47 protein-coding genes (1 of these 47 running past the window's edge) are annotated in these 57671 nt (G+C 48.0%); 20 read left to right on the forward strand and 27 right to left on the reverse strand.

Annotated features, from left to right (window positions below; all coding sequences use genetic code 11):
* Positions 1–184 precede the first annotated feature (184 nt).
* The 4 genes from PMG25_RS23530 (at position 185) to PMG25_RS23545 (ending at position 4287) form a co-directional block, all read left to right on the forward strand.
* A complete protein-coding gene (locus tag PMG25_RS23530) occupies positions 185–472 on the forward strand; it encodes an NAD(P) transhydrogenase subunit alpha part 2 (protein WP_283763590.1) in 288 nt (95 codons plus the stop codon).
* An 82-nt stretch (positions 473–554) separates the two neighbouring features.
* Positions 555–1970 (forward strand): NAD(P)(+) transhydrogenase (Re/Si-specific) subunit beta, encoded by a 1416-nt coding sequence (locus tag PMG25_RS23535; protein WP_283769324.1) that lies wholly within the window; start codon positions 555–557, stop codon positions 1968–1970.
* A 198-nt stretch (positions 1971–2168) separates the two neighbouring features.
* Positions 2169–2990: an ATP-dependent sacrificial sulfur transferase LarE gene (gene larE / locus PMG25_RS23540; RefSeq protein WP_283769325.1), complete on the forward strand. Its 822-nt coding sequence runs from the start codon at positions 2169–2171 to the stop codon at positions 2988–2990.
* Positions 2991–3171: 181 nt separating this feature from the next.
* On the forward strand, positions 3172–4287 hold the full coding sequence (locus PMG25_RS23545) for a tetratricopeptide repeat protein (RefSeq protein ID WP_283769326.1): 1116 nt from the start codon (positions 3172–3174) through the stop codon (positions 4285–4287).
* Positions 4288–4543: 256 nt separating this feature from the next.
* Here the strand turns inward: PMG25_RS23545 and ppc are convergent, their stop codons facing one another.
* Together ppc and PMG25_RS23555 are read right to left on the reverse strand one after the other, a co-directional pair.
* Positions 4544–7651 (reverse strand): phosphoenolpyruvate carboxylase, encoded by a 3108-nt coding sequence (ppc, locus tag PMG25_RS23550; RefSeq protein WP_283769327.1) that lies wholly within the window; start codon positions 7649–7651, stop codon positions 4544–4546.
* Between the two features lie 198 nt (positions 7652–7849).
* Positions 7850–8092 (reverse strand): hypothetical protein, encoded by a 243-nt coding sequence (locus PMG25_RS23555; RefSeq protein WP_283769328.1) that lies wholly within the window; start codon positions 8090–8092, stop codon positions 7850–7852.
* Positions 8093–8371: 279 nt separating this feature from the next.
* Here PMG25_RS23555 and PMG25_RS23560 point away from each other — a divergent pair, with 279 nt between their 5' ends.
* Positions 8372–11524 carry a hypothetical protein gene (locus PMG25_RS23560; protein WP_283769329.1) on the forward strand — a complete coding sequence of 1051 codons (3153 nt, stop codon included), beginning with the start codon at positions 8372–8374 and terminating at the stop codon, positions 11522–11524.
* Here the strand turns inward: PMG25_RS23560 and PMG25_RS23565 are convergent.
* A complete protein-coding gene (locus PMG25_RS23565; RefSeq protein WP_283769330.1) occupies positions 11521–12957 on the reverse strand; it encodes a tetratricopeptide repeat protein in 1437 nt (478 codons plus the stop codon). The two genes, PMG25_RS23560 and PMG25_RS23565, sit on opposite strands and share 4 nt — an antisense overlap.
* 216 nt (positions 12958–13173) lie before the next feature.
* On the opposite strand from PMG25_RS23565, the gene PMG25_RS23570 reads away from it, so the two are divergent.
* From PMG25_RS23570 to PMG25_RS23585, 4 genes are all read left to right on the forward strand, one after another.
* The gene (locus PMG25_RS23570; protein ID WP_283769331.1) at positions 13174–14262 is read left to right on the forward strand and encodes a hypothetical protein; all 1089 of its coding nucleotides are present in this window, start codon (positions 13174–13176) and stop codon (positions 14260–14262) included.
* Positions 14263–14612: 350 nt separating this feature from the next.
* Positions 14613–15149, forward strand: a complete 537-nt coding sequence (locus PMG25_RS23575; protein WP_283769332.1) for a DUF3782 domain-containing protein — start codon at positions 14613–14615, stop codon at positions 15147–15149.
* Between the two features lie 480 nt (positions 15150–15629).
* The gene (locus tag PMG25_RS23580; RefSeq protein ID WP_283769333.1) at positions 15630–18383 is read left to right on the forward strand and encodes an SUMF1/EgtB/PvdO family nonheme iron enzyme; all 2754 of its coding nucleotides are present in this window, start codon (positions 15630–15632) and stop codon (positions 18381–18383) included.
* 622 nt (positions 18384–19005) lie between these two features.
* On the forward strand, positions 19006–19230 hold the full coding sequence (locus PMG25_RS23585) for an IS110 family transposase (protein WP_283769334.1): 225 nt from the start codon (positions 19006–19008) through the stop codon (positions 19228–19230).
* A 164-nt stretch (positions 19231–19394) separates the two neighbouring features.
* On the opposite strand, the gene PMG25_RS23590 is transcribed toward PMG25_RS23585, so the two are convergent.
* Together PMG25_RS23590 and PMG25_RS23595 are read right to left on the reverse strand one after the other, a co-directional pair.
* Entirely contained in the window at positions 19395–19856 is a 462-nt protein-coding gene (locus PMG25_RS23590) for a DUF2127 domain-containing protein (RefSeq protein WP_283769335.1), read from the reverse strand.
* Positions 19857–19906: 50 nt separating this feature from the next.
* A complete protein-coding gene (locus PMG25_RS23595) occupies positions 19907–21241 on the reverse strand; it encodes a cytochrome P450 (protein WP_283769336.1) in 1335 nt (444 codons plus the stop codon).
* 745 nt (positions 21242–21986) lie between these two features.
* Between PMG25_RS23595 and PMG25_RS23600 the strand changes: the two genes are divergently transcribed.
* The 3 genes from PMG25_RS23600 to PMG25_RS23610 all read left to right on the forward strand — a co-directional run bounded on the left by PMG25_RS23600 (position 21987) and on the right by PMG25_RS23610 (position 25837).
* Positions 21987–23411 (forward strand): mechanosensitive ion channel family protein, encoded by a 1425-nt coding sequence (locus PMG25_RS23600; RefSeq protein WP_283769337.1) that lies wholly within the window; start codon positions 21987–21989, stop codon positions 23409–23411.
* A gap of 414 nt (positions 23412–23825) precedes the next feature.
* A complete protein-coding gene (locus PMG25_RS23605) occupies positions 23826–25202 on the forward strand; it encodes a gluconeogenesis factor YvcK family protein (protein ID WP_283769338.1) in 1377 nt (458 codons plus the stop codon).
* 77 nt (positions 25203–25279) lie between these two features.
* Positions 25280–25837, forward strand: a complete 558-nt coding sequence (locus tag PMG25_RS23610; protein ID WP_283769339.1) for a Uma2 family endonuclease — start codon at positions 25280–25282, stop codon at positions 25835–25837.
* A gap of 18 nt (positions 25838–25855) precedes the next feature.
* Here PMG25_RS23610 and sppA read toward each other — a convergent pair whose 3' ends face one another.
* Both sppA and fni read right to left on the reverse strand, forming a co-directional pair.
* Positions 25856–27676 (reverse strand): signal peptide peptidase SppA, encoded by a 1821-nt coding sequence (gene sppA, locus PMG25_RS23615; RefSeq protein ID WP_283769340.1) that lies wholly within the window; start codon positions 27674–27676, stop codon positions 25856–25858.
* 50 nt (positions 27677–27726) lie between these two features.
* On the reverse strand, positions 27727–28776 hold the full coding sequence (gene fni, locus PMG25_RS23620; protein WP_283769341.1) for a type 2 isopentenyl-diphosphate Delta-isomerase: 1050 nt from the start codon (positions 28774–28776) through the stop codon (positions 27727–27729).
* A gap of 405 nt (positions 28777–29181) precedes the next feature.
* Here fni and PMG25_RS23625 point away from each other — a divergent pair, with 405 nt between their 5' ends.
* Complete coding sequence (locus PMG25_RS23625) at positions 29182–30180, forward strand: PEP-CTERM sorting domain-containing protein (RefSeq protein ID WP_283769342.1); 999 nt, start codon at positions 29182–29184, stop codon at positions 30178–30180.
* A gap of 183 nt (positions 30181–30363) precedes the next feature.
* On the opposite strand, the gene PMG25_RS23630 is transcribed toward PMG25_RS23625, so the two are convergent.
* From PMG25_RS23630 to PMG25_RS23655, 6 genes are all read right to left on the reverse strand, one after another.
* Positions 30364–31545, reverse strand: a complete 1182-nt coding sequence (locus PMG25_RS23630; protein ID WP_283769343.1) for an RtcB family protein — start codon at positions 31543–31545, stop codon at positions 30364–30366.
* Between the two features lie 131 nt (positions 31546–31676).
* Complete coding sequence (locus tag PMG25_RS23635) at positions 31677–32084, reverse strand: allophanate hydrolase-related protein (RefSeq protein WP_283769344.1); 408 nt, start codon at positions 32082–32084, stop codon at positions 31677–31679.
* 44 nt (positions 32085–32128) lie between these two features.
* Entirely contained in the window at positions 32129–33358 is a 1230-nt protein-coding gene (locus PMG25_RS23640) for a DUF445 domain-containing protein (RefSeq protein ID WP_283769345.1), read from the reverse strand.
* 8 nt (positions 33359–33366) lie between these two features.
* Positions 33367–34059, reverse strand: a complete 693-nt coding sequence (gene ubiE / locus PMG25_RS23645) for a bifunctional demethylmenaquinone methyltransferase/2-methoxy-6-polyprenyl-1,4-benzoquinol methylase UbiE (RefSeq protein WP_283769346.1) — start codon at positions 34057–34059, stop codon at positions 33367–33369.
* Between the two features lie 83 nt (positions 34060–34142).
* Positions 34143–34874: a hypothetical protein gene (locus PMG25_RS23650; protein WP_283769347.1), complete on the reverse strand. Its 732-nt coding sequence runs from the start codon at positions 34872–34874 to the stop codon at positions 34143–34145.
* A gap of 39 nt (positions 34875–34913) precedes the next feature.
* Positions 34914–35588, reverse strand: coding sequence for a hypothetical protein (locus PMG25_RS23655; protein WP_283769348.1), 675 nt, complete (start codon positions 35586–35588; stop codon positions 34914–34916).
* 107 nt (positions 35589–35695) lie between these two features.
* On the opposite strand from PMG25_RS23655, the gene PMG25_RS23660 reads away from it, so the two are divergent.
* Together PMG25_RS23660 and PMG25_RS23665 are read left to right on the forward strand one after the other, a co-directional pair.
* A complete protein-coding gene (locus tag PMG25_RS23660; RefSeq protein WP_283769349.1) occupies positions 35696–37699 on the forward strand; it encodes a WD40 repeat domain-containing protein in 2004 nt (667 codons plus the stop codon).
* Between the two features lie 99 nt (positions 37700–37798).
* Positions 37799–38803 carry an adenosine kinase gene (locus tag PMG25_RS23665; protein ID WP_283769350.1) on the forward strand — a complete coding sequence of 335 codons (1005 nt, stop codon included), beginning with the start codon at positions 37799–37801 and terminating at the stop codon, positions 38801–38803.
* 121 nt (positions 38804–38924) lie between these two features.
* On the opposite strand, the gene PMG25_RS23670 is transcribed toward PMG25_RS23665, so the two are convergent.
* The 7 genes from PMG25_RS23670 to PMG25_RS23700 form a co-directional block, all read right to left on the reverse strand.
* The gene (locus tag PMG25_RS23670; RefSeq protein WP_283769351.1) at positions 38925–39443 is read right to left on the reverse strand and encodes a YceD family protein; all 519 of its coding nucleotides are present in this window, start codon (positions 39441–39443) and stop codon (positions 38925–38927) included.
* Between the two features lie 19 nt (positions 39444–39462).
* Positions 39463–39954 (reverse strand): Jag family protein, encoded by a 492-nt coding sequence (locus PMG25_RS23675; protein ID WP_283769352.1) that lies wholly within the window; start codon positions 39952–39954, stop codon positions 39463–39465.
* A gap of 27 nt (positions 39955–39981) precedes the next feature.
* A complete protein-coding gene (gene yidC / locus PMG25_RS23680; protein WP_283769353.1) occupies positions 39982–41166 on the reverse strand; it encodes a membrane protein insertase YidC in 1185 nt (394 codons plus the stop codon).
* A 164-nt stretch (positions 41167–41330) separates the two neighbouring features.
* Positions 41331–41732 (reverse strand): PH domain-containing protein, encoded by a 402-nt coding sequence (locus tag PMG25_RS23685; protein ID WP_283769354.1) that lies wholly within the window; start codon positions 41730–41732, stop codon positions 41331–41333.
* Positions 41722–42099 carry a ribonuclease P protein component gene (gene rnpA, locus PMG25_RS23690; protein ID WP_283769355.1) on the reverse strand — a complete coding sequence of 126 codons (378 nt, stop codon included), beginning with the start codon at positions 42097–42099 and terminating at the stop codon, positions 41722–41724. Before rnpA ends, PMG25_RS23685 begins: the two co-directional genes overlap by 11 nt.
* Before the next feature lie 118 nt (positions 42100–42217).
* Positions 42218–42355 (reverse strand): 50S ribosomal protein L34, encoded by a 138-nt coding sequence (rpmH, locus tag PMG25_RS23695; protein ID WP_283769356.1) that lies wholly within the window; start codon positions 42353–42355, stop codon positions 42218–42220.
* 149 nt (positions 42356–42504) lie between these two features.
* Positions 42505–43050 (reverse strand): DUF2808 domain-containing protein, encoded by a 546-nt coding sequence (locus tag PMG25_RS23700; RefSeq protein ID WP_283769357.1) that lies wholly within the window; start codon positions 43048–43050, stop codon positions 42505–42507.
* 341 nt (positions 43051–43391) lie between these two features.
* On the opposite strand from PMG25_RS23700, the gene PMG25_RS23705 reads away from it, so the two are divergent.
* A complete protein-coding gene (locus PMG25_RS23705) occupies positions 43392–43715 on the forward strand; it encodes a helix-turn-helix domain-containing protein (protein ID WP_283769358.1) in 324 nt (107 codons plus the stop codon).
* 84 nt (positions 43716–43799) lie between these two features.
* On the opposite strand, the gene PMG25_RS24590 is transcribed toward PMG25_RS23705, so the two are convergent.
* The 5 genes from PMG25_RS24590 to PMG25_RS23725 form a co-directional block, all read right to left on the reverse strand.
* Positions 43800–44135 (reverse strand): putative toxin-antitoxin system toxin component, PIN family, encoded by a 336-nt coding sequence (locus tag PMG25_RS24590; protein ID WP_347178933.1) that lies wholly within the window; start codon positions 44133–44135, stop codon positions 43800–43802.
* Entirely contained in the window at positions 44104–44328 is a 225-nt protein-coding gene (vap15, locus tag PMG25_RS23710; protein WP_347178934.1) for a type II toxin-antitoxin system VapB15 family antitoxin, read from the reverse strand. Before vap15 ends, PMG25_RS24590 begins: the two co-directional genes overlap by 32 nt.
* 223 nt (positions 44329–44551) lie before the next feature.
* Entirely contained in the window at positions 44552–46528 is a 1977-nt protein-coding gene (gene htpG, locus PMG25_RS23715) for a molecular chaperone HtpG (RefSeq protein WP_283769360.1), read from the reverse strand.
* Between the two features lie 184 nt (positions 46529–46712).
* Positions 46713–47042 carry a hypothetical protein gene (locus PMG25_RS23720; protein WP_283769361.1) on the reverse strand — a complete coding sequence of 110 codons (330 nt, stop codon included), beginning with the start codon at positions 47040–47042 and terminating at the stop codon, positions 46713–46715.
* Positions 47043–47171: 129 nt separating this feature from the next.
* Positions 47172–47792, reverse strand: coding sequence for a hypothetical protein (locus PMG25_RS23725; RefSeq protein ID WP_283769362.1), 621 nt, complete (start codon positions 47790–47792; stop codon positions 47172–47174).
* A gap of 151 nt (positions 47793–47943) precedes the next feature.
* On the opposite strand from PMG25_RS23725, the gene dxs reads away from it, so the two are divergent.
* Both dxs and PMG25_RS23735 read left to right on the forward strand, forming a co-directional pair.
* Positions 47944–49854, forward strand: coding sequence for a 1-deoxy-D-xylulose-5-phosphate synthase (gene dxs, locus PMG25_RS23730; protein WP_283769363.1), 1911 nt, complete (start codon positions 47944–47946; stop codon positions 49852–49854).
* Positions 49855–50086: 232 nt separating this feature from the next.
* Complete coding sequence (locus tag PMG25_RS23735) at positions 50087–50992, forward strand: RpnC/YadD family protein (RefSeq protein WP_283769364.1); 906 nt, start codon at positions 50087–50089, stop codon at positions 50990–50992.
* Positions 50993–51231: 239 nt separating this feature from the next.
* Here PMG25_RS23735 and PMG25_RS23740 read toward each other — a convergent pair whose 3' ends face one another.
* Positions 51232–55191, reverse strand: a complete 3960-nt coding sequence (locus PMG25_RS23740; RefSeq protein WP_283769365.1) for a CHAT domain-containing protein — start codon at positions 55189–55191, stop codon at positions 51232–51234.
* A gap of 195 nt (positions 55192–55386) precedes the next feature.
* A complete protein-coding gene (locus tag PMG25_RS23745; RefSeq protein WP_283769366.1) occupies positions 55387–56220 on the reverse strand; it encodes a DUF4384 domain-containing protein in 834 nt (277 codons plus the stop codon).
* 288 nt (positions 56221–56508) lie between these two features.
* On the opposite strand from PMG25_RS23745, the gene PMG25_RS23750 reads away from it, so the two are divergent.
* Positions 56509–56703, forward strand: coding sequence for a hypothetical protein (locus PMG25_RS23750; protein ID WP_283769367.1), 195 nt, complete (start codon positions 56509–56511; stop codon positions 56701–56703).
* A gap of 229 nt (positions 56704–56932) precedes the next feature.
* Positions 56933–57671, forward strand: the 5' portion of a protein-coding gene (locus PMG25_RS23755; protein WP_283769368.1) for an RpnC/YadD family protein. 227 nt of this gene lie beyond the right edge of the window; the window shows 739 of its 966 coding nt (coding positions 1–739); the start codon lies at positions 56933–56935; the stop codon falls past the right edge of the window.

The raw sequence follows: 57671 nt of genomic DNA on the forward strand, positions 1-57671 counted from the left end.
AAATGCCCTCTCCCTATATCCCTCTCCCACGGGAGAGGGACTTTACTCCCCTTCTTAAACTTGTTGGAAATGCCCTCTCCCTATATCCCTCTCCCACGGGAGAGGGACTTTACTCCCCTTCTCCCGTGGGAGAAGGGGCTGGGGGATGAGGGCAACCGTTGACCCATTACTCATTACTCAAATCATGACAGAATCATTAATCGGCGCTCTATTTGTCTTTGTGCTGGCCAGTTTTGCGGGCTTTGAAGTGATTACCAAAGTTCCGCCCACCCTGCACACTCCTTTGATGTCCGGGGCGAATGCTATTTCTGGAATTGCCTTAATTGGGGCCTTAATTGTGGCCGGCGATCGCACCCTCAGCATTAGCGTCATCCTCGGCCTGATTGCCGTTGTCTGCGCCACCATCAACGTGGTAGGCGGCTTTTTGGTCACCGATCGCATGTTGCAAATGTTCAAGAAGAAAGAAGCTTGATCGTGAAGATAGGGAGATAGGGGGATTTTCTATTCCCTGTTCCCTATTCCCTGTTCCCTATTCCCTATTCCCTATTAGCAAAATGACAGCATTAACAGAATATTTACCCACAGGGATTCAACTGGTTTATCTGCTTTCCGCATCCCTGTTTATCATTGGATTGAAACAACTCGGTTCTCCAGCAACCGCTCGCAATGGGAACTTATTAGCCTCCATTGCCATGTTGCTCGCCGTTGTCGTTACCCTGCTCGATCAACAGGTTCTCAACTATGAACTAATCCTAGTGGGGATTATTATTGGTTCCCTGATTGGGGCGATCGCCGCCAAACAAGTCGCCATGACGGCCATGCCGCAGATGGTAGGCTTATTTAATGGATTAGGTGGGGCTGCATCTGCGTTAGTGGCGATCGCCGAATTTTGGCGGCGCTTAAACCAGCAGCAACCCATTCCCATCGATGCCAACCTCTCCATCATTCTCAGTGTCTTCATTGGTGGCGTTACCCTCACCGGTTCTCTCATCGCCTTCGGAAAACTCCAAGGCTTACTCACCGGAGCGCCGATTAAATTTCCCCTCCAACAACCCATTAACATCCTGCTGCTGATCGCCTTCCTCGGCACAACCGGCTATTTACTCTACGACTCCATCAACGCCCCCATCTTCCTCGTAATGACCGGAATAGCCCTACTCCTAGGGATTCTATTCGTCATTCCCATCGGCGGCGGTGACATGCCCGTAGTCATTTCCCTGCTCAACTCCCTATCGGGTTTAGCCGCCAGTGCCGCCGGATTTGTCGTCATGAACAACGTGCTGATTATCTCCGGTGCATTAGTCGGAGCATCCGGCTTAATCCTCACCCAAATCATGTGTAAAGCCATGAACCGCACCCTCACCAACGTTCTCTTCAGTGGCTTTGGAACCTCTGAAGGAACCAGTAGCGCCGGTAGTTCTGGAAGCGCAGGACAACAAACCGTTCACAGCATCGACTCAGAAGAAGGAGCCATGATGCTCGGCTATTCCAAATCCGTCGTCGTTGTTCCCGGCTATGGCATGGCAGTCGCCCAAGCCCAGCATGTCGTCCGGGAATTAGCCGATTTACTCGAAAAACAAGGGGTTGAAGTCAAATATGCCATTCATCCCGTAGCCGGACGGATGCCGGGACATATGAACGTCCTCTTAGCAGAAGCCAATGTTCCCTACAACCAACTCTATGATATGGATGACATCAATCCTCAATTTGACCAAACCGATGTCGCCTTAGTCATTGGAGCCAATGATGTCGTTAATCCTGCCGCTCGCAGTAATCAGGATAGCCCCATTTATGGGATGCCCATTCTAGAAGTAGACCGCGCCAAGCATACCATTGTGATTAAGCGCAGTTTGAATACAGGCTTTGCCGGGGTTGATAATGAGTTGTTCTATAAAGATAAAACCATGATGCTCTTCGGTAGCGCTAAGGACATGGTGAATCAACTCGTTTCGAGTGTGAAAGAGTTGTAGTGAACGCACAGTAGGGGCGAAACATTTTTTGCCCTTACCAATTATTGGAAACGATTAATACGGGGGTTGTAGGGGCGGGTTTCAAACCCGCCCCTATAGATTAGGGGACTAGGGAGGAGACGATAATCGATTATTCTAGAGATCGTGGAGTCGAAACCAGTATACCAGTATATTGACTAAGGGTGAAACGAATAGAATATGGATATCCGGGAAAAACTCAATCGTCTACAAACCTTATTTACTGACATGGATCGGGCGCTGATTGCCTATTCTGGGGGAATTGATAGTACGTTGGTGGCGAAAATTGCTTACGATCGCCTGGGAGATCGCGCCCTAGCTGTCACTGCCGAATCTCCCTCCCTGTTACCGGAAGATTTAGAGGACGCAAAAGTACAGGCGGCGGCGATCGGAATTCCCCATAAAATTGTCCAAACCCACGAAATGGACAATCCCAACTATACGTCTAATCCGGTCAACCGTTGCTATTTTTGTAAAAGCGAACTCCATGATACCCTCAAACCCCTAGCCCAAGCTTGGGGCTATCCCTATGTGATCGATGGGGTAAATGGGGATGATTTACAGGATTATCGCCCCGGAATTAAAGCGGCAAAAGAGCGGGGAGCTAGATCGCCTTTAGCAGAAGTTGGAGTAACCAAAGCAGAAGTGCGGGAACTCTCCAAATACCTAGAACTTCCCTGGTGGGATAAACCCGCTCAACCTTGTCTAAGCTCGCGCTTTCCCTACGGCGAAGAAATTACCCTCTCGAAACTGCAACGGGTAGGGCGAGCCGAGCGCTATTTACGGCAACTGGGCTTAACTCAAGTGCGGGTACGCTCTGAAGGAGAAACTGCCCGCATTGAACTCCCTCCCGAACAGATTCAATCCTTTGTCCTGTCCACAGACTTACCGGAACTGGTGAAACAGCTCCAGAGCTTTGGCTTCCTCTATATCACCCTCGACTTAGAAGGCTACGTTAGTGGCAAACTCAACCGGGTGTTGGGGGAAGTGGCTAGGGCGTAACTGGGCTAAAATGAGTGACAGCCAGTAGTGCGAGCATCTTGCTCGCTGTTGGCTTTAAATTTAAGTTTAAATCGGTAGTGTTATAGCTCGTTTTTGATTTGTAGCGAGCGAGACGCTCGCACTTCCCAAGACCTAAAGATAGGGGTACAGGAAGATTCCCCCATTCCCCCATTCCCCCACCATGCTCGATCAAATTGCTAAAGCCTTTGAACGTAAGGATTATCGCACTGCTCAGAACTTGCTGAAGAGTTTCTTGCAAAAAGAACCCCAAAATCCTTGGGGGCGGTTGTACGCTGGACGGTTATACGAGGAACGGGGAAAGCCAGATTTGGCTGAACCCATTTATCGGCAATTATTACGGAAAGCGGAACATCCGAAAATTGTTTCTCAAGCTCGTTCGGGACTGCAACGCCTGCAAAGCCAAAAAGAGGCTCAAGAGCAGCAGAGACGGCAACAGGCGATCGCCCAAGCGACAAAAGATCCCAACCAAGCGAAACCGGGTTTATTAATTATAGAACCAGTAGTCGGAGAAGCGCGTAAAGCGGCGGCCAAAGAGTTTGCCCGGATCATGAACCTAGATTCCTATAGCGCCCAACGGCAACTCCCTGGGCGGTTTTGGCGTTTGCATCGCACGGGGAATATTGGCGAGTTGGGGGTTTATGGTGAAGAATTGCGATCGGTGGGCATTCCGGCGTTTTGGGTGAATTTAGAGAAAATTGAACAGCTCCGGGTGTTCCGAGTACAGTCCATTTCGGAACTGGGAAAATCCGTGAGTCTTATGTGCCATGATGAATCGAATCAGTTGGGAACTTTGAGTTTTGAATGGTCAGAAGTGGCACAGCGCGTAACAGGTAATTTACCTATTTTTGAATCGGTGGTAATGTTGGATGGTAAAGGAAAACCGGAGAGGGTAGAACGTACCCAAGATTATGTTTATCTGTGCGATTTGCATCTTCCTCAGAGAAACTGTCTGTTACGGTTTTGCGATCGCTCCTTTGAATTTCATCGTAGTGTGGGCATTCTTCCCCCAGATATTCCGCGATCGCAACTGAGTGCCCGTCTTCAGTGGAATAGCTTAATGCAAGTGATGGTTACCTCTCTTCCCCAAACTCCCCTTTGGTCAGATTTCACCCCGTTTGCAGAAACCGTCTTACAGGAAGCTAAAATTGTGGCCGATTCTAGGAATCTGTTCGGAGAAATTCGCCCCCATATTGATATTTTCCGCAGAGCAGAAACCGATTGGGATCGCGCCTTTGCCCTTTACAGTGGCTTAGTGTTCTTTCGCCCAAAGTGTTGAGTAACAATCATTACATAACTCATTTAGGTTTGCTATATAGGGAGAATGAGCAGGCAAGATGCCTGCACTCCCAAAACTGACGTTAATATTAAGGAGTGGGAGCGTCTCGCTCCCTAGCTCCTTAATTTCCCTACCTCCCTAATTAGGGTATTTCCGCTTCGCGGACATGAACAAGCGGGCTTGATATAACACCTTGTCCCAGTAGAGGAGAGAGCGGTTGTTCTCTCTCCTTGCACCCCGGATCAACGCCCAAAGATCAACCGGTATTTCGCATTCCCGCCGCAATACCATTAATGGTGAGCAGAGCGCCTCGAAGTAATTCGCCCTTACTATAGCGAGAAATGACCCCAGAGGAGCTGCCACTATTATGTTGACGCAGGCGGCTTAACAGAGAGACTTGTAACATGCCTAATGGAATAATCGTACCATTGCGTAACTGAACCGATCGCTGAAGAGTGGGGTCTCCATCCAGAAGCCTTTCATGGCTCGTAATTGCCAAAATTACTTTAGAAGTCCGATGGAACTCCTCTTTAATTTGCTCAAACACCTGTTCGAGTCGTCCGAACTCCTCTTGGGGACAGAGTTGTTCCAAGTAGTGCCGGGAAATATGCAGATCCACCTTAGAAAGGGTCATTTCTACTTTCGAGACCACCATCTTGAAGAAGGGCCATTTGTAATAGAAATATTGCAGCAGTTTCAGATGTTCTTCTGGTTCCTGATCGATAAAGTCCTGTAGGGCCGTGCCTACCCCATACCAACTGGGCAGTAAATAGCGAGCCTGTGTCCAGCTAAACACCCAAGGAATGGCTCGCAGTCCGGAAAGGCCTTTCTTTTTGCCTCCTCCGCGACGAGCGGGACGGGAGCTAATTTGCAGTTGGCTAATTTCCTGGATGGGGGTGGCGTAGTGGAAGAAGTCGATAAAATCCGGTTGTTCGTAGATCAGAGCGCGGTAGTGCGATCGCGCCTTAATCGCCAACTCTTCCATAATCTCATTCCAGGGGTCAATATCATCAAAACCACTGCCGAGTACCCCCGCTTGCACCACGGCTGAGGTAATCGTTTCCAGGTTATACAGCGCTAACTCTGGTAGGGAATACTTGGAAGCTAACACTTCTCCCTGCTCCGTAATTTTAATGCGCCCATTAATACTCCGGCTCGGTTGGGCTAAAATCGCTTCATAGGCTGGGCCACCGCCCCGACCGACTGAACCCCCTCGACCATGGAAAATCCGCAGTTCTACCCCAAAGGGTGAAGCAATCTGTTCTAGGGCTTTCTGTGCCTTATGAATTTCCCAGTTACTACTTAAGAAACCCGAATCTTTATTACTATCGGAATAACCGAGCATGATTTCTTGCAACGCGGGTTTTTTCAACTTTAAGGCTTCATATCCCCCCGCGATCGCAGCCCGATAAGGCATTAATTCAAACAGGGATTTCATCACGGTTGGCGCTCGTTTTAGGTCTTCCACCGTTTCAAACAGGGGAACCACTTGTAAATTACTGATGCCTGTGGCCGGATCGTAGAGTCCTGCTTCTTTGGCCAACAACAACACTTCGAGGATATCGCTCACATCATTACTCATGCTAATGATGTAGGTCTGACAGATTCCCTGGCCAAACTCCTGTTGCAGTTGACGAACCATGCGTAGGGTATCGATGGTTTCGCAGGTGCTTTCTGAGAAGGGTAATTCTCCAGGAATCAGGGGGCGCAAGGTTTGCAGTTCTGTGGCTAACCATTGCACCCGCTCTTCTTCGGTCAACTCATCATAGGGTTTGGGTAAAAGCCGCAAGTATTCGGTAATTTCGTTCAAGGCGCTACTATGGCGAGAGCTTTCTTGACGAATATCCAAATGGGCCAGATTAAACCCGTAAATTTCTACTTGGCAAATCAGATCTTCGAGTTCCCGACAATAGAAACCAGTTTCGGTTAAGGAGCGATGAATTAATTGCAGTTCGGCTAAGAATTTATCGCTTGATAGATAGCTGTGGGTGGTGACATTACTTTCGGGAAACTTGGGTTTACCATCTTGACCGATCATGGGCCGATGGGTGACTTGGATTTCCGATTGCAGGTTGCGATCGCGGGTTTCTTCCAAGCGTTTGAGAATATACGAGAGCTTGAGACGATAGGGTTCCTGTCGATAGCGAATCGCCAACTGCTCATAAACGATGGGAAGTTGCTGCTGGTCTTGTTCCAAAGATTCTAACAATTCTGGCAGCACATCGCTCCAGTGCAAGGACAAGCTCAGTACATTGATGAGGTGTTTGATGGAATGAATATACTTTTCCAACACCAAATTTCTCTGGTAGCAAGCGGTTTGCCAGGTGACTGAAGGAGTAACCGAAGGATTGCCATCGCGATCCGATCCCACCCAAGATCCAAAGGTACAAAAGTTATATCGGGGGGGAGTTAAGGTGGGGAAAGTAGCATTTAGGGCTTGTTTGAGTCGCTGATAGAGTTTGGGAATGGCATCAAAGAGAACTTCTTCAAAATAGTGAAGGGTATAATCCACTTCATCTAATACCCTAGGCTTAAATTGATGCAATTCATCGGTACGCCACCAGAGGCGAATTTCTTGGCGCAGTTGTTCTGTTTTTTCATTAATTTTGTTGGCTACGGCTGAGGGAATCGGGGTTGAGTTGCCCTGGGTGGCCACCAGTCCTTCTTCCCACTGATCCAGTTGTTGCAGCAATTTAGCAATCCGCCGTTGCTTATCGCGAATGGTATGGCGGACAATTTCCGTGGGATGGGCGGTAAAGACTAAGCGAATATCGAGTTGATTAATTAACGCTTGAATCTGTCCGGGGGGTACATTGAGTTCTTTTAATTTCGGAAATAGGGCGTGAAATGCCCCTAGATCGCGACGGATTTTACTGAGATTTCCACTCCAGGGTTTTGGTTTAATGTGTTCTGGGGCCGATCGCTGCGGTTGTTCTCCGTCGGAGTCCGATGAGGACTCAGGAGCGCCACCAGGAGAATCCCAATATTGCTGTTGTTGTCCCCTTTGCTCATAGTGCTGTTCAACGATATTAATGAGCTGGAAATAGAGAGCAAAGGCTCTTGTGGCTCGAATGGAGGCTCTCAGATCTAAATTTTCAATTAGGGCTTGGGTTTGAGGGTTGACCACATTGGGGGCTTGACCTTCTGGAGAACAGAGGTTACGCATCTCCTTAATTAAGGCGATCAACTCACTGCCACATTCTTGTTCGAGAACTGACTCCCACAACTGTTCGACTAATTTGAGACGGTGACGCAAAAGCAACTCGGAGGTTAGACTCGCCACGACTTCATCGGAGGAGGAGGGCGAACCATTAACCGATAAGGAACTAAAGCTAGGGTTTGAGGGGTGAAGTGTTGAACTCATCGAATTCTTATCCAGCTAGTGGTACTCAACCATTCTAGGGGGTGAAGGTTGCTTTAATGGGAGGGGGATTGATCTAATCAAATGGATCAATATCTGCGGGTGCTTGGTCTTGTTTTGATTGTCAAGGGGATAGGGGGAACAAACTGTCCATAATGAACTGTTTTTTGACTCTGAGTGGTTTAGGCTTTTTCGTTTTAGTTAGGTTGGAGGAGTGGAGTTGGGGGAACTCTGGGGAGGTTCGGTGAGTAAGGGCAGGCGATCGCCGCGAAAAATTTCTTCTGAATCTTGACCGACGGTTTGCCAAAATTGGCTCATATGCTTGAGGGCCAAAACGCCAAGAACCACCGGCACAGTTGATAAACTTAAAACCACAGATAACCCAGCTTGAGGGAAGGCAGGAGAAGCCTCTTGATGAGAGTCAAGGGGAGCAGAAGGTTGCATATTCTTTTTGTTAAGCGATATAAAGTAATGGGATCTCCAACGATTTAATGGCCAAGTCTAATCGCGACCGGAAAATTCCACAATGGGCCAGATCGAGCTGATGGGAGTTCATCTCTATACCCCTAGGAATTCTTATCCCTTGGGACTAGCTCAGTCAATCCTGAAAACGTTGCCTTATAATAGCATGATCCTCTATTCCCTCCCATTGTGTAATACCATGCATGGAGACGGGTCTTACTCTTCCCACTCCCCCTTGATGTCATCTTCCCTATGCCGCCCATGAATTCTACTCACACAATCGGGACTTGGACAACTGTATCCCAATGGGCCCAAGATCGGATAGGCCCAGAAGGGGGAAAGGTGAAAGTCCGAGTACGGGGTAATATTCTCCATATCCTTTGTGAGAGTGCCCCCCATGCTCCTTCACCAGAGTGGGTAATATCTCGCTTACAGGAAGGGTTATCCGAAACCGCCCTAGAGACTCTATTGCCAGCCGATCAGCCTCCCATTTACCAAGTCTGGATTTATGGCCGAGTGAGCGGGCCCAATTATCCAGAATGGACAAAACAACTGGATCTGAGTACGTTGACTAAGGGTTCGACGAACGATCGCCCCCCAGAAAATCGGCCACCCTCCCCAGAAGCCCCGTTGACAGCCAGTCCCGAACAAGCGATCGCCACACCAGGGGCTGGCTCTGCGGTAGCAGCTCCGGTTAAGAACAGTTCTCCGAGGGAGATGGTGGTCTCCAATCGTAACTTGGCGGCGGAAGGAAATCCCCATGCGATCGCCCGGTATCTGAGTGAAAGCCTCAGTCCCCTGGGAATTGGAGTCAAGGTGAAGGTGAAAACCCTCAAACGCCACAACCATCTGGACACCGCATTTAAGCGACTCCATGTGGGAATTTACAGCAACTATAGCCCCGATTCTAGTCTCCTCGGGCCGAAAATTGCCGGACAACTGCGGGAATTAGAGCTATCGGGCTTTCGAGATGCGGCGATCGCCTGTCAAGTTCATGGCGAACCCTCCCCAGATTGGGTGTTGCTGGTGGATCTGACTCCCCGCTCGGTGATGCTCCATCAATGGGCACGATGGGGAGATGTACCTGCCATTAATCGGCTGATTGACCAAGTTTTAGCCCCAGACAACCAACTGCATATTTCCGCAATTCTCAAAGAATCCACCCTACACTTGTTTTGTCGCGGGGCAACGGTTCCCGATCAGAGCCAGATCGCCCACAAACTTCAAACCCTCCTGGATGCGATCGCCCCCCAAGGTATCCACGCAGTCACCATTTACGGTCACCTGAACAATAAATCAACCCCCGCCTGGGTCGATTGGCTGGATCTGCCAGCCAAAACCGATACCGATCTCCATCCATCCACCCTAGAACTAGCCCAAAGCGGCCATCAAGTGGCCCTCAAATTTCTGCTTAACCGTTTGCTCAACCCGGAAATCGATCAACAACTGAGTACCGGAGGCATTCGCATTCAACTGCTGCACAAACAAGACCTGGTGCATGTGATGAGTGATGCTCCAGTTTGTCCCAATCAACGGCAAGTCGGGCCCTTAGTCGCTAAATTCCTGCGGCAACTGAAAATTCCCAATCTTTCCGGAGTGCGGGTGTATGGACGCAGAGCGGGTCAAAAAATGCCCCGTTGGAACTACGGGGTTGACTTTAAGTCGAGAAAACGATTGGTTCCCGAAGCCCCCCCAGAATTTGCCGCCAGTAGCGCCTATGTGGGGGATTTAATCGCCCTCGATCGCACTCCCCATCGATGGGGAGACTCTCCCCTCTCCCCCAGTTCCGATGGGCGGGCCAATTCTGTCCAGGAAAAAGAGAGCGCCACCAATCGCCAATCCCCTTCACCTCAGAATAAGGCTCCAGAGTCTGAACTACTTACGGAGTCCATGACCGGGAGTCAGCTTCGTCCTAAAGTCTCCTTAGTGCAACGCTTCCAACAAGGGTTGGTTCGCAGTGGTCTCCTAGCTCCCCATACTGAACCTGAACCCATGTCTGGGGCCCTCTCTTCCTACATCCCCGTGCAGGAGGCTGGAACGAGTTTGGGCCGGGCCACCACCCATCGCTGGCGCGATCGCCTCAGTCCTCAATTGATGATTGCTCTGGTTTGGTCGGCTTTGGGTCTATTGCTCACTGTCGAAATCGATTGGTTTTTGGGGTACAAATTAACCCAACTGGCGGGCCCTAATCCCTCCAAGGCTGCCGTCGCTCCCGGATATTTGGGATTCGGGGGAGATCCTGCCAACGCCAGTGATGAGAGTTTGTTGGAGAATCAGGAGGAGACATCCGAGGAATGTGCTGAGAGTTCCTGTTTAAGTCCTCCCTCTCCCTATCCGACGTTTAATAATCAACTGATTGATGAGCATTTGGGCCGCTATCATGCCTTGATGTTGGAGGAAGGTGCGCCGGATGTGCTGATTATTGGCAGCTCTCGTGCTTTGCGAGGGATCGATCCACAACAATTGCGCCAGGATTTGGCCGATCGAGGCTATGAAGATGTGAGTATTTATAATTTTGGCATTAATGGGGCTACGGCTAAGGTGGTGGATTGGGTGATTCGGGAATTGTTGACTCCGGAGCAGTTGCCAAAGGTGATTATTTGGGCGGATGGCACGAGGGCGTTTAATAGCGGCCGGGAGGATCTGACCTATGCGGCGATCGCCAGTTCTGAGGGGTATCAGCAGTTACAAGCCCAAACCTTGACTCGACCGGAGTATGGTACGCCTTGGTCTGGGAAGCCCTCAGCGTCAACCTCTGAGGAGAGCAATGAGGGGTTAGAGCGCTTTTCGATTACCCAGAGCTACGAACAGGCGAATGATTGGCTAGAAGCCGGTTTGGGGTCGCTTTCTGCGGTTTATCCTCAACGCGATCGCCTCCATGGTCAGATTCAGAAAAGTTTATCCAAGCTTTTGCCTGAACAAACTTCACCCACCTCCCTGGTTGAAGACCCAGAAATGCTACAACCGGCGATCCTCAATCCGGATGGGTTTCTCCCGTTTAAAATTCAGTTCGATCCAGATACTTATTATGAGCATCATCCCCAAGTTTCTGGAGCCTACGATCGCGATTATGAGTCCTTTAATTTAGAGGGCGAGCAGGATGAAGCTCTGAAAAATACCCTGGCTTATACCCAAGATATGGGTGTAAATTTGATGTTCGTAAATATGCCCTTAACGGATGTCTATTTAGATCCCGCTCGCATGACGTTTGAATCTGAGTTTCAGGACTATCTACGCACCCAAGCAGACTTGGGGTTACAAGTTCAAGATTGGATGATGCTCTGGTCGGGGGGAGAATATGACTATTTTTCCGATCCTAGTCATCTTAATCGTTATGGTGCTGAGGCGATCGCCACAGAACTAGCCCAAACTCCTGAGATTGACTGGAAAGAACAATTAAAAATGAACAATTAGGGTTTAGGGAAGAGATGATGGTAATCCTGGTGAATGGCGATCGCCACTTGATGCTGTTCTCCGTAGATGTTTCCCGCCTTACAGAGTGCTGTTTTGTACAATTGCTGGGCTGTGGACGAATCGCCCAAAAACACATGCACCGCCGCCAAATCTGCCATTAATAGGGGGTATAGGGGATGCTCCTGATAGCGAAACCGACTCGCTAAATCTAGAGCCTCTTGCCACAATTGTCGAGCCGCTTCATAATGGCGTTGTTTAGCATTAATTTTGGCTAGTCCTCGCAGACATTCGGCGATCGCGATCGCATTGTGTTCCTTGCGCTCTCCTGCCAACTCCAGCGCACGACTAAAGTAATCTTTAGCACCGCTTATATCCTGGGATCTTAAACACAATTCCCCTTGTAACTGCAAGCCACGAGCCAAGGAAAACGGGTACTTTTGCCAGACATCCAGCGCGGTTTGTAAATGGTTTGTCGCTAAAGCATACTGGCCTTGGTAAATATAAAGCAATGCCAGACAGTGGTGAGTTGCCCCTAGATCCGGGTGGCGATTATCGCTCCAAATTGCCCCTCGACCTTGGAGAGCCTGTAAATAATAATATTCCGCCCTTGAGTAATCCTCGCGCCGCGTATACCACACCCCCAAATAATGACAGCCATTCGCCCCCGTCACTCCTCCGGACTGCACACAAGCTTCAAACCGAGGAAAAGCCAAATCCAACTCATTCCTCGCCAAATAAAACTTACCCAAATTCAGCATCAACATCGGCCCAATCATCTCATCCAAAACCCCATCCTGATCCAGAGCCGAAGCCATAATTTGCACATACGGAGCAATACTTTCGCCATGGGAAGGCGTAAACTCACTCAAATCGCTCGGAAACAGCTTAATCGCCTCATACAAATACTCTAAAAGCTTCTGCTGCGTCTCTCGCACCAAGGGATGAACCCCTTCCTTTCCCCTCACCCTAGACTGCTCTTGAGCGCGTCTATCCCACTCCCCATTCGCCCCAAACAACCACCTCAGATTATCCCTAACTTCCGTCGGTGCATAGTGCAACCTGAGACGAAACTCCCGAATTGGCGAACTGCGTGGAGACCTCTTTTCCTCATCCGTAAACCCCAACCGCTCCCTCCCCATATCTGTCAGCGTATCCCGCAACCCTTCCCTCCGCACCTTCACCGAACCCAACTGCCGAAACAGCGCCACACTCCCCTTCTTCGCCGGAAAATCGGGTTGTTCGCTATAGAACTCAATCAAATCTAACAAAGCAGCAGGAGTTCCTTGCACAAAAATCCCGTAATTCTCAGTCCTTAAACGCACCTTTTCCTCAGATGAAGAAAACGCCCCCTGATTCACCTCACACAACAGGGCAGCCACCAGCATCTCCGCACAAGCCTTACGTTTTGGGTTCCGATATTGGGGACGCGGCATGATGTCAATTAACAATTAACAATTAACAATTTTCATGTCGGCGATAGCCGAAACAATAGATTTTTCCCAAGCTCCATATCTTACAGTGTAAGGCTTTGAAGAGAATTTGACCCAAATGAGTCAGCCCACCTTTCCCAAGCCATTAAGATTGGCGTATAGATATTTCCCCATTCCCTATTCCCCATTCCCTATTCCCTATTCCCTAAATTCCCCACCATGAACACTTACCCAGACGACTCTAGTCAATCTTCACAACTCGATACCCACCACGACACCACCCCGGATTCTAGTCCTGACTATCATCCCACCCTACCCGATACCAGTACACCCGAACCCTATCCCCACCAGTGGCAACCCCACAGTTGGGACTATACCACTACTAGCTTACACAGCGATCCCACATCCAGGAGCGACTCAGATCTTTACAGTACCTATGACGAGCAAAGCAATCATTGGAATCACCAGCATTATGACTCTAATCAAGACCAATCCTGGGTTGTGGGGCATCCTGCTGAAGAAATGAACTATTGGCATCAGCAGCAAAATGATTATAGCTGTGGAATTGCTGCCCAGCAATCGGCGATCGAACATCTCACCCACCACCACTACTCAGAAGCTCAACTGAGCCACTACGCCGAACAGCGAGGTTGGTACGACTCCGCCCATGGAACCCCTAGTGAGGACTTTGGCAAACTTTTGGCCGATCAAGCTCACGTTCCGGTCGAGAGCCATGTGGGGGCAAATTTAACGGAAATTAGCACCAAATTAAGCCAGGGTGAAGAGGTTTTTGTCGGGGTTAATTCCACCGTCGAATGGTTACCCGAAATCATTGACCCCCATTTACTCGCAGGACAACCTGCCGACCATATTGTACAAGTCATTGCTGTAGAACCTAAGCCGGAAATTGCACCACCGACCCATGTCATTCTCAATGATCCAACCTCACCAGAAGGACGCGGTGTAAAAATTCCAGTCGAGCAATTTCAAGTCGCCATGGATGCCAGTCACGATTATATGGCATCCACAGAAATGCACAATCAACCCTCTTGGTTTACCAGCCATTTAGGAAACACTGAATCCATGACCTTTGGGTGCAAGATTACTACTTTCTCTAGCTCCAACAACGTTTATCTAAATAACGGTATAGTTGGCACGTATAACGGCAACAGTTTCTATTGGAAAAATGGCAATGTTGCTGGAAATTGGAATTGTAATAATCATCATGCATACACCGCGAACGGACAAGATTTAGGCTATGCCAAAACCTGGTCAGATGCAGCATTATTAATCTACAAACAAAGTTAGCAAAAATCACCTTGTAGGGGCGGGTTATACTCAAATCTAGAAAACCAATCCAAAACCTCCCTATTCATGTCCGCGAAGCGGAAACCCACCCCCCACCCCCAACCAAAAACGTAGGTTGGGTTGAACGCAGTGAAACCCAACATCACCTGACCCGCGTTGGGTTGCGCTCCGCTTAACCCAACCTACAAACTACAAACCACTAATGCAGTACAGCAAGAAAAGATCCCCCCAACCCCCCTTAAAAAGGGGGGCAGCAAAAGTCCCCCTTAAAAAGGGGGATTTAGGGGGATCGAGATGGACTGTATAGCAAAGAAAAATGTGTTACTTATTGACTAGGATAAACCATAATCATGAGCGAACAAATTACCATTGAAGACATCTACAAACTTTTCCAAGTATCCCAAGCGGAAGCAGACCGACGACTGAAAAAACTGGAGAAAACTGTCGCCCAAACCAGTAAAGAAGTCGCCGGGTTAACCACGCGCTGGGGGCGATTTGTAGAAGAATTAGTCGAGCCTGCCGTCGTGCAACTATTTCAACAGCGAGGCATTCAAATCGACCAAACCTTCTCTCGCGCTCGACAGCGAAGACAGGGACTAGCCATGGAAATTGATATCCTAGGAGTCAATGGTTCTGATGTAGTTGTAGTGGAGTGTAAATCTCGGTTATCGAGAGATGATGTGGATGAATTCTTAGATAAACTGCTACGATTTAAGCAGTCATTTCCCACTTACCAAACCTATCGCGCCTATGGAGCAGTCGCAGCCATTGAAATTGACCGAGGGGTAGACCGATATGCTTATCAAAATGGTTTGTTTGTCATTCATCCATCGGGCAATACGGTGGCAATTGCCAATGATACAGGATTTGAACCGCGCACATGGTGAGGCAATGAACAATGAACAGTTGCCCTCATCCCCCAGCCCCCTTCTGCTTCGCTCAGGGCAAGCCTTCTCCCACGGGAGAAGGGGAGCAAAAGTCCCTCTCCCGTGGGAGAGGGATTTTCCTTCGGACATGAAAGGGAGAGGGCAAACCCCTCGTAAACCCACCAAAAATGGTGAATCAATTAAAAATTAAAAATGCAAAATCAAAAATGAAATCCTGTAGGGGCGGGTTATACCCAAATCTAGAAAACTCACCCAAAACTTCCCTGAACCCGCCCCCACCCCCTCGCAAACCCACCAAAAATGGTGCGTTACATTCCATTAACGCACCCTACCAAATATCCTATAGGGGCGGGTTATACCCAAATCTAGAAAACTCAACCAAAACTTCCCAAAACCCGCCCCCACTCTCTCGAAAACCCACCAAAAATGGTGCGTTACATTTCATTAACACACCCTACCAAATTATCGGAGGAAATCATCATGAAATCACTGCCTGGAAAACAAGGATGGTGGCAAAGAGCTGGAAATTGGGCTAAATCTGTTTTCTTTCCCACTAAAGCCATTATCGATAGCCGACAAGAAAATACTGAAATCATAGCCGCTAATCAACGGGAGATTGCCCACAAGCAGCAACAAATACAATTAGAAGGCTTGAAATTGCAATATGTTCTGCAAGAGCAACGACGCGAACATGAAGCGGAGCAAGCGGCATTATCGCGAGAATTTCAAGCCGCACAAGCCGAACTCTCCAGGGAACATCAAGAAGCTCTAACTCGATATATTCAAGACTCCGAAAACCGTCGGTTAGCCTCCCGTATTGAACATGAACGCTGGCTAGAGTCGCAACGGCAAGAACTGCAACGGGAACTGCAAAAAAGTCAGCAGGAATTCAGCCTGTTTATGGCGTTCTTGACGGCTAAAATTAATCGAGATACAGATGAAGAACGGCGCATTCTCGATAACCAACCTTGGCGGACTCCGCCCAAACCCCTGATGCAATATTACGAGCAATATCGAGACCGGTTGCCAATTCCGCCTTTGGTGGTAGTTTCGCCTCCGGATGTGGAATTTGACCGCTATCCGAATGCGGGTTCTGGACTGCCCCGAATGGCGAATCATATTGAAGATGAATTGAGCAATTTTTTGGGTCGCCATTATCCGGAACGGGACTCGGAACGCCCGGCGAAACCGATTGCCGGACTTTGGGACACCAACCGGATGAAAGATGGGGCGGCGGTGCTGTCGTTGCATTATCTGTTTGCGGCTGTGCCGACGATTATTTTAGAGTCGAAAGTTGCGGGGGATTTGCTCAATTTTTCTCTGTTTTCCTGGGATGCGGGACAATTGGACTGGCAGAAAGAATCGATTTTATTCCAGTTTTCCCATAAGGAGTTTATGTATGACGTGCAGCGAGAGTTGGCGCGGGAGTGGGAACAGAAGAAACAGAAACTGATAGAAGGGGGTTTGGAGGTTAAACGAGCGATTGGTGGTTCTAAGGAAAATGAGTCTAATGAGTTTAACCTCATGCAACTGCTGGAAGAAGAAAAATATGCGGCGCTGGATGTGGAGGTGGCGCTAGAGTATCGCCCCACACCTTCGGGTATTGCTCGGCTGAAAAAATATCTCAGTCAACTCCATTGTCTTGCCGCAGGGATGGCGCTGGATGATTATCATTTACTGCGTCATGGCACTGCGCCGAAAATGCCGGAGTTGCTGGCTGAGTTTATTGAGGGGATGCCTGACTATGAGGTGCAACCGCTTCTGGAGATTGTGCTGACTCACTATCAAGCGTTGATAGAAGCGTCGGCTGAGGTGGGGTGGGATGTGCCGAGTTTGCTGTTGGATGTGGCTTTGGCGTTCTCGAATTTACCCGATTCTAGCCCGACGCAGCAGTTGATGGAAGTTTCTATTGCCCGTTGGCTTTCTCAACGTCAGCTCCCGGTGAATGGTGAGCCTCTGGAGACTCTGGGAAGTGCGTTGAATATTGCCGATGAGGGGTATGTGGCAAAGTTGAATCGCTGTTTGTCGGTGGTGGGAGACTCGCAGCAACTGGATATTGCCCAATCTTGCTATCGTCGCGGGGTGAAGCGTCTGGAAGCGCAGGATTATGAGGGGGCGCGGTATGATTTCGAGCAAACGATTACTCTGGCTCCTCGCGCTATTGCCTATTATCAGCGCGGTTTAGCCTATCGGGGGTTGGGAGAACTCCAGCAGGCACTTACGGATTTGGATAAGGCGGTGAAATTGCAACCGAATCAGGCGAAGTTTCATGAGGCGCGGGGGGATGTTCATCGGCAGTTGCAGGATATTGAAACAGCGCTGGCGAATTATGCCGAGGCGAAAGACTTGGGTGCGGAAACGGCGGCGCAGAAGTATGAGGAGTTGCAGCGCTGGTGGACGGATGAGCGCCGGAAGGCGAAGGAGGCAGAGGAAGCGCGGCAACGGGCAAAAGCGGAGCAAAGGAGACGGGAGGAGGAGCGACGGAAGGCGCTGAGTATTCCAATTCCGGTTACTTCGACTTCGCTCAGTAACCGTTCGACTTCGCTCAGTAACCTTACTTTGGAGTTGGTGTATGTGGAGGGGGGTACATTCCAGATGGGAGGTACGAAATACGATGATGAAAAGCCGGTTCACGCGGTAACTGTGCCAGAGTTTCGCATGGGTAAGTATCCCATCACTCAGGCTCAGTATGAGGCGGTGATGGGGAATAATCCTTCTTCTTTCAAGGGCGAAAATTGTCCTGTGGAACAGGTGAGTTGGCATGATGCTCAGGCGTTTTGTACAAAGCTCTCAGAACTGATTGAGCAACCGGTGCGGCTGCCGAGCGAAGCAGAATGGGAGTATGCGGCGCGTGGGGGCAACCGGAGCAAGGGTTATGAGTATGCGGGCAGCAATAACCTGGATGAGGTGGCTTGGCATTATGGTAATTCTGGCAGCGAAACCCATCCTGTGGGGGGTAAAAAGGAGAATGAGTTGGGGATTTATGATATGAGTGGCAATGTGTGGGAGTGGTGCGAAGATGATTATGATAATGATTATCAAAAAGTACCGAAAGATGGAAGTGCTTGGACTAAGGGCGGCGGTACTACAAAAGTAATACGCGGTGGTTCTTGGCTCTACAGCTTTTCGAGGGATTGTCGTTGCGCGTCTCGGTACTTCAACAATCCCGACGATCGTAACTACGACATCGGGCTGCGGGTTGTCCTCCCCCTCGTTTCGGGCAGGACTTTATAGCCCTCTGCCCTTTGTATCAATGAACAATTAACAATTAACAATTAACAACGAATAGCAATTAATGGAACCAGAAACCCAGTTTCTTAGACATCCGGCGAAGACCAGAAACCCGGTTTCTTGAAGAAACCGGGTTTCTAGACAAGGGTGGGGGCGGGTTTTTGGGAATAGGATTAGGGATGGGTGATAAAATTGAATTGGTTTATTCACTGCTCTTGTGGGAACCAGAAACCCGGTTTCTAAACATGGGTGGGGTGGGGGCGGGTTTACAGGATTGATTGATGGGTGTTCTAGTTTTGGGTATAACCCGCCCCTTGTATCTTAAGAGAGTCGGCGATCGGGCCAAGCCGGCGATCGTTAAACAGCAAGCTCCATCAATGGTGATCAGGAGGGAAATAAAGAACAGACAACAGAACAACCCCAGGGAGTCAGAGGAGAGGAAAAGTAAAGAAATGCTCAAATGATCATGCCCTAAGTAGAGTTTCAGTACAAAGTAAGAGTGATGTGGCATCGGTTGAGTTGAAGCTGTCCCGCCCCTGAGATGACGACCCGTTAATCTGTTATGTAGATAAGCCAACTCAACTGAACACAGGTAATCTAAAAACTCGACAGTAAACCAAGAAAGTTGAGCAATGATAGTGAGGGTTTTGAGAAGTTACTCGCTTGGCTTCAAGGTAAAGAAGTATCTAAGCTCCATGCTTGCATGGAAGCCACCAGTACCTATGGAGAGGCACTGGCAGAATTCTTGGTAGGACAACAGTTCACCGTCAGTATCGTCAATCCAGCCCGGATTAAGGGATTTGCCAAAAGCGAACTCTTACGAACGAAATTTGGCGTTTGCTGGCTTTGAAGTCCCAAAAGGCTTTTGACCCCAATTACACGATCGCCGCTCCGAGCGCCGTCCCGATCGCCTCCCCTTGACATCCAAGACAGTATCTACAGAGATCTGTAGCGTAAATAAATAGATTTGATATTACTCATTACTTAACAGCGCTGTTAATCATGACAGAAAATTCAAGAAAAATCGGCTGGTTTCTGTTCCTGTTGGAGATGATTGAATAAATAGAAAAATACCAGTAAATTTAATCCCAAAACAATTCCATGATTGGCTGAAGGATGGTGGATAAAATTCCAAGTTTCCACGGGTAAGGGTAATCCGGCTAATAGAGTGACTAGGAAATTTCCCCAGGATTTTCCGTACCATAACCCTAGGGTAGCCGCTCCTAATCCTAGGGCATAAATACTGGCAATTTTGGCAATCAATTGCAGTCCTGAAACTTGATGATGAAGGAGAGCATTGAGTATCCATTCAATGGTGCTGTATTCTCCATTAACTAAATAGTCTTCTGACCACTGTACGATCGCCTCATAATTTCGCCAACTCCAAGCCGAGGCGATCGCTAACACGGCCATCACCACAGCCAAAAAACCTTTATACACAACCACCAACTTTAAGCCTAAAGAACGTTCTTCCATCTGCGATCGCCTCAATTTTGCATACTACCCCATAGAGATTGGGAGGGGAGCTAACCTACATTAGCAGTAAATTTTACCTTTAAACCGTCTCGTGGGTGGGGAGTGGGTATGGTCAACAAGGTTAAATCTTGTTCGGGTAACAATTCCCACAGATAACCTCGGAGTAATAGGGCGGCGAAAATCCTCATTTCCAAGCGGGCAAACTCTTTACCGAGACATTCGCGCATACCACCACCAAAGGGAACGTAACTGAACCGTTGTTGTTTGTCTACTGCACCCTCACCCAGAAAGCGATCGGGGTTGAACGCTTCGTGGTATGGATAAACCCTTTCATCTTGATGGGTTTTACTGATGTTGTATTGGGTTGCCCAACCCTTGGGAAGGGTATAGCCGGCATATTCGCACTCTTGTATAATTTCACGGAACCCGCCACCGACTGGAGGGGTGATTCGCAAAACCTCTTTGAGAACGGCATCCAAATAGGTCATTTGTTTTAACTGTTCCAGGGATAGGGGTTCGGAGCTAGGAAACTGTTGCTGTTCTTGGCGAGCGCGGGTAGCAATATCTGGATGTTGGGCCATTAATAAACAAAAAGAGGCGATCGCCGAAGTCAAGGTCTCGTGGCCAGCAAACAACAGTAACAAAATCTGATCCTTGAGTTCCTCCAAAGGCAGAGCATTGCCGTCCTCATCTCGCGCTTGCAACAAGATCCCCAAAGCATCCTCCCCTGGGTCTTGGGCTTGTTGTCGCCGCACAATGATTTTTTCCATCTCTGCTAACAACTGCTGGCGACAGCGCAACGCTTTACGGAATGGAGTTCCGGGTAAAGGTAGGGCAATGGTAAACAAACCCGCCACCCAATTTTCAAAAAGTTCAATTAAGGGCGTATCCGAACCCCCTTCGCTCCCCACTAATAACCGACTAGCAATCTCAAAGGTATAATTTCTCAATTCTGGATACCAAGTTAGGGTTCCCATCCCCTGCCACTTCTGCAAATACCTAGCGGTTATCTCCTCCATCGCTGGTAGATAACCCACCAAAGCGCGGGGTTGAAAGGCTTGGGCCATTAATTTACGCCGTTGCTGGTGGAAAGTTCCCGTTTGAGTTGCCAGGGATGCCGGGCCTAGGAGGATGCGAGTGCTTTTCGGCCAGGTAGCGGCAAAATATTTGTTTTCGTTGGCAAACAGGAATTGATTGGCTTCTGGCCCAGTCATGATTACGGTGGGACGGCCAAAAATGTTGGTTTTGAAAACTGGGCCGTATTTTTTCTCTCGCTTTTCGGCAAATTGGCCATCCCGGAGAAAGGCGATCGTTTCGCCAATAATAGGCAAGCCGAGGCTCCCTGGAGGCAAAGGTAAAGAAGGTTTAACGTTGCTTGTCGTCATAGGTCTTGAGTAATAGGAGTAAAGCGATCAACCGCCGTTAACTCCTATTGTGGATCACTATCATTCAAATTCTACAAGCAGACCCTGCCCACTGTTAAGTAATAATTGGAACTATTTATTATATTTTGAAATCTGGCCAGCAGAGCGCTTTTCGTGTCCGTGAAGCGGAAAGGAACCAGAGATTGAAAGCAGCATACCTCATGAAGAAAGTAAAGCGCTGTATTAGAAGCATTGGTTGAAATCCTGTTAGAGGATATCAATCTTGAATTGACAGTAGAGGCATAAGTTTGATAGACTTAGCACCTAAACTTTGTTAGAAAGGAGAATGTTGGCACCCTGAATAGAAAAAGCCCAAACAGACCGATAGCCCTTAATTGCGATAACACTTCACTTAGGTAAATTTCTGTTCCCTGCTATACAAAACACTGGGTTAGCCATCGTCAATATAGAAACCACCAGATTTTCAACCATTAAAATACACTATGATAACTGGGTTAGAATCACTGAAATTAATGTTGCAAGTCCATCCATCTCTAGAATCCTTGCTTTCCATCTCCATTTTTAATCTTGAAGAATGGGGGGGGTCTTTAGCAACTGGCTTGTCGATTTAGCTTTCGCTTTCGTGGCTTATATAGCCATTTTTGTTGTACTGAACTGGTTCTTTCGGAGGTTTGATAATCAGGTTGCCATTTTAACTCTGAGCGTCGCCAAAATTCAGATCATTGTTGTTTTTGCAATAGTGAGCTTGAAAAATGCCTTAGCCAATTTTGAAGGCTGGGAATTGCTTGGACTCATTCAGAAGATATTAACCGGGCTGCTAATATTAGCCATCAGTTATCTCATCGCTCAACTATTTACAGAAGTTCTAGCCTACTACCTAAAAAAGTATGCTGAAAAAAGTGAAGCCACCTGGGATGATGTCTTAGTTCCTCTGTTAGAAAATACTCTACCGGTAATTATTTATCTATTGGGTATTTTCTTTTTCTTGCAAGCTGTGGGAATTGACCTAACTGGTCTTGCTGTTCTATTCGGTGCTGTGAGCTTCGGTATCAGTTATAGTCTTAAGGATATCTTACAGAACTTTTTTAGTAGTTTAGTCTTACTGGTAGATACTCCTTTCCAATACGGAGATGTGATTCAACTCGGTACAGGTGAGCTGGCTGTCATTAAAAATATTGGCATTCGATTAACTAAGTTGTATTTAATCGATACTAACTGCGAAAAATTCATTCCCAATGGTAAGTTACAAAATGACGAAATAACAAACTTGAGTCGTCCAACTCATAACTATTACTACACAATTAGTGTGCCATTTCGAGGGGATATCGATCCCATTCAATCGATTAAGATTATTGAGGAAGTGATTATTAGTCATCCGGATACCTTGGGTGATATTAGTAAGAAGCTAGAAGCCATCGATGTCTTCTATCGACCTAAAGATAAATTAATTGAGTTAAAGGATGGACAAATCTCTAAACTCGAAGGGGGGCGGTTGCGTCTACAGACTGAGTTAAAACTCAACCAAACCATAGATAAAATAAACCAATTAATCAGTGATTTGTGTGAAAAAATTCAGGTGTTGGAAAAGAATGGATTAGATGTGACTGAAGCCAGAAAGATTCAAGGATATTACCTGGACATCGTGAGATTAACTGGGTTAGAAATGGTCACCGATCGCCAAGGTCGTCGAAAATCCCTATCGCTACATGAACCCGAAAAGGTAGATGAAAACACAATGATTCCTCTGCTGAGAGCCTGGTATAAAATCTGGTCAAGAGATCCGGATCTAACCTTTGAAGATGCAGAAATCTTGGAAGAAGAATGGGAACGGCGGATAACTTTCTTGCAACTGAGAATGAACAATCTCCTGAAAAAAATTAGTAATGCGGGTAAGGGTGGAGTCAACGAAACCAAGCTAGATGACTACCTGGACAATTTTGCTGCTTGGCTGAAAGAAAATTTCAAAAATACCAATACTTTGTGGCAAGAGCCAAAAATTTGGGTTAGCAACCTGAATTTAGGAGGGGGCGGTAGCACTGGCAATGAGCTGATGGTGAAGTTTTTTGTTGATAACATTAAGCTTGAGCAATGCCAGCGCGGTTATCGTGTGAGGAGCGAAGTTCAAGGGGAGATTATGAGGAGACTCAGACAATCTTATCTGTACAGGTAAATGGTATCAAAACCGCGATGGGAACGGGTCGTCGTGTCGCTAGTCTGCTCCGAACGTTAAGCTAAAGTGAGGAAATAGTAGGAAAGCTCAATGTTCTTTTCCTTATTCTTCAAGATCGAGATAATGAGGCTGTTAGGAGGATTGAAGCTCTAATTAAACCTTATACAGGTAAGTTAAGCCACGATCGCATTGAATGAATTGATGGCTGCTGAATCCTGTAGAGGCGTGTCGATTTTTGTATAAAGAGATAACCAGTACAGGCCTGTTCCCATTCCCTTCTGTCTTCTCACGGTTCGTGATACAGACTCAGGTTAGACTAAGAGCCGGAGTGTCTGGTTGTGAATCGGATATAGAAGGGTTAACCTTTCTATTGACTGCCCTCTGATGCTCTCTTGAACCTGAATCTTCAAGCCTATGTCCTTTAGTCTGCTCAAGCGACTGCGAAAAAATTATCATACCCAAGCTGTTGGCCGACGCGGGGGCAAATCTTCGCGTTTGAGTCAGTGGTTTAAGTGGCTCTCCCCTGGATTGTTTGTGAAGCGTTGGATGGTGATTAGCGCTGGGGGAATGATTCTGGCGGCGTTTGGATTAGCCATTTGGACGAAGATGACTCCGGTTTTCTATTTACTGAGATTAACGGAGGCGGTATTAAGCGGTTTGGCTCAGTTGGTTCCGAATACGATTAGCGGGCCGTTGGTGGTCATTGGCGGTATTCTACTGATTTTGTGGGGCCAAAGTCAAACGGTTAATTCGATTAGTCAGGTGCTGATGCCGCCTGGGGATGAGGAGTTGGTGGATCGGTTGATGAACCATCGTCGGCTGCATCGGGGGCCGAAAATTGTGGCGCTGGGAGGGGGAACGGGGTTATCGACGCTGTTGCGGGGGTTGAAGCTCTATAGTGCGAATATTACGGCGATTGTGACGGTGGCGGATGATGGGGGGTCTTCGGGACGGTTGCGGCGGGAGTTGGGGGTGCAGCCGCCTGGGGATATTCGCAATTGTTTGGCGGCTTTGGGGGATGAGGAGAAGTTGTTGACGGAGTTGTTTCAATATCGGTTTAAGACGGGGGATGGGTTAGCGGGCCATAGTTTTGGTAATTTGTTTCTGACGGCGATGAGTGAGGTGACGGGGGATTTGGAGCAGGCGATCGCCGCGAGTTCCCATGTTTTGGCGGTGCGGGGTCAGGTGTTACCGGCGACCCTAGAGGATGTGTATTTATGGGCGCAAATGGATGATGGCCGCCGGATTGAGGGGGAATCGCGGATTCCGGAGGCGCGGGGAAAAATTATGCAGATTGGCTGTGTTCCGGAGTCTCCGACCGCTTTACCGGCGGCGATCGCCGCGATTGAGGAAGCCGATTATATTATTATCGGGCCGGGAAGTCTCTACACGAGCGTGATTCCCAATTTGTTAGTGCCGGAAATTGTGGAGGCGATCGCCAAAAAACGAGTTCCCCGGATTTATGTCTGCAATATTATGACGGAACCGGGAGAGACGGATGGCTATACGGTTTCCGATCATATTCGGGCGATCGAACAAGTGGTGAAGAGGCGGATTTTTGATGCAGTTTTAGTACATAAACGCCCCCCTTCGGAAGCGGCGCTGATGCGATACGCTAAACAAGGTTCCCATCCCGTATTTTTAGACCGAGAAAATGTAGCCCAGTTAGGCTATCGAATGGTGATGAGTAATGTCATGGATGAAGACGCGATCGCCCATAAAGTACGTCATAATTCCCATCAATTAGCCAAGGTCTTGTTACGTTGGTATAGTCGCATCCGGGGCTTGTGATTTCACCAGACGGCTTTAAGCGTAACTTGGTAGAATCAGAACAGGTGATCAAACCCGTCTTTAATTCTTCATTGACTATGACTCAAACTCTGACTCCCTCACTCACCTTAGAGGACTTTTTAGAGCGTCCAGAAACCAAACCTGCTCTAGAATATATTAACGGAACTGTTGTTGAAAAAAACATGCCCCAAGGGGAACATAGTCGCTTACAATACAAACTCTGTTCGGCAATTAGCACAGTTGCAGAAACCGCTAAAGTGGCTTGTGCCTTCCCCGAACTGCGCTGTACCTTTGGAGGACGTTCAATCGTTCCTGATATTTCCGTATTTCGCTGGGAAAGAATCCCCCGAACTGATACCGGAAAAATTGCCAATCGCTTTGAACTTTACCCGGATTGGGTCATTGAAATTTTATCCCCTAACCAAAGTAGCTCTCAGGCGTTAGATAAATTGTTGCAATGTTCCCAGGCAGGTACAAGTTTAGGATGGTTGATTAATCCTACAGAAGAAAGTATTTGGGTAATTAGAGAACATCAAAGGATTGATGTATTTACAGCCCATACTACTCTTCCAGTTTTAGAAGGGATCGAGCTACAGTTGACTGTGGATGAAATTCTCGGTTGGTTAATGATCTAAACTCCCTGGATTCCTAGACTATTCAATTTCTAAATAAAAGGGCATTCTAGTATACATTCCTAAAGGATCGTTGAGGGTCGTTAACTCATGGATTTCTGCTTTGAATTTCTCCACTTCTTCCATCAACCAATCCGAAGCTTGTGGAGTATGGCGAATACCAATGAGTTCCTCAATTAATCTCTGTTCTAAACTGCGGGTTTGGGGATATTCTTTGAGTTGCCAATCTTCTCCTAATTCGGCCATTTCTGCGGCTTTGGCGATCGCCGCTTCCAACCCTCCTAACTCATCAACTAAGTTAATCTCTTGGGCATCTTTTCCAGACCAAATCCGACCTTGGGCAATTTGATTGACTTGTGCCACAGTCAAATTACGGGAGTCCGCTACTTTTTGCAGAAAGTCCTGATAAATTTGATTCACATTGCGTTGATATAAACTGAGTTCAGCCGGGGTGCGAGGACGGAAAAGGCTTCCCAAATCTCCATAGGCTCCGGTTTTTACTACATCCCAAGTGATTCCATTTTCATTGGCGATTTGTTGTACATTGGGTAAAATACCAAACACGCCAATCGACCCGGTAATCGTATTCGATTCCGCTAAAATGCGATCGCTGGCTGTGGCGATCCAATAGCCTCCAGAAGCGGCATAATTCCCCATGGAGACAATCACCGGTTTATTGGCAGCTTGAATTAACTCTAATTCCCGGCGAATCACCTCGGAAGCGGTGGCACTCCCTCCGGGACTGTTAATCCGCAAAACGATCGCCTTCACCTGATCGTCTAAGCGTAAATCGCGCAAAATCGACGCATAGCGATCGCCGCCAATTTCATTTTCTCCCACCCGTCCTTGGCCGTCCACAATCGAGCCTTCCGCATACACCAAAGCCACTTTTTGCTCCGAAGTCCGATCCACAGCCAAATCAATATCCTGGGGAATACTGGCATAGGTGGGAAAACTAATTTTGCGAAAGCTGTCCGCGTCTTCCTCACTTTCAGTTAACCCTTTAAGATCCTCAATCACCTGATCGTCAAACAGAATTTCATCCACTAACCCCTTCTGTTGGGCATCATTAGCGAATAAAACGCCATTACTATTAGAGAGGACTTGAATTTGGGCAGGATTGATAGAGCGATCGCCGCTAATCTGGTCTCGAAAATCGCCCCAAATCCCATCCAGCAACACCTGAAGTTGTTGGCGATTTTCCGCCGATAATTGGGTAGAAGTAAACGGTTCTACTGCCGACTTATACTTTCCAGCGCGAACCACCTGAACCCCAACCCCATACTTTTGCAGCGCTCCCCCTAAAAACATCACCTCCGAACTCAAGCCATTTAACTCCAGATTGCCCATGGGATGAATAATCACGCGATCGGCCACCGAAGCCAAATAATACTCCTTTTTGCTCCAACTCAAATCGTAAGCAATAATCGGTTTGCCCGCTTCCCGAAACCGTTGCAGCGCCGCCCGAATTTCCCGCAAATTGCCCCAACCGATACCCACAGTGGTCTCGGTTCCTTGCAAATACAGCCCCACAATGCGCTCATCGGCGATCGCCCCCTCCAGCGCATCCAGAAACTCCCGCAGGGTAATCGTCCGTTTCGTTGTCCCCGAAATCGCCTCATTAATCGCCGTTGTCGTCGTTGAACTCGGTTCCGTATCATTAATTCGCAGCCCCAAATCCAACACCAACATCGACCGATCCTTAACCTGGGGAGTCGTATCTTTAGCCGCCAAGCTGGCCAGTAACACAATAAATCCACCCATCCCCAGCATCACCAACAAGACCACACTCACCAATGTGCCGAGAATACTAGCAAACGTATATTTGAGGAATTGACGCATAATTCGAGACTCAACTGAGGGAGAGACCAGCTTACTGTACTAACCGATCATCATGACATTTTTTGTAAACTCTGGGTGTATTTCAGGGTACTGAGATCCGGATGGCCGGTACAGAACAGCACGGTTTTCAGCTCTGCAATCAACACATCCGCCAACTCCCGTAACGCCTCTTCCCCTTGCTGGGCCGCTTGTAGAAAGGGCCAAGCCAACCCCACCAAATCAGCTCCCAAGGCGATCGCCTTTGCCCCATCTAACCCCGTCCTCAAACCTCCTGACGCAATCAATGGGAGCGATCTATTCATCTGCCGAATCTGCACCAAACACTCAGCCGTCGGCATCCCCCAATCCCCAAACGTTTGCCCCAAACGGCGCTGGAGGCGATTTTCCGCCCGTTCGCTCTCCACCTTCGCCCAAGACGTTCCCCCCGCACCCGCCACATCAATCGCCTGTACCCCCACATCCAGCAACCGTTGAGCCGAACGAGCCGAAATCCCATTCCCCACCTCCTTCGCAATCACCGGCACAGACAACTTCTCACACACCTGACCAATTTTCGGCAGCAAACCCTTAAAATTCTTATCCCCACGGGTTTGAATACATTCTTGCAACGGATTCAGATGCAAAATCAGAGCATCCGCTTCCAACAACTCCACCACCCGTTGACACTGCTCCACCCCATAGCCATAGTTAAACTGCACCGCCCCCAAATTCGCCAATAAAACAATATCCGGAGCCACTTTCCGCACCTGAAACGTATCCGCCACATCCGGCTGTTCCACCGCCACCCGTTGCGACCCCACCCCCATCGCCAAACCATACTCCTGAGCCAGAGCAGCCAACCGGAAATTCACCATTTTCGCTTGCTCCGTTCCCCCCGTCATCGAAGAGATCAGAAACGGAGACCCCAAAGATTTGCCCAGAAACGAGGTCTTCACCTGGAGATCCTCATAATCTAAATCTGGCACACAATCATGAATAAACCGATACTGCTCTAATCCAGAAGTCGTGCGTCGGAATTGCACATCATCTTCCAAACAGATCCGCAGATGATCGGCTTTGCGATTTTCGATATCAGTAGGAGCAGAAGCAGAAGTGACCATAAATCTTGAACTGGGGGGTATTATACAGAGTCAGTTTATCCTTTTTGTTGGCCCATGGAAACGATCGGTTGAGACCCCACTCCGAGCTAATCTTGTAGCGTTTTTTAAAATACCCCTCTTAACTTGACTAAAAATCATCCAATATGGCCAGGTTTCCTCTGTGTCAAGAAAACGTTACTCAAATCAGACATTTTATAAAGTTTTATTACAATATCCGCGAATTTGCATAAAATCGCCCCAAAAAAACTGACTAACCTATAGGAGGGTGGCTCTGTTTCCGGGAAAATCCCGACGGGAAATTACCCAGAAACCGAACCCTAATGCTCTCCTATGTCCATCCAGAGAGGGATTCTACTTGACTTAACCCCCTGCTCTGGAACTGAAAACGATTAGGAGAATAAATCCATGTTAACGAACCAATCTGGGATTAGTGCAGTTTCTCGCACCGTTAAGCGCGTTGCTCTTGGGGTAACCTCTGTGGTTCTCTGTTGGAGCGGTTTGAACCTGTACGCGAAAGCCAATGCCGCTCAGTTTTCCGTCTTGTGGTGGGACACAACAGCCTCGCAGACTGGTATTAATATCGAACATCGTCAAGAAATATCTAGTTTTCTAGATGATTTTGATGGTGGCGATCTCTTTGATACCACGTATATTTTTCACCCAACATCTGGAGGACTTGAAGCCCATTTAGCCTCTAAGAGCTATGATGTTGTGGTTTTAGATAGTTTCTATAATCCTCCTTACAGTCCTGATTTTCCATTTGATTTAGCAGATCGGGAAGCCCTAAAACAGCATTACACCCAGAAATCGAATTTGATGCTCGATGGAAGTCTAGCCATTCGTAGTTTGGGATCTTACCCACAAGCTGATTTTCCTGGCCCCAATAACGCCTTGGGTAACTTTACCGTGAATCAGGTTTACGCACTGGCTACACGAGGAGGAGGGATTTTGATGGGTACTGATCATTATACTGTTCAAGAGGATGTTAACTATATGCTTGATGGTCTCTTCCCAGACCAACCAGCTAAGTTTAGTGGGTCTACAATTCCTTCTACTGATGGGATATTCTACGGTGCAGACTTGCTCAATAGTGCGGTAGTCGTTTCACCTAATGATATCTTCGCTCATTGGGACGCTATTCCCACTCAAGGAGTTGCTCCCACAGGGGATTTTATCGACTTCTTGGGCAACCCGGTCACTCTTTACAGTCAAGTGGATGTTGCCAATAAACCCGGTGGTGGGCAAAAGTATTCCTATATTTCTACCAGTTGGAAACCGGATGAGTGTACAACTGCTGTTACCGGGACAAGTTCTGCCTGTAATCCGGAAAAAGTGCCCGAACCTTCCGCAGTTTTGGCACTGTTCGCCGTTGGTGGTGTCGGTTCCCTGTTGAAGCGGCGTTAATATTCATACCGTAGGGGCGGGTTATACCCAAATCTTGTAGACTGACAACTATTTTTGTATTCATATCCGCTTGCGGAAACCCGCACGAACCCACCATGTCTCTACAGTACACACATTGAATTAGGTTCATGTAATATGAGACATGGTTGTAGGTGCGAACAATTTTTCGCACCTACAAAACCATTACCCTTTCACACAAACGACTTGCTTAAGTGTTGCCACCACTTCCACCAAATCCGATTGATTGTTCATCACTTCTTCAATGGGTTTGTAGGCTCCTGGAATTTCATCTAAAACTCCCTTATCTTTGCGGCACTCAACTCCATCGGTTTGGGCAATCAAATCATCCAGAGTATAGGACTTTTTGGCCTTGGTTCTCGACATTAATCGTCCTGCACCATGGGAACAGGAGCAATAGCTATCTACATGGCCTTTCCCTTTGACAATATAGGATTTAGCGCCCATGGAACCGGGAATAATGCCATAATCATTTTCTTGCGCTCGCACTGCACCTTTGCGGGTGACATAAACCGATTCACCGAAATGGGTTTCTTTTTCGGCATAATTATGATGGCAATTGACCTCTAGTAAAGGCTTCATCGGTTTGCCTCCGGTGAGGTGTTTTTCGATGATTCGCTTTACTCTGGCCATCATTACATCCCGATTAAACCGAGCATAGTGTTGGGCCCATTGTAGATCATGCCAATAGGCTCTAAATTCGGGAGTCCCAGCGACAAAATAGGACAAATCGGGGTCAGGTAAGGATTCTTGGGCTAATTTAGCCAAGTCTTTTGCCGTGTGAATATGATTTTGGGCTAATCGATTGCCAATATGTCGAGAACCGGAATGGAGCATGAGCCAAACTTGGTCTTCGGTATCGAGGCAAACTTCAATAAAATGGTTGCCACCGCCCAAAGATCCCATTTGTTTCATGGCTTTACCATCCAGGTTTTGCACCCCTTTGTGCAAATCCTTAAAGTCTTGCCATCCTTGCCAGTTGGTGACTGTTTTTTCGATGTCTTTATTATCATTGAAGCCGACGGGAATTGCTGCTTCAATGTCTTGGCGAATTTTTTTGAGTTTCCCATCGAGTTGATCGGCGATAAATGGGGTTTTGACTGCTGCCATACCGCAGCCAATATCGACACCTACGGCGGCGGGAATAATGGCTTCTTTGGTGGCAATGACGGAGCCAACTAAGGCTCCTTTGCCTAAGTGAACATCTGGCATTAAGGCCACATGCTTGAAGACAAAGGGCAAGGAGGCCACGTTTTTTGCCATGCGGGTTTCGTCGTGGGCTAGGGGGTGGTTTGCCCAAGAGAGTACGGGTTTGGCTTGGGCAAATTGCAGATGTTCATAAGGCATGGGAATGTTCCTCTGCTGTCCAGAATTCGGGCAGATAGCTGCCTTATGCTACAATATACTACAAAGTAGGAGTATCTGTCAATTGCTAGGGCTTCTATAGAGTGAAAAACCCAAGGGATGTGTTGGTGGGATTAAGGGTTGGGGGCGTTGGGATCTAACAGACGCTGTTTATAAGCGGCCCATCCCCCATATTCAGAAATGTCTGGCCAGCGATTGGTTTCAATTAATTCTTGAGGATAAAGCATGGCGGAAACTTGCGAGCCATCTTCTAGTTTAATTTTCCCTTCGTATAATCCTGGGGGTTCATTGGCCATGAGGTTATTGTATTGCTCAAGGGTGAGTTCATAGACTTCTCCGGGAATGGAAATTCCTCCTTCACTTACTTCGTAAATACCGGGATGAAGATCGTTAACGGAATGGAGGCGATAGAGGGGTAAGGTTTGGGTGGCACAAATTAAGGTTGCCCCTTGCAGGTTTTGATGATGGGGTTGTCCACTGAGGGCTGAACCACAGATAAAAAATTGTTTAGTTTCTTCCATTGGTCAAGGGATCAATTTTCTGTATTTTGATGTTTTTTAATTTTTTATTTTAACAATAAGAAAGTCACTTGTAAACAGCCCACAATTACGCCGAGTACGCCGCCTAAGTTGACAATTGCTTGTAGTTCACTGCGGACAATTCCATTGATGGCCATTTCTAAGTTGGCGGGGGAGGTGGCATTGACGCGATCGATGATTACCTGGTCAATATCTAAGATGGGAATGACTTGAGAAATAATGAGTTCTAGGTCTTTTTCTAAGTAGCGGTCTAAAATCAGGGCAAGTTCTTGGCTGACAATTTCTAGGGAGGATTGCATAATGGTGGAATTTTGCAGACGATTTAAAATTAGGGTGGCGATGTTTTCCCAGTTAATGGAGTTGCCTAGACCTTCAATTAAGTCTGCACCTCGTTCTTGTAAATAGATTCTCACACTCTGGCGAATGTTTTTTCGCAGTTGGCGAACGGTGAGGACGGGTAAATTTTGTAGGGAAAGACTTTGTAACCATTGCTGGGTTTTGCGCTGGATGGCTAAAGCATCCATGAGTTCTTTTATTTTTTTGTTGGCTTCTTCTTGTTCGTCTAAACAATAGTTGCGGAGACGATGCAAGGAGTTTTTGAGTCCGAGGAGGTTGGCAACGACCCAGTATGTGCCACTGGTTTTTTCCCGAAAGCCTTCGTCAATGATTTGAATGTTGTAGTCGGTGAGAAAATCGATTAGGGTTTGGCGAATGGTATTGGGGGGACAGACGACGTGAAAGAGCCATTCGGAGAGCGATCGCGCCTGAACTTCGGTTAAACTAAAATCTAAGAGGACTTGATCGAAGATATGGTTAATCTGGTCTTCGAGGAAGTCTTCTCGCCGAGCTAACACCCGAATTAAGCGGGGTAGGGACTGACCGAGTAGGTCTTTGAGGATACCGGCTAAAATTTTAGCGGTTTTTTGTTCTTTGTCTGCCTGGAGCTGTTTTAGGGCTAATTGGAGTAACCATAAAATAGCGGCTTGGGTGCGCTCGGTTTGTAATAAGCGACGGGCTAGGTTTTGCAGTTCGGTGGGGGTGAGCAACGATCCCATAATGGTATCGGCAACCCTCTGGGCTAACCGTCCTTGGTTACTGGGAATTAAGCCGGGAGTAAAGGGGAGTTTCTTTTTACCAATATAAATGGCTCGATAGGGGCGAAAGAGCATTTTAATGGCTAAATCATTGGTGAAATAGCCAATAACGCCACCGGCAATGGGGGGAGTAATGTATATCCAAAGATCTAAAAAACGCAAGGCTAGGACTAGGAATCAACAGATTTGGTCGTCACCAATACTCCCATCATACCGCCTGCGATTGGATAATGAACGGCGTGGGCAAATCCGGCTTGGTAGGCAAGGTTAACTTGTTGGGGGCCGAGGGGAAAGCGTTGGAGACTGGGCATAATGTAGGCGTATTCTTCGGTGAGTCCTTGGCTTTGAGCGTAGGGAACGACGACTCGATTGAGATACCCCTGTTGAAACTGTTGGAGGAGGGGTTGGCTGGGGCGATGGAAGTCGAGGATGGCGGCGGTTGCACCGGGTTTGAGGATGCGATGGAGTTCTTGCAATGCTTGGGGGATGCTGGAGACGTTGCGGAGTCCGTACCCCATGGTGGCGGCTTGGAAGGTGCTGTCGGGGAAGGGGAGATGGAGAACATTGGCGTTGATCCAGTGGATGGGAGTCCAGCTATAGTGGGTTTGGGCGATCGCCAGCAAATTCTGAGAAAAGTCTACTCCATAAACCTGACCGGTGGGCCCTACTTGTCGAGCTAATAACCGGGTGAGATCCCCACTGCCACAGCACAGATCGATCGCCATTCCGCCGGGTTTGGCTCCGCTCCATTGCACTGTCATGTGCTTCCAAATACGATGTTGGCCAAAGCTGAACCAGTCGTTTAGGCGATCGTAAACCGGAGCAATGCGATTGAAAATATCTTGAACCGAGGTTTGAGTCATTATTAGGTAATGGGTAATGGTCGGGGAGTGTCAAATCGATCCCCCTAGCTCATCATAGCGGTTTCATCGGACTTAATAGGATTCTAACTGCCGCTCACCTGTTGCAATTTCCTCAGTTCCCGATGCACACTAATCCCAATTTCCAGGGTTTCATTAATTAAGCGCCCATAATTGCTATCTTGACCCTGAACATCAAAATCAATTAAATCTGATAAATTACGATCCAATTGATTGAACAAATCATCCGGTAACTTGATTTGATGATACTCGCGCACTAATCGTTCAGCTTTCAGGGCATGGATAAAGCTATCTTTAGTAATTTTCAGGGCTTGCACCATTTGATAACGATTCTCAGAGTCTTGCTCGATGTAACCATCCGTAATCAACCGATCCATGCGATAGAATACGGTTACAATCTGGTCATATAGATCGAGTTCATTTAAAAGATTGAGCAAGTAAATCAAAGGTTTAGAATTGAAATAAACATAAAGATTAATCATCAGGAACAGACCAGCCGACAACCCCAAGCTAGAAACAACGGGTATCCAGTAATTAGGATGATTACTATTCCAGTAATTCCGAATCACCAGCAGAGTTGTGCCGGAAGCAATCACTAAAGTGAAGAAAAATAAGCCTAACTCCAGTCCCGAAAAGCGCAGCAGAGCCGCATTTCTTTTTTCTTCATTCGATTCTTTATGATTAATTTTTGCCCAAACGCGATAATATTCTCCCAGGAAACTATCGTGAATAGAAATGCCACTGATTTTTTGCAGGGTTTCATCGGATATTCGCAGGTCTTCTGAATCTGGATTCATAACAATTCTGGAGCAACATAAGGATGAGACAAGTTGAGATTAGTTAAACAAGGCAATAAAAGACTTAAAGACCGCACTATAAAAGTTACTTTCTAAAGGACGAAATAGCTGAAATGGTTCTCCTGGAGTTCCCATGAAAGGTCGCAGAGTCCAACTGAGTTGACTGCCAATGATGCCATATAAAAAAAGCCATCCCAAAAGAATTTTGTGGCGAATTTCATAACCAATGTCATCGATTTTCATCAGTTGTTTCATTCCTTCGTAAAAAAACTGAATTCCAAACAATCCAGTAATCCCCATGATTACAACATTTAAGAGAAGATAAAAGTGATAGTCGGGGATGCTTAACAGGAAGAAAACAGTGATGGGGGCAAAGCCACAAAGCAAAATACTAATTAGTCCCATGGCACTCATGAGTAAACAGAGATATTGTTCGGCATTACATTTAGAGCCAAATAAGACGTTAAACAGATATAATGTAGGGAAACAGATGATTAAGGTGAGCAAATAAAGAGCAGGGAGTTTGATGGCTGAAACCAAAGATTGATACCAATGCCCATAGGCTCCCATGATTAATCCATAAAAGGCGAAAAATATGGAGCTAGAAATGAATAATCCCGTAATTTTAGATTTAATTTTGATCCCTTGGTAAATTTCCTCCATGAATGAATTTCGCTCCCGTAGCATCTGCATGACGATGGCAAAATAATTCATGACTCTCAACTCCTGAAGTGATACATTATAATAGAATGACTTAAAAATAAATTCTTAAGTTCCCATTTTCTATTTTAAGCTGAATTTTGGGGATTAACCTCAAGTTTATGAAATATTCAACCTTATTTAAGAGAGTATGGATATCGGCCATTTCTGTGCTGGTGCAAGGTTCAGGACTGATATGGGCAATGGAGGGAGCGATCGCGTCAGGGATGCGTAGCATTATCGCGTCAGGGATGCGTAGCATTATCGCCCAACCGGTTCAGCGTCTGCGTAATATCCCCGCCGGAATTCCACCAACTCAGCAGTTATCGGAACATACCGGAGCAGTAAAGGCCGTCGCCGTCAGTACCAATGGTCGGTTGATTGTCAGTGCAGGGGAAGAGAATCAGATTTATCTGTGGGATTTGTGGGAAAATCGCCCTAGAGGAACACTCACGGGCCATACGGAAGCAGTGTTAGCGTTGGCCATGAGTCCACGGGGGAAATTAATGGCCAGTGGCAGTTTAGACCGCACCATTAAAGTTTGGAATACGGCAACGGGAGAAGAAATGACCACGTTTACGGGTCATCGCAATGGTATTTTAGCCTTGGCCATTAGTCCCGATGGCCGCATTTTAGCCAGTGGGGGATTGGATCGCACGATTCATTTGTGGAATTTGGAAACGGGAAAGGCGATCGGGGTTTTAGAGGGTCATGAAGATTGGGTACAAGCACTAACGTTTACTCCCGATGGGAATACCCTAATTAGTGGCAGTGCGGATGCCACAATTCGGTTTTGGAATTTGCATACGGGTGAAGAACAACAGATATTTGAGTCGCCAACCGGTGGGGTTTTAGCCTTGGCCTTGAGTGAAGATGGACAGTTTTTAGCCAGTAGTGGGTTTGAGGAGGCGATCGCCGTTTGGAATGTACGAACCCGACAACCGGAAACCCTGTTAACCGGCCATCGCATGGGGGTTTTGTCTCTTAAATTCAGCCCCACCGGAAATATTTTAGCCAGTGGAAGCGACGATGGAACAGTGAAGTTATGGAATTTGGCCACGCGATCGCCAATTCAGACGTTTTCAGGTCATGAAACGGGAGTGAGCGCGATCGCCTTTACCCCAGATCGTCGCTCCCTCATTAGTGGGGGAGATGATAGCCTAGTCAATCTCTGGAATCTCGATACTCGCCTATTTCCCGACACTTTTACCCCCCATGGCGACATGATTTCCGCCCTAGGATTTACGGGTACAGGGGATCTGTTAATTAGTGGCAGTTTAGACGAAAGCCTGAAGATTTGGCCTGTTGCGGCACGGGAGAATTCATCCCCTCTACAGACTTTTTCCAGTCATGAAACCTCCGTTTGGTCTTTAGCGATCAGTCCCATTCAACCGGTAATTGCGAGTGGCAGTTTTGACGGCAAAATTAAGCTGTGGAATTGGATTACCGGCCGCTTAATTGAGACCTTGACGGCCCATCGGGGTGGGGTGTATGGCTTAGAGATTAGTGCTGATAATCAACTATTGGTCAGTGGAGGAGACGATCGCACCGTCAAGCTATGGGATCTACAAACCGGGGTGTTGCTGAAAACCCTCGGCGGCCCCGAAGCCACCATTTATACAGTTACCTTGAGTGGCGATCGCCGTTGGTTAGCCTGCGGCAGCGCCGAGGGTCAGATCTACCTGTGGGATTTAAATCGCTTAGAGTTAGTCTCTAGTTTCCCCGCTCATCAGGGTGCAGTCTACGGGTTGGCACTGACAAGAGATGGTAAACTCTTAGCCTCCGGAGGAGAAGATGGCCAGGTGCGCGTGTGGGATTTGCGACCCGTTGAAGAAGGAAAGGAAGAGATTCCCACCAGTCGCCGTTTACAGGAAAAAGGGGCCCAAGTGCGATCGCTCGCTATGACTCAGGATGCCCGTTATATAGTCACCGGGTCAAGTGCCGGAGAGGTCAAAGTTTGGAACCTAGTTACCGGGGAGTTAGTACATACCTTAAGGGGTCATACGGGTGGTGTTTCAGCCATAGCTATTCACCCCAATAATCGCACCCTAGCCACCGGTAGCAGCGACAAAACCATCCGCTTATGGGACTTGATTGCGGGACAATCCCAGCAGGTGTGGCCCTAATGGATTACATTAAAAGGGGAATTGAGAGGAATCTTAAGGGATCTCATAGCAGCAAAAAGTGCTGTAACCTACTGCAAATAAGGAGAATTAGTAATCAACATGAGTAATCAGTTGGATGTCTTTGGTGTCGGTAATGCTTTAGTGGATGTGTTGGCCTTTGTTGAAGACCAGTTTATTACTGAACAGGCCCTCGATCGCGGAGTCATGACCCTGGTAGATACCAAAGCTCAGGGGAAAATTTTAGCAGGACTCCAGCGAGATGCCCTACAATTAAGGTCTGGAGGCTCTGCGGCTAATACCATGATCGCGATCGCCCAAAGTGGCGGTACAGGCTTTTACACCGGTAAAGTCAGCCAAGATGAGAACGGCGAGTTTTATGCCCAAGATATGAAAGCGGCAGGAATTGAATTTGAAGTTGAACCTGCCTCCCTAACAAACGGCCCCACAGGGACTTGTGTGGTCTTAACCACCCCTGATGCAGAGCGCACCATGTGTACCAATTTGGGAGTTTCGAGTACCCTCGCCCCCAGTGATATTGATGTCGAGAAGCTCAAGCGCTGTCAATATAGCTATGTAGAAGGTTATCTCTGGACAGCAGACGATCCCCGCCAAGCTTGTATTGAGACCATGGAGCAATCTAAGCGCCATGGGGTGAAAGTCTCTTTTACCCTTTCCGATCCATTTTTATTGCATAGTTTCCGCGATGATTTCCGTAAAGTGGTCACCGATTATTGCGATGTGCTGTTTTGCAATGCGGATGAAATTCGTCAGTTTTTAGACTTAGAAGACCTCGACGCTTGTGCCCAAAAGATCGCAGACATGGTTAATCTGGCGTTTATTACGGATAGTGATAAGGGCTGTTTGGTAGTAGAAAATAAACAAGTTGTGACCGTAGAAGGATTTCCTGTCAAACCCCTAGATACTGTAGGCGCAGGGGATGCCTTTGCTGGTGGTGCGTTATATGGTCTCACTCATGGCTATAGTGCAGCACAAGCTGCTCGTTGGGGTAATTGTCTCGGATCGGCGATCGTCCAGATCCAAGGCCCCCGGTTAGAAAAAGCACCCGTTGACCAGATGGCAACCATTCTTTCCCCTTCGCGGTAATGGGTAATATCAAGTCCGGATAATCCATTAAACTATAGCAGTAAGGTGGGCAGGGTCTGCTTGTAGAATTTGAATGATATTGCGGCCTTTTCCTGCCCACCCTACGCTCTACGAGCCAACATTACGATCGCCCCAATTGATCCTTCAGATTAGCCAAAGCAGACCAACGGCTATCTACAGCAGTCTCCTCACTCTCAGCCATTTCCTGATTCACCTCAATCCCTGGACAATCTTTATCGCAGAGTTGCCGATGGGGAAGTCGTAAGCAAAGCTGTTCATAGAGCCAGCTTTCTGGGTCAAAATGGCCATTGGGGGAGAGGGTTTCCACCAAATCCTCTAACGGCACTTCCCGCTCTAAGGGTAAATTGTCATTGAGGGTATCCGCATTGGGGTCGAGCCAAATCAACTCCTTCGCCTTCGCCCGCAGTCGATGATTATACTGTTGCAGACAGCGATCGCACTTTAGAGTTACAATCGTCTCGGCGATCGCCTTCACCTCCAAATAGCTCCCTTGGTGAATCATCTTCATCCAGCCCTGAACCGGCATCAAAGAATCCAACCCATCCAGATACTGATCAACCTCAATCTTCAGCCTTCCCTCTGGGCACTTCAACAACCCAGGAATATGGATCATCTGCATCCTTCCACCTCCTTGCCAACTACTCCCCAATCTGGGGTCGCTGTCGCACAATCAACCGTCTATGAGGCTCCTTACCCACACTCTCCGTTTCCAGATCCTCATAAGATTGCAGAAACTGATGTACCTCCCTCCTCTCCGCCGATGACAGCGCCTTCATCTCATACTCAATCGCCGTTTGACGCACCGTATAGGCCGCCACCTCAGCCATCTTCTGCACTTCCTGCTGTCGCTGATGACGATAGCCATTCAACTCCAAAGTAAACGACCCCTGTTCCTCTCGGTCTTGTCCCAGATTCAGAATCGCATTAATCAGATACTGAATCGCATCCAAACTTTCCCCACCCGTACCCACCAACTGTTCAATCTGAGACGCACTCAAGGGTGAAGGGTCAATGATCAACCAAGACGTTTCCTGTCCTGACCATCCTTCAATCACCTCCACCCTCACCGCAGTAGCTAGTCCCATCTTTTTCAACAGGTCTTCTAGCCACTGCTGGCCCCGCTTTTGCATGGTTTCCTTCATCGCTGCTACCGATGCCTATTTCTTTTTCGATTCCGGTTTACTTTTCTTTTTCGACCGCTTTTCAAAAGGCAGATCCGAGCGATTCTCAGATATCGTACCCGCAGGACTAACGCTCAGTCCTTTTTCCTCAACCAACTTCTGGATATTTTCCGGCAACGGTTCCTTAGACAAAATAAACGTTTGTGCCGTTTGGAAAATATTAGCAATCACCATATACATCAAAACCCCAGCCGGTAAGGGAAAGAATAAAAACATCCCCGTAAAGATCACCGGTGTAATCTTATTGATAGTTTGTTGTTGAGAATTGGCATCATTCGTGCTTGCTCCCTGGCCAGACAGCACCTGGTTAAGATACAAACTGACCCCGAAGAACAAGATCATCCCCAGGATATCGAAGTTAATATTGCCATTATCATCAAAAGCCCCGACTCGTCCCAGAGCTTGAATGAACAAAAATCCTTTCTGTGCGGCTAATCCGGGAACCGTACCTTGAAGGGTGACTTCCCCTGGTTGGCGGGCCACCAATGTACCATCAGGATTTACCTCTACCAGCTCTTCACCTTTGGTTACTGTCCAACTCGGTTGCAGCTTTTGCACCTGATCCGGATACTGAGCCACCAACTCGTTAACCGTTTGTCCTTCTACAGTTTGCAGATTAATTTGCGTTTTTTCGCCCACGCCAATCTTATTCCCTCCGGGCAAAATTGCTGCTACTTTAGCGTGAACTCCATCTTCTATATAGATATTCTGGGGTTTAGTGGCATAAATTTGCGGTTGAATTCGCTCAATCTGTTCTTGGGGAAAGATTTGCACATCCACCGTATAGTTGACATCTGCAAACGGCGATCCTCGCAACGTCGCAAACAGGGCAAATAGCACCGGCATTTGGATTAGCACGGGCAAACATCCGGCTAAGGGATTACCCACTTCTTTGAAGAGCTTCGCCATCTCTTCCTGTTGTTTTTCAGGATTGTCTTTATACCGATTGCGAATTTCTTCTTGTCGCTTCTGCATGTAGGGTTGTACCACACGAGAGCGGCGCATACTGCGAATTGATCCGGCACTCAGGGGATACAGAGCAAATCGAATCACCAAGGTTAGGGCGACGATCGCCAAACCATAGCTCGGTACGATCCCGTAGAAAAAGTCCAGGATCGGTAGCATAACATTGCTGGAAAGAAAACCAATACCAAAATCCATTCGTCGTGAGTTAACCTTTGCGCTGAGGAACTGCCTCTTCAGTGTATCTGATTGTCGGAGGCTTGATCTGATTAATCTGAGATCAATATTTAATCAATGTTGACCAAGGACAGTCAAAAGTCCCCATTTCCAGGGTTTTTACTGTCCTCGGACAAAGATCGGGATTAGGCTTTAACCTGACCCGCAGAGCCACTTTTAGTTTGGGCGTTTTTGGAGATTTTGCTATTGATATAGTCATACAGTTCTCGAAACTGGGGAAGCGATCGCATTTCTAGGCGGCTGCCGTCCTTCAGGGTAATCACCATATCCCCCCAAGCACCAAACCCCCTAGGAACCACCACCACCTGGGCCATTTCTGAGTAAATCACATCAGTGCGGTTGCGCCCCATCCATCCTCCAGTGGTCGATATCCGACGATTGGTAATCCGATATCGAGACCAAATGGCTCGAATCATCGAACCAATCGTTAGAGGAAGGGCAATGATTGTAAAACCAATCAAAATATTGAAGATTAAATCTCCAACATGGGGGCCACCCTCATAAATTACATCTTCTTTAATTCCCATTCAGTACCTCTGCCTGTGCCAATAACTGCTCTAATTCTCGCAGAAATTCGCCAGAATTGCAGGATTGAATGCTTGGGCGCACAATGAAAACCAATCGCCACCCCCTCTGAATTTCAGGCAGGAGCTGGCGCAGTTTGGCCCGAATTTGCCGTTTGATCCGATTGCGATAAACTGCTCGTTTATCAACTTTTTTGGCAATCACAATGCCGATTTGGGTGGGATGGCTAGGACGGCGGGCATTTTGCGAAGGAGAAAGCTTTGGCCCTAAAGCTCTTAGGGTCAAATGGGCACTTTCCTGTCGGATACCTTGACGATAGACCCCGACAAAATCTCGTCGATTTTTAAGTCGGTTAGCTTTGGGGAGCATGATTAGGGAATAGGGAATAGGGAATAGGGATTAGGGAATAGGGAATAGGTAAAAGTTAATCCCCCATCTCCCCTATCTTCCCCATTCTCCCACTTTTACCAAGCGAGGCTCTCAAAGCTTAAACGCTTAACCGATGACGACCTTTTTTTCTACGGGAGCGAATCACTCGGCGGCCGGTATGGCTCCGCATCCGGGCCCGAAATCCTGATGTTCTCTTTTGTTTGCGGTTGGTTCCTTCTAAGGTGCGTTTACTCATAGAATTTGTTTCACCTAAATAATTAGCGACTCGAATAAAAATGCCACAATCGCTTATTCTACCATATCTTGTGGGATGTATCCTCAAAGGCGGAAAGGGTAGAACAGGGAAACTCTATTCCCTATTCCCTATTCCCCATTCCCTATCAATTATGGGCTGATGCTCAGTTCCCATGTGCCAATATAGCGGGGAAGAGGCACTTCTCCAGGGGTGAAAATTAAGCACTTAAACCGATAAATGCCAAATCCGGGGTTTTTGACATTGGAAAAGACCAATTCTAATCCTGCCGTTCCTGCGGGGATAGGATTTTCTGGATAAATCTCCACCACCTTATTTTCCTTATCCCAAATCACCTCTTCTAGGGGTTGGGTTTCTCCTTTGATCCGTACTTCCACGTCATCGGGACTGATTTTCCCCGTAAAGTTGGCGGGACTCTCGGAATAGGAGATGGTAAAGGACTGAACGGCTTCGGTGAGCTTCTTGGTGGGAACCCGGAACCGATAACGATCCCATTCATTGGCAATACCATCATAGTCGAGGCGGAAGGGCAGGGTATTTTCCCGTCCTGGGCCACCAAAGATGGTGAGTCCGGGTAAGCCATTGGCGAGGGTTAGGGTGGGTACAGCGGCCACGAGGCCGGTGGCGATCGCCGCAGCTAATAGAGGATACTTGATTGACTTTAATGTTTTGTGCATAGGAAAACCGCTAAATCCACTCATCCTTGATTTAAGATACCGTTACTTAACTTTACCAAAAGAAACCCCAAGATTGACAAACGTCACCTTCTTAGGGCCCTAATCCGGACGTAAGGCAGGCTGAAAAGGTGCCAACATACCTAGGAGCGATCGCCACCCGCACAGAGAAACTGGGACTGTAAATACTCCGGCATTGATCTGATCTACCACAAGTAGCATAATTGAGGCATGGAAGTCAAAACAAGGAATTGCAACGCCTAAGCAAGATATTGAGTTAATTGAGGCCAGGCTTAAACGCGCTAAAGAACATTATTCAGAGAATTATACGAAGCAAGAAAACCATGAATCAACCTATCCCAGTCCAAACTGGAAGTAGTAACATATTTGCCGATTTAGAGTTAGAGAACGCTGAAGAATTACTGGTCAAGGCAGAATTAGCTCGAAGAATTAGTAGTATTATTTCTGCTCAAAATATGACTCAAACTGAGGCAGCAAAACTGCTAGGAATTGACCAGCCTAAAGTGTCAGCATTAGTCAATGGAAAGCTGTCTGGGTTTTCCACTACCCGGTTATTTCGGTTTCTGAATGCATTGGGTAGAGATGTGGAAATTGTAGTCAAACCCAAGTCTTGTACAGAAGCTCAAACACGGGTGGTTACATTGTAAGGGAAAATTAAGGGCGATCGCCAGGCTAGGTATCATGGATTTATTTCCTCTAAAAAATCCTGGTAAGTTAAAATTTTTGTCCCATCAAACTCCCCTAAAGTTAATAAATCTACATCCCCTGTAATCATCTTTGGTATCCCGACAAATAGAGACCTCTGATACAATGTCTATAGATACACCAATTATCCCTAAAAACTCTAGCAGTTCTTGGACTTTCTCGGCTGAAAAATATTTTTGTAGCTTTGGTCTTTGTATCACTCGATTAATTTCTTCTTTGATTTGGTCGCATAAGACCACTTGAATCCTCTGATTGACGAGTAATTCTTTCAGACTCGCTAATTCCTTACCAATCAAGAAACTAATCCAAAGATTAGTATCGATAATGACTTTAGTTGGCTGATTGTTGAGTATAAATTTCACTTCTCACGGCTTCAACCTCTTGAGTAATTGTATCTAGCGATAGTTCATCAGTTTTGAAAGACTCTAAAAGGGTGGTTAATTTACTATCTAACAATTCTCTAGCCAGTGCTTGACTTAATTGCAGTTTTTCGGGTTCGGGTAGTTGTTTGACCAAGGTTAAAACTTGCTCAAAGTTGAGCGAGAGATGATTAATCTGGGTGTATTGGTGGGGGCGGGTTTAGGGAAGTTATGGGTGGGTATTCTAGATTTGGGTAAAACCCGCCCCTACTGGCTTGGCAAGCTTAAAACTGTAGGTTGGGTTGAACGAAGTGAAACCCAACTTTCGTCAGACGGGTGTTGGGTTTCGTTCCTCAACCCAACCTACACTCTTACCCCCAATTTTAAGCTTGCCGGTCTACTACAAATTGGCTTGATGATTACGCTTTCGCCGTTAAGCGGGTTAAGACTTGCGTCGAACGATCGACAAAAGACTTCATACCACCGGCATCAAAGCCTTTTTGTGCCATCAGCGCCAAATCGTAAACTTGATTGCAAATCAGATTGGCTAATTCCGCAGAAGGAGAAGATCCTTCACCGGAAATAATTGTGCCTTGACTCAAGCGCAATAAGTCTTGAATTAAGGGGTGAGCGGTATTGACTAACAGAATATGCTCTTCGGGAAACTTGGCTGTTTCTTGTTGGAACATGGCGTTCATTTCCTGCAAGCGACGCATGAATTCTGGCAATAACACCATTGCGGGTGGGTTTTGCTCGTTATTATTGCCTTTCAAAGATTCTGTGCGAATCTGAAGTTTGGGTTTATTCAGCGCTTTCTCGAACAGTTCTTTAATCTGTTCGCTGGCAGTGGTATTGGTTTTCGGATCGACAATTTCTTTGTCGTTTTCCTTATCCAACAATTGCTCATCAATTTCGGCATCGACGCGGGCAAACTTGACATCGGAATGCTCGCGCTCTAGGAAGCTGATAAAGTGAGGATCGATGAAGGAGTCCATATAGAGAACTTCTAATCCTTGATTTTGGTGAAGTTGGATATAGGTTCCTTGATTCACTTCATCGGTGCAGTAGAAGACCCGATTTTCGTGGCGCTCTTTGTTGCGCTCCAGGTATTCTTTTAAGGTGCTATAGGTATGCCCTTGCGCGTCTTTGTTGCTCGGTTGCACCTCTTGCCAAGCGTCGTCTCCTTCCGTTTGCACTTGCACTTCTGGGGAACTGTCGGCACTTTCGCCGTCCCAAGTGGTACGGTAGATGACGATATCTTCGACTTGCCCTTTGAATTTGTCGTCGTTGAGGCAGCCAAATTTAACGAATGTGCCTAAGTCTTTCCAGCTCTTGATGTAGTCTTCGCGGGAGTCGCGGTATTGTTCTTTGAGGCGATCGCCGACTTTTTTAGCCACAAAGTCTGCTATCCTGCGAACGGTGCGATCCATTTGCAAAGCAGAACGGGACACATTCAGGGGAATATCAGGACTGTCAATCACCCCGCGCATGGGAAGCAGGAACTTCGGAATAATCTCCTCGCAATGCTCGGAGACGAACACCTGATTACAGAACAGCTTAATCTGTCCTTTGGTGACATCTACATCCGGTTTCAGTTTTGGGAAATACAAAATCCCATTAAGCAGGAAAGGATAATCGGTTTTCAGATGAATCCAGAGCAGGGGTTCCTCTTGGAAGGGATAGAGGTAGCGATAGAACTCTAGATAGTCCTCATCCGTCAGATCTCGTGGAGATTGTCGCCATAGAGCATCCCGTTTATTAATTTGCTCCCCATCGAGCATAATGGAAACCGGCATAAAATCACAGTAGGTTTTCACCAACTGCTTAATCCGAGTGGGTTCTAAGTATTCTTCCTCTTCATCCATCAGAGTCAGAATAATGGTGGTTCCACGGGTAGTACGCTCCGAATCTTCGAGCTTGAAGGCTGGGGAACCATCACAAGTCCAATGAACCGCTTGCGCTCCGTCTCGATAAGATAGGGTATCAATTTCAACTTGTTTGGCGACCATGAAGGAGGAGTAAAATCCTAGACCAAAATGGCCGATAATCCCTTCTTCTGTGGTTCCCTTATACTTTTCTAGGAATTCTTCCGCACTAGAAAAGGCGACTTGGTTGATATATTTTTTGACTTCATCAGCCGTCATGCCGATGCCATTATCGCTAATGGAGAGGGTTTTCTTCTCTTTATCGAGGCTAATGACAATTTCGGGTTCTCCGACTTCACCGGAAAATTCATCGGTGTGGGAGACCATTTTTAATTTGGCGATCGCATCTACCGCATTAGAAACCAATTCCCGAAAGAAAATCTCATGGTCAGAATAGAGGGATTTTTTGATAATCGGGAAAATATTCTCGGTATGAATATTGATTGTGCCTTGTTCAAGTACAGTCGTCATCGTTGATAATAAAGGATAGCGAGAAGTTACATAGATAGATATTCTAATTTTGGAAGATTGAGGCTACTTTGCCTAGACGACTGCACCGTACCCTTGATTCGGATCTCCCTACTTTCTAGCCGTTGTGATAGCGCTCTTCTGCCACTCACGGAAAATGACAGAAGAAGGAGGAGGCGATCGCCGTTTAAGATTGGGGACGGATTTCACTACAAACTTGATAGAACGTGGTCACCGGAGGCTCAACAAACAACGGTAGCATCTTGTGTAAAATCTTTTCATTGGCCTCATTCTTATTGGCTTCCATATCCTCAATATGATCCCAGAAGATGACGGCAATCCCCCGGTCTGTTCCGGGTTCTTGCAGCAAGTAGGCTCCCTCAAATCCTTCGCTATAGGTGGCGATCGCCTCTTCGTACAGCTCTCTTGCCTCAGCAAACTTACCCGGCTTAAATTCACCCACTGCCACATAAGCATACTTATAGTTGGGTTTGAGATAATCTAAAAATTCACTCATGGTTGCGTTCACACCTTCACGCGATCACTTAGTTGCCGTTATATAGTTTGCCATAGCTTGGTTAGGATTCATCAGGATGGGGAGGATGGGGGAGATACTCCATTTCTCGATCCCCCCTCCTACCTCAGCCTATCGACTGGGAATACCTAACTGATCTAAATCCGGTTCAATACCAGGAATTAGGGGTAGGGGTGGAGGCGCTCCGGGAGTGGGGGCTAAAGGTTGGCCAACCCTGGATAAATCGGGATAGAATCCTCTGGGTTTTTCGCGAGCTTCAATACAATCGGCGATCGCCGTTTGTGGAGTTAAGTCCATATCGCGAGTGATCCCGACCACACATTGGGAAAAACGTCGGGGTAAAAGCGATCGCCGACAAGTCTCTAGGGCAGTAGTCGCGATCAGATCGGATTCATCTAGGCGATTAATATCAGTGACACAACTGGCTAAATCTAAAGGACGACGCACTTGGCGACAAGTGGATAAAGCGGCTGACGGGCCAATATCATCATTATCATTGGCAATTCTGATGACACAGGCAGAAATATCCCTGGGATATAAAGCTGCACCACAAGCTCTAGAGCGCTCTGGAGCAGAGATACCCATCTGAGCTAACTCATAATTACAGGTTTCAAAGCCATTCCGGGCGATCGCCGGTTGGGAGGGCGCAAATACAGCACTGAAGGCGGCGAGCAAAACCCCACCCATCAAGGGACTCAAGGCAGACATTAGGCAAAATTTAGGATTAGGCATCCTTACGACTCCTCACAAAACACAACAGGGCCAGCAGTTGTTTCTAATTATTACTTTGCAGTGAGATTAGAAGCTACAACTGCACTCTAATAATTTACAGTGGATAAGGTATGGAAAACTAAGTTTATAGAAAACCGAGGACACCTTACCTATGCATTTAAGTGAACTCACTCACCCCAACCAATTGCATGGCCTGTCCATTGCCCAATTGGAACAAGTCGCACGTCAGATCCGAGAAAAGCATCTGCAAACGATCGCCGCTAGTGGAGGTCATTTAGGCCCCGGTTTAGGCGTGGTTGAACTCACCTTAGCCCTCTATCAAACCCTGGATCTTGACCACGATAAAGTCGTTTGGGATGTGGGTCACCAAGCCTATCCCCATAAAATGATTACGGGACGCTACAACCAATTTCATACCTTACGGCAAAAAGATGGCGTTGCAGGCTATTTAAAGCGATCGGAGAGCAAATTTGACCATTTTGGTGCTGGACACGCTTCTACGAGCATTTCTGCGGCGCTGGGCATGGCTTTGGCACGGGATAGGATGGGCGAAAATTACAACGTGGCTGCCATCATTGGCGATGGATCGCTCACCGGAGGAATGGCCCTAGAAGCCATTAACCATGCCGGCCATTTACCCCATACGCGCCTCTTGGTGGTCTTAAATGATAATGAAATGTCCATTTCTCCCAATGTGGGAGCCATTTCCCGGTATCTGAATAAAATGCGTCTCAGTCCGCAGATGCAGTTTTTGACCGATAACTTGGAAGAGCAGTTTAAGCATATTCCCTTCTTAGGAGAAACCTTCACCCCAGAGATGGAACGAGTCAAGGAAGGCATGAAGCGCTTGGCTGTGTCTAAAGTCGGGGCTGTGATTGAGGAATTGGGCTTCACCTACATGGGGCCGGTGGATGGCCACGACTTGCAGGAGCTAATCACCACGTTTGAGCAAGCCCACAAAATTGAGGGGCCGGTATTGGTGCATGTGTCCACGACAAAAGGAAAAGGTTATGCGATCGCCGAAAACGATCAAGTCGGCTATCATGCCCAAAGTCCCTTTAACTTAGCCACGGGTAAGGCCATCCCCTCCAATAAGCCCAAACCGCCCTCCTACTCCAAAGTCTTTGCCCATACCCTCACCCAACTGGCGGAAAATGACCCCAAAATCATCGGCATTACCGCAGCCATGGCCACAGGAACCGGTCTCGACAAACTCCACGCCAAATTACCCGACCAGTATATTGATGTCGGTATTGCCGAACAACATGCCGTTACCCTGGCTGCCGGGTTAGCTTGCGAAGGAATGCGGCCAGTTGCTGCTATTTATTCCACCTTCCTGCAACGGGCTTACGACCAAGTGATCCATGATGTCTGTATCCAAAAGCTCCCCGTCTTCTTCTGTTTAGACCGGGCGGGAATTGTCGGTGCAGACGGCCCCACCCACCAAGGCATGTATGATATTTCTTACTTGCGCTGCTTGCCCAATTTGGTGCTGATGGCTCCCAAAGATGAAGGCGAACTGCAACGGATGATCGTCACCGGCATTAATTATACCGACGGCCCGATCGCCATGCGCTATCCTCGCGGCAATGGTTACGGTGTGCCTCTGATGGAAGAAGGCTGGGAACCCTTGGAAATTGGCAAAGGGGAAATCTTACGCAATGGCGATGATTTACTCTTAGTTGCCTATGGTTCCATGGTGCATCCTGCCCTACAGGTAGCCGAGTTGTTGAGCGAACATGGAGTCGAAACCACCGTGGTTAACGCTCGCTTTGCCAAACCCTTAGACACCGAATTGATTCTACCCTTAGCCGAAAAAATCGGTCGCGTTGCCACCCTCGAAGAAGGCAGTTTAATCGGCGGTTTCGGTTCCGGTATTGCGGAAGCGCTCATGGATGCCAATATCGTGGTTCCCGTGCAGCGTTTAGGTGTTCCCGATATCCTCGTGGATCATGCTACGCCCGATCAATCGAAAACCGATTTAGGATTAATGCCAGCACAAATGGCAGATTCAATCCGCGATCGTTTTTTCCAAAAACAACCCACCCCCGTCAACGCTTAATTTTAGGGAATAGGGAATGGGGAATGGGGAATAAGCCATCTCCCCATCCCATCTACAACACTTCTGGTTTGTATAGACGTAAACTCTGGAGGGAGACAGAGAAGGGGGGCGGGTTTACAAAATGGGCTGGTGAGTCTTCTAGTTATGGGGTTAACCCGCCCCTACAAATCCATTGTTTCGGCTGTCGCCGACATGAAAATTGTTCATTGTTCATTGTTCATTGTTAATTGCCATGACTCGGCAACCTCACGATCAATTTGCCAAACAGTACCTAAAAGAACTGCTCGAACCCCTGGGAACCGTAGAAATTAGTCGCGAAATTCCAGGGGAAACCCTGCAAATTGACCTCTTTTTCCAACCCTCCCCGGAACCTCCCAGTAACCCTCCACCCTTGGGTTTACTCGCTCAACTTGCCTCTACCCCTTGCCTATGGGAACCGTTTCGCAACTGTCCCAGTAAACGAGAAATTAGTAGTTGTGTCCTCAAACTGCTGTACATCCATGGAGAATTCTATCGTCAGGCAACACGAGACAAACAACCCATAGATACCCAAACCTTACCGAATCTGTGGATTTTAACCCCCACCGTATCCAAAAAAGTGTTAACCCTGTGTGGCGCTCACTCAGATGCAAAGAACTGGTGTAGGGGAGTTTACCGATTTGCCGAGCTTTTCCACACCGGAATTATCGCCATTAACCAACTCCCCGAAACCCCAGAAACCCTCTGGTTAAGACTGTTGGGAAAAGGAGGAACCCAGAAAAGAGCCATCCAACACGTGCTAGAGCTGCCAGATGATGATCCCCAACGGCGTAATATTCTAGAACTCATTGGCGTATGGCGAATTAATGTACAAGCTAAAATAGATCTCAATCCAGAAGACCAGGAGTTAGTTATGGAATTAACCCCCGCTTACTTAAAATGGCGAGAAGATACAGTACAAGAAGGTGTTCAACAAGGTATTCAGCAGACTAAACGAGTGACTATTGAAATGCTACTAAGGACTCGCTTTGGTTCTTTGGATGAGGAGTTAGTGGGAATGATAGAGAGCATGATGGAACTGGCTCTAGAAGAGTTGATTCCTATTTGTATGCAAGCGTCTCGTGAGGAGTTGTTAGCCCGGTTTAGTCCGGAGAATTAATGCCCTTGTTTCCCAGAAGCCGGTTTTCTAGCGTGTCTATCGTGGTAATATCAATTAACAACTTTCATATTGGCGACAGCCGAAACAATTAATATCAAGTCCGGTGAAACAGTTGTCATTGCGATCGCAGGGAAGCAATCGCCGAGACTTACGAGATGGTTGAGATTGCTTCATTCCGCTTGCGCGACCTTCGCAATGACATATTATAACTGAGTCACCGAACTTGATATAAAATCCGCTTAAACACTTGTCATTGCAGCCACTGACAATTGCCCAATATCTCCCTGACATACCCACGCACCCCAATAATAGGGATGGGACAGGGGACGCTCTTCATCTGCGTAATTTCTCTTTTGTTCCTGTAAAATACTCTGCCCTAAGTCCGACTGGCGCAACTCCCCAGCCGTGACGTTGCAGACATCAGACTGAGCATGGGCAAGGGCTGCGGCGCGTCCTAGACCTTCCTCCAGGTGGTGGAAGAAGCGTTCCATCAGATACGCCGTCGCTAGGGCGGGAACTGACCAGAGGCTCATGATTAGGGTTTTTGACCCGGCGACCACAAACGCCCGGCGTAAGCCAAACACGCCCTCGCCAGAGGCCACCTCACCGAGTCCCGTTTGGCAGGCAATCAGGGCGCTCAGTTCATTGCCCCACAGGTCTAAGGCAGCAATATCCTGAGCCAACAGCACCCCCTTCATCCCCTCTGGGAGCGGCTTACCCTGGTTCCAGATATTCGCTCCTGCCAGGGCAACCCCCGCCCGGTACATGGCATCCTCCGCCGCTTCCGAGTCTAGGCGGCTGGGGGGATGGGCGTTGAGGTAGGCTTGGATGTTGGGGGTTAGAGCGCGGAGGCGTTGGGTAAATTCGGGATAATTATTATCTTGGCAATATTGGATAACTTGCTCGACCTCTTCTAATAGGTGCGGGTTCATTAAGTCAGAATGTTGCTCAAAGAGTTGGGTTTCCTGTTCGGGGTTAGCCACAAGTAACGCTAGAACAAACTCAACATAAGGCTTTTGTCCCGTGCGGGCGAAGCCGTGGGTGGCAATAGCCAGGATGCGCGGACAGGCGCTATGGGTGAGATGGGTGGAGACGGCTTCCTTATCCAGATAGGCTTGTGTTCCCAGCCGTTCAGCCACTTGGCGACCAAAGATATCCGTTCCCACGGCACGACCAAACCCGGAGAGGGTGGTTAGGGTTTCCCCTCCCAACTCACTCTGCGTACCCTGAGCGGAGTCGAAGGGAGCGTCTGTACCCTGAGCGTCCGTACCCTGAGCGGAGTCGAAGGGAACCCCATCCCAATCATAATCAGGGTCAGCCAGAATCGTTGCCGGACACACATTCAGCTTACGCTTCGGTAACTGGCGCGGCAGCAGGTCGCGTCCTGAACTCAGGTAACTCATACTATATATATTGGCCAGATAACCCTGGGATGGCTTCCCCTCCTCCCCCCCGTCATTGCGAGTGGAACGCAGTGGAGCGAAGCAATCTCCAGTATCGGGAGAAGAAAGAGATGGCTTCCCTTCGGTCGCCATGACAGACTCTTCTTCTATGTCATTGCGAGCAGAACGCAGTGGAGCGAAGCAATCTCCAGTGTCGGGAGAGGAAAGAGATGGCTTCCCTTCGGTCGCCATGACAGACCCCTCTTCTACGTCATTGCGAGTGGAACGCAGTGGAACGAAGCAATCTCCAACCCCCCTCGCCCGTGGGAGAGGGGCTGGGGGAGAGGGCATCGGCAAAATCTGAAACGGCAGCAAATTCAGCGCCCCATCCGGAGCCAGGAACCAGTGGGAAACCCCAGCCAACGCCTCAATCAACGGTTGGCAGAGAACCCGATAGACTTGCTCCTGTTCCTGCTTCTGCTTCTGCGCTTGCTGCTCGGCAAACCCAGGCTTATGACGCGCCAGGTTATCCCCTGAGCCGGTAAAATAGCCGCGAAACTGGGTAATCAACCCGTCCAAGGCTTCCGCTTCTCCTAAATCAATTAACCGCACCTGCTCCGGTTGATGCGCCATCACCGTAAACGCCAGATAGCGCTCCTCTTGCCACTCCTTGCCTTTTTCTCCATCAAAATCATAGCGTTGGAAGAGGACAAACTCCACCAGGGCCGAACCTTCCGGCAGTTGGTCGGCAACCCCTTGCCGGTTAATGGTGTCTTGGTTCAGTTGCAGTTCCGGCACTTCCTTGGCTAATTGTTTTTCCAGGCTTTCCGCTTCAGTTTGCAGCTCTTTGACGCGCTGGCGATGCTCCTGGCGCTGTTTTCGGTCAACCTCTGGGTCAATCTGGGGAGGGGGTGGGCTATACGTCGCTTCCCGCAGTTGCTCCAGAGCGTCTTGCCACTGACGGAACAGAGCCATCACCGTTTCTCCATAGCGCCCCCCATGGATAACCGCACTCTGGGCCGCCAAAGCTGCCGTGGTCAGGGACTTGCGGCGCAACACGGCATCGAGGGCAGCCCCCACCGCTTCCGGGTCATCGGCTAGATACTGGGAAACCAGGCTAAGGAATAAATCATAGGTGTCGCGGTTGGATTGCAGATATTCCCGGCGCTCCCGGTCAGAATGGGTGCTGAAGATATAGCGCAGTCGGTTTTGTTCGCACTCCAGAGAAGCTTGGAATTGCTCCAAGGCTTCCGTGTATCTGCCTTGAGCCTCGTACAACAGAGCCAGGTTGTTCAGGTGGGTGGCAAGGTCGGGATGGTGTTCGGGTAGGGCGATGCGGTCGATGGCTAATGCTTCTTGGAACAGGGGTTCGGCTTCCGTGTATCTGCCTTGAGACCGGTACAACACTGCCAGGTTGTTCAGGTGGGTGGCAAGGTCGGGATGGTTTTCGGGTAGGGCGATGCGGTCGATGGCTAATGCTTCTTGGTACAGGGGTTCGGCTTCCGTGTATCTGCCTTGAGACCGGTACAACCCTGCCAGGTTGTTCAGGTGGGTGGCAAGGTTGGGATGGTGTTCGGGTAGGGCGATGCGGTCGATGGCTAATGCTTCTTGGAACAGGGGTTCGGCTTCCGTGTATCTGCCTTGAGACTGGTACAACCCAGCCAGGTTGTTCAGGTGGGTGGCAAGGGAGGGATGGTTTTCGGGTAGGGCGATGCGGTCTATGGCGATCGCTTCTTGGTACAGGGGTTCGGCATCGGTGTATCTGCCTTGAGACTGGTACAACAGAGCCAGGTTGTTCAGACTCGTGGCAAGGGAGGGATGGTTTTCGGGTAGGGCGAGGCGGGCGATCGCTAATGCTTCTTGGTACAGGGGTTCGGCTTCCGTGTATCTGCCTTGAGACCGGTACAACCCTGCCAGGTTGTTCAGGTGGGTGGCAAGGTTGGGATGGTGTTCGGGTAGGGCGATGCGGTCGATGGCTAATGCTTCTTGGAACAGGGGTTCGGCTTCCGTGTATCTGCCTTGAGACCGGTACAACACTGCCAGGTTGTTCAGGTGGGTGGCAAGGTCGGGATGGTTTTCGGGTAGGGCGATGCGGTCGATGGCTAATGCTTCTTGGAACAGGGGTTCGGCTTCCGTGTATCTGCCTTGAGACCGGTACAACACTGCCAGGTTGTTCAGGTGGGTGGCAAGGTCGGGATGGTTTTCGGGTAGGGCGATGCGGTCGATGGCTAATGCTTCTTGGAACAGGGGTTCGGCTTCCGTGTATCTGCCTTGAGACCGGTACAACCCTGCCAGGTTGTTCAGGTGGGTGGCAAGGTTGGGATGGTTTTCGGGTAGGGCGATGCGGATGATGGCTAAAGCTTCTTGGTACAGGGGTTCGGCATCGCTGTATCTGCCTTGAGACTTGTACAACTCTGCCAGGTTGTTCAGACTCGTGGCTACGTTTTCATGCTCATTCCCCCACCGCTCCCGCGCCAGTTCGATCGCCCTCTCTCCCAGGGGAATAGCGGCTGCATATTGTCCCTGTTGGTACAGTTGCACGATTTGCTGGTTTACGGTTTCCCAACTCTCGGCATTATCAGAGCCTCCCATTTCTCGTATCGCTGGTTCCAGGTGTTGGGCAAACTCTTCTAACCACTTCGCGTTATTCTCCTCTCCCTGACTGCGAAGATATTGGCTATAAGCTGCCATCACTGCCAATAACCCCGCATCGAGCAGTTCAACATTGGCTTCCAGAATCTCCAGTTCCTCACCATTCGGACAGGCGAGCAGTTTTTGAATCAGTTCCGCGTATTGTGCGATTCGTTGTTCGTCCATGGTTCAATTAACAATTAACAATTTTCAGGTCGGCGAGAGCGAGTGGGTGCGTTACGCTTCGCTAACACACCCTACTGGATTGTTTCATCTAATTTGATGCATTAGATTTTGTTTGTAGTGAGGGCTTCAGCCCTCTCTAGCTAGGCTTTTAAGCACTAAAGTGCTTACTACAAACAAAGCCCGAAACCCGGTTTCTTAGCGCCTAGGCTCATACACCTCATATTCCGTATACAATAACCGTCCCTTCCTCCCCTCGTTCACATAGTCCAACACCTCCTGCAACTGCACCGGTTGCAACTCCAACGCCTCATGACGACTTTGCTCCAACCACCTAAACCGAGGAGCATCCGGAGTCAACAGCGCCAACCACCGCTCCTTACCCACCTCCGTTGCCGCAAACGTGGGATAGGGTGCTTCCTTTTGGGGAAACTCATGCACCCCTACCGTAAGCTGACTCTGCCGTGCATAGTCCGAAGGACACAAACACACCACCGTCCCATTCGGTTCCCGCTCCAATAGGGTTAAATGAGTCGATTCCGCTACCGTCATCTCCAACTTCAACTCGCTACCAATCTTCACCCGCTCCACATAGGGTTCAGCCGGTCGATGACGCGCCCCCAAATGATTCACTGCGAAAGATGCAGGCGCTTCCCGAAACCCCATCTGCTGCGTCAGTATCGACTTCTGGGTGAGCATCTCCCACAACCAGAGTTGATACTTCGTCTGCTCCAACCATTCGCGCACCTTCACCCAAGTCTTTTTACCATTCTCTGGATAATCAAATCCCCGGTTTTTCAGAGGTTCACGAATCTCTCTCCACCAAATATTTCTGAGTGCATGGTCTCCCTTCAGTTCGCCAGACAACTCACACCACTGCTTTGTTAAATTGGATTTAGACAACCGCACGTGAAAGACACGACGCGCAGTCTCCTTAAGATTCAGATCAGTAGCAATACTCTCAAGAAATGGCCTTTCATAGCACTCTGCAATATCAACCGCCTGCATAGTTTTCACCTCTAAGCTTTCCATAACAACTCTCTCGAATATGAATCAGCCTTATAATTTACAATAACAAAAATCTCCTTAGCTATCCACCATTTTGACAAGCTTTAGACATCTTGAGACATTCTGATACATCCAGAGATCTAGGGAGTCAAACTGAGTCAAAGGCATTCTTTTCTAGACATAATAAGACGTAAAACTATTGATTTTCCCCTTGAAAATTTGCTAAAACAAAAACATAGGAAATCAACGAAATCTGAGCATACAGATTTCAATCTTCCTCCAGTTCATCTGATTGTTGATGAGGTTACAATCATGTCTAGAAATTTGATTGCGTTCGTTTCCGGTGTCACTCAATCCGTCGCCAATAGCGCCATTGATAACGCTTACGATGAAGAATATCAGATTGAAGTCGAAGAACACCCTGATGAAAGTCCTCCCGTTCATGCATGGCACGCTGCCGGTCGTTTGGTCGGTGATACCCTTCGCTTTTTCCTGACCGGTTCTTAACTTCTCATAGGGGTTAACCCTCGTGTTCCGAGAAGCCGGGTTTCTTGGAGAAACCTGGCTTCTGGTTTGTGTAGATGGTAAACTCTGGGGAGACACAGAAGAGGGGCGGGTTTACAAAATGGGCTGGTGAGAATTCTAGTTATGGGGTTAACCCGCCCCTACCAATCCATTGTTTCGGCTGTCGCCGACATGAAAATTGTTCATTGTTAATTGTTAATTGTTCATTGCCATGACTCGGCAAACCCACGATCAATTTGCCAAACAGTACCTAAAAGAACTGCTCGAACCCCTGGGAACCGTAGAAATTAGTCGCGAAATTCCAGGGGAAACCCTGCAAATTGACCTCTTTTTCCAACCCTCCCCGGAACCTCCCAGTAACCCTCCACCCTTGGGTTTACTCGCTCAACTTGCCTCTACCCCTTGCCTATGGGAACCGTTTCGCAACTGTCCCAGTAAACGAGAACTTAGCAGTTGTGTCCTCAAACTCCTGTACATCCATGGAGAATTCTATCGTCAGGCAACACGAGACAAGGAACCCATCGATACCCAAACCTTACCCAATCTGTGGATTTTAACCCCTACCATATCCAAAAAAGTGTTAACCCTCTGTGGCGCTCACTCAGATGCAAAGAACTGGTGTACGGGAGTTTACCGGTTTGCCAAGCTTTTCCATACTGGAATCATTGCCATTAACCAACTGCCAGAAACTCCAGAGACCCTGTGGTTAAGACTTTTGGGAAAAGGGGGAACCCAGAAAAGAGCCATCCAACAAGTGCTAGAGTTGCCAGATGATGATCCCCAACGGCGTAATATCCTAGAGCTAATTGGGGTATGGCGAATTAACGTACAAGCTAAAATAGACCTCAATCCAGAAGACCAGGAGCTAGTTATGGAATTAACCCCCGCTTACTTAAAATGGCGAGAAGATACAGTACAAGAAGGTGTTCAACAAGGAATACGACAAGGAA

The organism is Roseofilum capinflatum BLCC-M114 (assembly GCF_030068505.1).
In the GTDB taxonomy this organism is placed as follows: Bacteria; Cyanobacteriota; Cyanobacteriia; order Cyanobacteriales; family Desertifilaceae; genus Roseofilum; species Roseofilum capinflatum.

Excerpts from the sequence above, each read along its gene's own strand:
- PMG25_RS23530 (WP_283763590.1), top strand. The coding sequence starts at position 185 with ATGACAGAATCATTAATCGGCGCTCTATTTGTCTTTGTGCTGGCCAGT.
- PMG25_RS23535 (WP_283769324.1), top strand. The coding sequence starts at position 555 with ATGACAGCATTAACAGAATATTTACCCACAGGGATTCAACTGGTTTAT.
- larE (WP_283769325.1), top strand. The coding sequence starts at position 2,169 with ATGGATATCCGGGAAAAACTCAATCGTCTACAAACCTTATTTACTGAC.
- PMG25_RS23545 (WP_283769326.1), top strand. The coding sequence starts at position 3,172 with ATGCTCGATCAAATTGCTAAAGCCTTTGAACGTAAGGATTATCGCACT.
- ppc (WP_283769327.1), bottom strand. The coding sequence starts at position 7,651 with ATGAGTTCAACACTTCACCCCTCAAACCCTAGCTTTAGTTCCTTATCG.
- PMG25_RS23555 (WP_283769328.1), bottom strand. The coding sequence starts at position 8,092 with ATGCAACCTTCTGCTCCCCTTGACTCTCATCAAGAGGCTTCTCCTGCC.
- PMG25_RS23560 (WP_283769329.1), top strand. The coding sequence starts at position 8,372 with ATGAATTCTACTCACACAATCGGGACTTGGACAACTGTATCCCAATGG.
- PMG25_RS23565 (WP_283769330.1), bottom strand. The coding sequence starts at position 12,957 with ATGCCGCGTCCCCAATATCGGAACCCAAAACGTAAGGCTTGTGCGGAG.
- PMG25_RS23570 (WP_283769331.1), top strand. The coding sequence starts at position 13,174 with ATGAACACTTACCCAGACGACTCTAGTCAATCTTCACAACTCGATACC.
- PMG25_RS23575 (WP_283769332.1), top strand. The coding sequence starts at position 14,613 with ATGAGCGAACAAATTACCATTGAAGACATCTACAAACTTTTCCAAGTA.
- PMG25_RS23580 (WP_283769333.1), top strand. The coding sequence starts at position 15,630 with ATGAAATCACTGCCTGGAAAACAAGGATGGTGGCAAAGAGCTGGAAAT.
- PMG25_RS23590 (WP_283769335.1), bottom strand. The coding sequence starts at position 19,856 with ATGGAAGAACGTTCTTTAGGCTTAAAGTTGGTGGTTGTGTATAAAGGT.
- PMG25_RS23595 (WP_283769336.1), bottom strand. The coding sequence starts at position 21,241 with ATGACGACAAGCAACGTTAAACCTTCTTTACCTTTGCCTCCAGGGAGC.
- PMG25_RS23605 (WP_283769338.1), top strand. The coding sequence starts at position 23,826 with ATGTCCTTTAGTCTGCTCAAGCGACTGCGAAAAAATTATCATACCCAA.
- PMG25_RS23610 (WP_283769339.1), top strand. The coding sequence starts at position 25,280 with ATGACTCAAACTCTGACTCCCTCACTCACCTTAGAGGACTTTTTAGAG.
- sppA (WP_283769340.1), bottom strand. The coding sequence starts at position 27,676 with ATGCGTCAATTCCTCAAATATACGTTTGCTAGTATTCTCGGCACATTG.
- fni (WP_283769341.1), bottom strand. The coding sequence starts at position 28,776 with ATGGTCACTTCTGCTTCTGCTCCTACTGATATCGAAAATCGCAAAGCC.
- PMG25_RS23625 (WP_283769342.1), top strand. The coding sequence starts at position 29,182 with ATGTTAACGAACCAATCTGGGATTAGTGCAGTTTCTCGCACCGTTAAG.
- PMG25_RS23630 (WP_283769343.1), bottom strand. The coding sequence starts at position 31,545 with ATGCCTTATGAACATCTGCAATTTGCCCAAGCCAAACCCGTACTCTCT.
- PMG25_RS23635 (WP_283769344.1), bottom strand. The coding sequence starts at position 32,084 with ATGGAAGAAACTAAACAATTTTTTATCTGTGGTTCAGCCCTCAGTGGA.
- ubiE (WP_283769346.1), bottom strand. The coding sequence starts at position 34,059 with ATGACTCAAACCTCGGTTCAAGATATTTTCAATCGCATTGCTCCGGTT.
- PMG25_RS23650 (WP_283769347.1), bottom strand. The coding sequence starts at position 34,874 with ATGAATCCAGATTCAGAAGACCTGCGAATATCCGATGAAACCCTGCAA.
- PMG25_RS23655 (WP_283769348.1), bottom strand. The coding sequence starts at position 35,588 with ATGAATTATTTTGCCATCGTCATGCAGATGCTACGGGAGCGAAATTCA.
- PMG25_RS23660 (WP_283769349.1), top strand. The coding sequence starts at position 35,696 with ATGAAATATTCAACCTTATTTAAGAGAGTATGGATATCGGCCATTTCT.
- PMG25_RS23665 (WP_283769350.1), top strand. The coding sequence starts at position 37,799 with ATGAGTAATCAGTTGGATGTCTTTGGTGTCGGTAATGCTTTAGTGGAT.
- PMG25_RS23670 (WP_283769351.1), bottom strand. The coding sequence starts at position 39,443 with ATGCAGATGATCCATATTCCTGGGTTGTTGAAGTGCCCAGAGGGAAGG.
- PMG25_RS23675 (WP_283769352.1), bottom strand. The coding sequence starts at position 39,954 with ATGCAAAAGCGGGGCCAGCAGTGGCTAGAAGACCTGTTGAAAAAGATG.
- yidC (WP_283769353.1), bottom strand. The coding sequence starts at position 41,166 with ATGGATTTTGGTATTGGTTTTCTTTCCAGCAATGTTATGCTACCGATC.
- PMG25_RS23685 (WP_283769354.1), bottom strand. The coding sequence starts at position 41,732 with ATGGGAATTAAAGAAGATGTAATTTATGAGGGTGGCCCCCATGTTGGA.
- rnpA (WP_283769355.1), bottom strand. The coding sequence starts at position 42,099 with ATGCTCCCCAAAGCTAACCGACTTAAAAATCGACGAGATTTTGTCGGG.
- rpmH (WP_283769356.1), bottom strand. The coding sequence starts at position 42,355 with ATGAGTAAACGCACCTTAGAAGGAACCAACCGCAAACAAAAGAGAACA.
- PMG25_RS23700 (WP_283769357.1), bottom strand. The coding sequence starts at position 43,050 with ATGCACAAAACATTAAAGTCAATCAAGTATCCTCTATTAGCTGCGGCG.
- PMG25_RS23705 (WP_283769358.1), top strand. The coding sequence starts at position 43,392 with ATGAATCAACCTATCCCAGTCCAAACTGGAAGTAGTAACATATTTGCC.
- htpG (WP_283769360.1), bottom strand. The coding sequence starts at position 46,528 with ATGACGACTGTACTTGAACAAGGCACAATCAATATTCATACCGAGAAT.
- PMG25_RS23720 (WP_283769361.1), bottom strand. The coding sequence starts at position 47,042 with ATGAGTGAATTTTTAGATTATCTCAAACCCAACTATAAGTATGCTTAT.
- PMG25_RS23725 (WP_283769362.1), bottom strand. The coding sequence starts at position 47,792 with ATGCCTAATCCTAAATTTTGCCTAATGTCTGCCTTGAGTCCCTTGATG.
- dxs (WP_283769363.1), top strand. The coding sequence starts at position 47,944 with ATGCATTTAAGTGAACTCACTCACCCCAACCAATTGCATGGCCTGTCC.
- PMG25_RS23735 (WP_283769364.1), top strand. The coding sequence starts at position 50,087 with ATGACTCGGCAACCTCACGATCAATTTGCCAAACAGTACCTAAAAGAA.
- PMG25_RS23740 (WP_283769365.1), bottom strand. The coding sequence starts at position 55,191 with ATGGACGAACAACGAATCGCACAATACGCGGAACTGATTCAAAAACTG.
- PMG25_RS23745 (WP_283769366.1), bottom strand. The coding sequence starts at position 56,220 with ATGGAAAGCTTAGAGGTGAAAACTATGCAGGCGGTTGATATTGCAGAG.
- PMG25_RS23750 (WP_283769367.1), top strand. The coding sequence starts at position 56,509 with ATGTCTAGAAATTTGATTGCGTTCGTTTCCGGTGTCACTCAATCCGTC.